This is a genomic window from Streptomyces sp. NPDC041108, assembly GCF_055592645.1.
In genome coordinates this window covers 18424-75899 of the sequence record NZ_JBVIYK010000021.1, presented here as the reverse complement: position 1 = coordinate 75899, position 57476 = coordinate 18424, and the positions used below count along the sequence as shown (strand labels likewise).

The following is a 57476-nucleotide window of genomic DNA, read 5'->3' as shown; positions in this document are numbered from 1 at the left end:
CGGCCTGGTGGGGCGCGCGGTGCGGAAGGAGACTGCGCTGCAGTTCGAGGGCGATGGCACGTTCGCGGGTGTAGCGGCGGGCGTTGTCGACACAGACCGCGGCCCGCGCCGCGAGCTCCTCGGCCAGCAGCAGATCGTCCTCGCCGAAGGGCTCGGCCGTGCGGTGGCGGGAGAGGATCGACAGGCCTAGCGTGATGCCCCGGGCCCGCAGGGGCACGGCCATGATCGAGTGGATGCCGTGCGTCTCGATGCTGCGGGCACGCTCCGCCGAACCCGCCCACAGCCGGCCGGTGGCCTCGTCGGCCTCGAACAGCACGGCCCGGCCGGTGGTCAGCGCACGGTCCGGCGGGGACCCGGCGACGTAACCGTGCCGGCTGCCGACCGGGATCACGGCCTCGGGGCAGCCCTCCAGCACGGACCGCTGAGCCATGCGGCGGAAGACAAGGGGGTCGGTGCCGGGCGAGACCGTGGCCTCCTCGCCCGCCCGGACGGAGTCCAGCAGGTCCACGATGACGAAGTCGGCCAGATGGTCCGTGCACACCTCCGCGAGTTCCTCGGCGGTGCGCGTGACGTCCAGGGTGGAGCCGATCCGGTCGCCGGACTCGTTGAGCATGCTCAGCCGTCGGCGGGCCAGGAACTGTTCCGTGCTGTCGATCGCGGCCAGGCACATGCCCCGTACGTCGCCGGAGCCGTCCCTCAACGGACTGAGCGAGACCAGCCACGCGTGCTCACGGGTCTCGCCCGGTGCGCGCAGCCATGCCTCGAACGGCATCGGCTCTCCCGTGCGCAGGACGCTCCGTACCGCCTCGTCGAGGCCCTCGAAGCCCGGGAGCCGTCGCCGTCCGTCGACCGACTCCCCCACCCGTCGGCCGAGCAGGTCCCGCTGCGGCCGGCCCATCACCTTCTCCATCGCGGAGTTCGCGGACACCGCGAGTCCGTCGTGGTCGAAGAGCGCGATGGGTACGGGGAGCTGGTCCAGGGCCCATCGCCGCAACCGCACGGCCGGCTCCGGCACCGTCGCCGTCAGGAACCACTGGGCGTCCCCCGCGGCGTCGAGGAGCGGGTGGGCCTGCAGCTCCAGCTCCACCCCGTGGCCGTCCCGGTGCCGCGCGTGAAGGGAGCCCCGCCAGTCGGCGGCCTCGGCGAGAGCGCCGCGGGCCGAGGCGGGGAGGCCGCCGGCCAGCAGATCGGCCGCCCGGCTGCCGACCACCTCGCCGTGCTCGTAGCCGAGGACCCGTCGGGCGCCCGCACTCCACGCGGTGACCAGCCCCCTGGCGTCGACCGCGGCCGAGGCGACACCGTGCTCGCCCATCGTTCCTTCTCTCCGTACGACCGGAGCCGTCGTCCATGGGCTCACAGATCGACGACAAGGCACTGCTTCCAGGGTTCATTGTGCGCCGGGCGCACCACGCTTGGCGCGTGATCACCCGGATCTCCCGAGCCCCTACCCTGCCACGCCGCGCCCCCTCGGGCGCCCGCTTTCACGAGCGCCCGCGCACGGGAGCCACGCGGCCACCTGACGCTCGTTCGTCCCCGGTGGACGTAACGTCCGTCCTGCGGGGGCCGAAGCCGCCGCCCGCGCGGGGAAACCCGCGTGTGGTCGTGGCAGCCGGCGCGGGCGGTCCGGCGTCCGGCCGGGCGACGGAGAGCGAGGAGACCATGGTGGAGTCCGGGGACCGGGCGGGGGCACGCGGGCGCCCTCGGGGGCTGTTCGTCGGGTTGTGCACGCTGGATGTCGTGCAGCTCGTCGACCGTGTGCCGGGGGCGAACGAGAAGCTGACGGCGCGTGAGCAGGTCGTGGCCGCGGGCGGGCCCGCGGCGAACGCGGCGGTGACGTTCGCCCACCTGGGCGGTACCGCCACGCTGCTCACGGCGGTGGGCCGCCATCCCCTGGGGGTCGCCGTCGCGGCGGACCTGGACCGGCAGGGTGTGACGGTGGTGGACCTGGCGGCCGGCTCGGCCGAGCCGCCGGCGGTGTCGTCCGTGCTGGTGACAGCGGCGGGTGGCGACCGGGCCGTCGCCTCGACGAACGCGACGGGCCACCGGCTCGCCCCGCCGGACGGTCTGGACGCGCTGGTGGCGGACTGCGACATCGTGGAGTTCGACGGCCACCACATGGACCTGGCCGTGGCCACCGCCCGCGCGGCGCGAGCGGCCGGTCGTCGGACGGTGTTCGACGGCGGTAGCTGGAAGGCCGGTACGGAGAGGCTGCTGCCGTCGATCGACGTGGCGGTCGCCTCGGAGGACTTCCGCCCACCCGGTACGCACGCCTCGCGGACCGATCCCGCCGGCACCCTGCGCCGTCTGCGGCAGCACGGGGTCCGCTGGTCGGCGGTCAGCAGGGGCGCCCGGCCCCTCGTGTGGGCGGGCCCCGGCGACGGGGGCACGGTGGACGTTCCCGCCGTACGGGTGGTGGACACGCTGGGCGCGGGGGACGTCCTGCACGGTGCGCTCACTCATGCTCTCGCGGGGCAGGACGTCCTGACGCCGGGGAATTTCGCCGAGGCTCTGCGCGCGGCGGCGACGGTGGCCTCGCGGGCGTGCGGCTCGTTCGGGACACGGGCGTGGATGCGGGGCGGGTGAGCCGCCCCGCCGTCCGGGGCGGCTCGGCAGCTCCGGTGGCCGCGAGGGCGGGCGCCGACGCGGACGTCCGGTCGCTCTCCGCCCCGTCTCCCCGGCCCCGCGGCTCCGGAACGTCCGCCGCCCGGGTGGTCTCGGCCGTCGCCGGGGCGATTCGGCTCCCTCGCCCGCAGCGTGGACGGCGCCATCCGGTACGCGGGCCCGCGTCGTGGGCGGATCTCGCCCCGGAGCGGTGGCGTGCGTACGTGCCGACGGCGCCTGTCGGATGCCGCCGTGGGGTCGGCGGACCGTCTCGAGCCCCACTGTTCCCGCAGGTCAGCAGACCACCGCAGGCGACGCGGCCCGGACCGCGCGGGGCGCGAGGGTCCTCTCGCGGGCCACCAGGCAGTCCTCCAGGAAGGCGAGGGCACGCAGATGGTAGGGGCGGGCGGCCCGGCCGAGGCTGATGTTGTGCCCGGCCGCCGGCTGGCGCTCGACGCTCACGTGCGGGGCGGCCGTGAAGTGTGCGGCCAGATCGCGGAGGGCCTCGTCGTCATGGCGCCACCAGGCCTCGTGTTCGGCGAACGTCAGCCGTACCGGCACGCGGACGCGGGGTGCCGTGGTGCGGAAGAGGCGCGGCCAGCGGGCCAGTTCGGCCCGCTCCAGGGCGGGCACGGGCTCGACGATGGAGCCGCTCTCCCGGAAGGTGCCCGAGGGATACAGACCGAGCGGCCCCCAGCTTCTGCGCAGCCCGCCGGCGTCGTCGTGGGCGCTGGGCAGTTCGTGCGGCTCGACGGCGTAGCGATGGCCGCAGCCGGAGACGTCGATCCCGAGCAGGTGCGGCGGAGCGGAGTCGGCGGCGGCGGTGAGCGCCACCTTGCCGCCGTAGGAGTGGGCGAGCAGGAACAGTCCCCCGCCCGTGTCGTGGCGGGAGGCGAAGTCGTGCAGCGCGGCGCGCAGCGACATGGCCTGCTCCGCCAGGCCCTGCCCCTCGGGCAGGCGGGTGGCGGAGTGCCGGTAGCCGGGCCGGTCCACGGCGAGGACGGTGTGGCCGAGGCTCGCCCCCAGTGTCAGCAGCGACTGCTGGGGGTGGGCCCGGCAGTCGAAGTAACCCGCATTCATGCCACCGCCGTGCACCGCGACCACGACGGCACGCGGGGGACCGTCCGGCGGCTCGGCGAGCAGGGCCGACAGCGGCACCCCTGCTGCGTCCAGGGTGATACGGCGCACCCCGGGCGACGCTACGTGGACCGGTCGGGTCATGGTCGTCCTCCTCCGGGTGGTGCGCCCAAGGCTCTCGCGTCCGGTGGCGTCCCGCACCCGGACCGCGTCGGGGTGGCGGCCCGGGTGCGGGCCGGCCGGGGCCTCTTCCTCACCCCGCCCGGCCACCACGTTCCGGGGCGGGGTCGCCCTGTCGCACGGGGTGGACGGCCTCCCCCGGACGGCGGTCCGCCCTCGGGCACGTCGGCCTTCCGGTGAGGCGCGGCCCATGTCGCCCGGCGATCGGCCCCCGCCCCCGCCGGCCCGGGCCCGCCGGTCAGCCAGCCCCGCCGCGCCGCCCGCGCGAGCCCGCGAAACGGCGGCGCGGCTCCCGCGCGCACACCAGCCAGACGGCGAGCAGGGCGGCGAGGGCGCCCGCCCACAGCGCATGGGCGTCGTCCCAGCGCGGGGCGCCCGGCGGTACGAGGAGCGCGAAGCGCTCCGGGAGGAGTACCCCGGCCATGACCGGCAGGGCCGTCACGGCACCCGACACGGCCGGGCCCGGCACGCTCCGCACGGTGAACCGCACCGCCGCCGCGGCCAGGGCGAGCGCCAGCGCGCACAGGGCGCCGGCCTCGACCGTCAGCGCCCCCGCCGACGACGCGGCCCATGCCTCGGCGTCGGCGCCCGCCCGCAGGACCCCCAGCACCGCCGCCCACCAGACCGCGAGCGCCGGAAGGACGAGGGCCGCGCGCACCGCCTGCCGCAGCGGACGCGGCACCGGCGGGACGCCCGTGGTGTGCCGGGCCGGGTCGTCCAGGACGAACGCCGTCCCCACCGCCCCGCACAACGCGGCCAGCCGAGCCAGGTCGACCAGCACGTCCGCCGGGAGATCCGTCGAGAACAGCACCGGTACGGCGGCGACGGCCAGCCCCAGCGCCCAGCCGGCGCTGAAGACCGCCCACGGCAGCGACCGTGCCGTGGGCCGTACCAGGGCCGCCACCAACGGCAGCCGTCGTCTCACGCGCACTGGTACTCCCGGTCGTCGGCGGTCTCGGCCGGAGCGGTGACACCCAGCAGGGCGGCCGCCCGTCCGATGGTCGTGCCCGCGGCGGACAGCTCCGCCCAGGACGCCTTCACCCTGCGGTCCACCTCCTTCGGCGGTTCTGCCAACAGCGCCCGGAGCACGGCGAGTTCACGCCCTCGCAGCACCACCGCGCTCACCGGGGCATGAATCACGCCCGGGCTGCTGAGTCCCTGCCCGAGCCTCTCGAACATCGCCTCGCCCTCCGGGGTGGCGCGGACCGCCAGCCAGACCGTCAGCACGCCCCGCGCGTCGCAGTGCACCCCCTCGTACCGCTCGTGCCCGACGACCAGCCCCCGGGCGACGCTCGCGGCGAACTCCAGCTCCCGCTCGCCGCCCCACGCGGTGGTCGCCGTCGACTCGCCGGGTGCGGCGGGTGAGGGCTCCCCGTCGCCCGACGGTCCGTCGAGCGCGGCGACCCGCTGCCGTACGGTCAGTGCGCGGGTCGCGTCCGGTGCGCCGGCCAGCGACCGCACCGCCTCCGTCACCCGGGCCCACTCGCCGATCCAGGGGGTGAACTCGGGGAAGGCACAGTACGTCGTCGCTCCGCGCCGCTCGCAGTCCTGGACCGCCGCCGGGTCGCGGGTCGCCGTCTCCCGTGCCGCGCGCACCGCGTCCGACGGTGCCGTGCCCTGGAGGACCACGGTGGTCACGACCGCGCCGAGCGCCCCCAGCGCGGTGGCCCGCACGGCCCGCCCCCGGCCGCCGCTCACCAGGACCGCGCCGGCGGCCACCAGCACCGCGAGCGCCAGCAGGTACAGGGCGTGCCATGCGGCGGGCCGGCCCACCAGGTCGGACGGCAGTGGCCGGGCGCCCTCGTCGAAGAGCACGGGGGTCAGCCCGCGCAGCCAGGCCGCGCTGCGCGCGTCGGCCACGAAGACCATGGTGACGGCCAGGACGGCGACCACGGCCAGGGGCGCCACGAACGCCGACCGGGCGACCCGGCCGAGCAGCACGCCGAGGGCGGCGGGCAGGAGGACCAGAAGCGGCCCGGTCACCAGCTCGGAGACCGAGCCGTGGCCCACGGCCCCGGGTTTCAGTGCCGCCGCCGTGAACTGCCCGGCCACGATCAGCGCCCCGACCGCGGCCGTCGGCAGCACCGACAGCAGATGCGCGAGCGTACGCCGCCACGGCTGCAGCACCAGCACCCCGAAGTACGCCTCCGTGCCCCGCCGGTGCGAGCGCAGGACCGCCAGGTTCACGGCGACCAGTACCGCCAGCCCCAGCAGCAGTTGTCCGATCTGTGTCTCGCGGTCGATGTCCTGGAGCACCGGATAGGCGTCCTCCGCCGCGTCGCCCGACCGCAGGAGGAGGGCCACGTACGTCACGAGAGCGATCAGCACCAGGGGGTGCAGCAGCAGGCGCCGCGCCTCCACCCGGGCCAGCGCGAGCACCACCCGCGCGCCGCCGCGGGCCAGTACCGACTCCGGCTTCGGCGCGGCCACCGGCGTCCCCGTCATCGTGGTCACGCGGCCACCTCCGCCACCGGATCGCCGCCGAGCGAGAGGAGGTAGCCGTCCTCCAGCGTCGGTTCGGCCAGCCGGGCGCCCGCGGGCGGGTCCCCGACGTTGCGGAACTCGCCCGTCCCGGTGCGCCATCCGGCACGGGCGCCCGGCTGCCGGTCCCCGCTGTTCCACACCCGGCCGTCCGCCACCGCCGTCAGCTCCGCGGGCGTGCCGTCGAACCGGACCCGGCCCCTGTCCATCACCACCACCCGGTGGCACAGCATCGCCACGTCCTCGGTCTGATGGGTGGACAGCAGCACCGTCCGGCCCTCGCCGGCCTCCGCGATCAACTCCCGGAACCGCATGCGCTGTTCGGGGTCGAGCCCGACCGTCGGCTCGTCCAGGACCAGGAAGCCCGGGTCGCCGACCAGGGCCGCCGCGAGCGCGACGCGCTGCCGCATGCCGCCGGAGAGCCGCCGTATCCGCTTGCCCCGCACCTCCGCGAGGCCGACCGCGTCGAGGACCCGGCGGGTCTCGGCGTGCCGGGCCCGCCGGTCGGTCAGCTCCTTGAGGATCGCCACGTAGTCGATGAACTCGAAGGCCGTGAAGTCCGGATGGAATCCGGGGTTCTGCGGCAGATAGCCGAGGACCCGTCGTACGTCCTGCCGTCCGTGGACCGTGCTCGGGTCGTGTCCGAGGACGGTGAAGGCGCCGTTGTCCGGGGGCGTGGCCGTCGCCAGGACGCGCAGCAGGGTGGTCTTGCCCGCGCCGTTGGGGCCGAGCAGGCCCGTGACACCCTCGAAGAGCCGCAGCGTCACGTCGTCCACCGCCGGGGTGCCGCGATAGCTCAGGGTCAGCCCGGCGGCGGAGACCGTGGGTCGTGTCATGACAGCCTCCTGGCTGCGAATCGAAGGTATCCGTGGGAAGGGCCGAGACGGCCGGAGTCGAAGCGGTCCCGTGCCGCGACCAGCAGCACCGTCGCCACCGTCGCGACGGCCGCCGCCGCGCCCTGGCCCTCGGCGGTGAAGGGCAGCGGTGTGCCGGACGCCAGCAGGCGGCTCAGCACCACCAGTGCGGTCCACCCGGCCCCGACCAGCGCCGGCGCGAGGACGGGGCCCAGCCGGGGCGTCAGCGCGACGCCCGTCGCGGTCAGCGCGAGCGCCGGCAGCAGCCAGCCGAGCGCCGCCAGGCCGAGCGACGGCAGCGCGAGGCTCGCCAGCCCGCTCAGCAGGGTCGTCGTCGAGAGCACCGCGACCGTGCGCACCATCAGCAGACGGAACGTGTGCATCGGCGCGACCACGGCCGTCTCGTACGTCGGGTCGAGCCCCGGTCCGAACGCCAGCGCCACCCCTGCCAACGGCAGCAGCGGTGCCGTGGCCAGGAGCATCAGCGGCGACGCGACCAGTGCCACGCCGACCGCGAGCAGCAGGGTGAGGGCCACGGCGCCGAGCCAGGAACGGCGCAGCACGGGGGTCGCCGCGAGCAGCCGCGCGGTGTGGTCGGCGACGCCCAGCCGGAGCAGCAGCGACTCGGCGAAGTCCGGCCTCGGGGCGTCGAGTTCGTCCTCCAGCCTGGCCCAGCCCGCGTCGATCTCGGCGGGCGGGACATGGGCCGAGAGCGAGGCCCGGCAGTCGGCGCAGACCGCGAGGTGTGTCTCGACGGACCACAGCCGGGGGGCGGCCAGCGTTCGCCGGGCGTACTCCCGCAGGTCCCCGTCGTCGGCGTGCCAGCTCATGTCAGGCCCTCCCGCAGTTGCTTCCGGGCGCGCAGGGCCCGGGTCTTGACCGTGCCCGGGGGAATGCCGAGCAGGACGGCCGCCTCACGGGTCGTCAGGCCGTCGATCACCGTGGCCTGCAGCACGGCCCGCAGCTCCGGCGAGAGTGCGGCCAGCGACCCCGCCAGGTCGCCGTGCTGCACCCGGGCCAGCACCTGTTCCTCTGCCGACACCTCCTCGCGCTGCCGCAGCCTGGCGAGCGCCTGCCGCAACCGGCCGCGGGCTCCGTCGCCCCGCAGCGCGTCCACCAGACGGCGCGATCCGATCCGCCACAGCCAGCCCGCCACGTCGCCCTCGCGCCGGTACCGGGCTGCTCCCCGCCACACGTCGAGGAACGTCTCCTGGACGACGTCGTCGACCAGCACCGGGTCGGCGCACCGTCCGCGCAGCCGCAGCACGAGCCATGGCGCGTACCTCCGGTACAGCTCCTCGAACGCCCGGCGGTCTCCGTCGGCGACCGCCCGCAGCAGTTCGGCGTCGCCCGGGCTCCCCCGCTTCATCTCGCTCACACCCCCTCATCGGACGAGACCCCCCGAGCGGTTCACACCGCGAGCGAGGAGTCAGGTCGCGCAGGGGGCATGGGGTCGTCGGACCCCCGTCGCCAGGGGGGTGCGCGCGTCGCCGGATGGATCCGCGACGGGCCCGGCCACGACCGCACGGCCGTCAGCTCCTGGCGACGAGTGCCCTGAGCGCGATGTTGAGTTCGAGGACGTTCACCCGGGGCTCACCCATGAAGCCGAGGGTACGGCCGACGGTGTGCTCGTCGACGAGCCTGCGCACCTGCCCGACGGAGAGTCCGTTCCGCGAAGCCACCCGGTGCACCTGGAGGTCGGCGTACCGCGGGGAGATGTCCGGGTCCAGTCCGGAACCGGAGGAGGTGACCGCGTCGGCGGGGACCTGGGAGGGCTTGACGGTGTAGCCGGGCACGGAGTTGTCCCTGACGACCTTCGCCTTCGTCTCCTCGACCGACGCGATGAGCTTCTTGCTGTCGGCGGAGAGGTTGGTCGCGCCCGAGAGGATCAGCTTGTACCGGGTGTTGACCGAGTTCTCGCCGAGGCCGCCGGCCGGCCGGGGGTGGAAGTAGTCGAGGCTGTAGCCCTGTTGGCCGATCAGCGAGGAACCGACGACCTTTCCGTCGTACGTGATCTCCGAGCCGTTGGCCTTGTCCTGGAAGAGGGCCTGGGCGACGCCGGTGACGGCCAGTGGGTAGATGACGCCCGTGACCAGGGTCAGCACCAGCAGGGCCCGCAGCCCCGCCCACAGCAACCGGCCTGTGTTCGATACGGAGTTGTTCATGGCTGTCAGCCGATCCCGGGGATGAGGGAGATGAGCAGGTCGATGAGCTTGATGCCGACGAAGGGGGCGATCAGTCCGCCGATGCCGTAGACGGTGAGATTGCGGCGGAGCAGTTTGTCGGCGCTGACCGGCCGGTACTGCACGCCCTTCAGGGACAGCGGCACCAGCGCGATGATGATCAGCGCGTTGAAGATGACGGCCGACAGGATCGCGGAGTCCGGCGAGGACAGGCCCATGATGTCGAGCTTGTCCAGGCCCGGGTGGACGGCCGCGAACAGCGCCGGGATGATCGCGAAGTACTTGGCGACGTCGTTGGCGATGGAGAACGTGGTCAACGCGCCCCGGGTGATCAGGAGTTGCTTGCCGATCTCGACGATCTCGATCAGCTTGGTCGGGTCGGAGTCGAGGTCGACCATGTTGCCGGCCTCCTTGGCGGCCGACGTGCCGGTGTTCATGGCCACGCCGACGTCGGCCTGGGCCAGCGCGGGGGCGTCGTTGGTGCCGTCTCCGGTCATCGCGACGAGCTTGCCGCCCGCCTGCTCCCGCTTGATGAGGGCCATCTTGTCCTCGGGGGTGGCCTCGGCGAGGAAGTCGTCGACGCCCGCCTCCTCGGCGATCGCCTTCGCCGTCAACGGGTTGTCGCCCGTGATCATGACGGTCCTGATGCCCATGCGGCGCAGCTCGTCGAACCGCTCCCGCATGCCTTCCTTGACGACGTCCTTGAGGTGGATGACACCCAGCACCCGGGCGCCCTCGGCGTCTTCGACCGCGACCAGCAGCGGGGTACCCCCGGCCTCCGAGATCCGGTCGGTCAACTCCCGTGCGTCGCAAGCGACTTCGCCGCCCTGCTCCTCGACCCATGTGATGACCGAACCGGCAGCGCCCTTGCGGATCCTGCGCCCCTCGACGTCCACGCCCGACATCCGGGTCTGCGCGGTGAAGGCGATCCACTCGGCCCCGGCCAGCTCGCGCTCGCGCAGTCCGTACTTCTCCTTCGCCAGTACGACGACGGAGCGGCCCTCGGGTGTCTCGTCGGCCAGCGACGACAGCTGGGCGGCGTCGGCGACTTCGGCGCCCGTCGCCCCGCGCACCGGCACGAACTCGGCGGCCTGCCGGTTGCCGAGGGTGATGGTGCCGGTCTTGTCGAGCAGCAGCGTCGACACGTCACCCGCCGCCTCGACCGCACGACCGGACATGGCCAGGACGTTGCGCTGCACCAGCCGGTCCATGCCCGCGATGCCGATGGCGGAGAGCAGGGCGCCGATGGTGGTCGGGATGAGGCAGACCAGCAGGGCGACCAGCACGACCATCGTGAGGTGGGTGCCCGCGTAATCCGCGAACGGCGGCAGCGTGGCACAGGCCAGCAGGAACACGATGGTCAGCGAGGCGAGCAGGATGTTCAGCGCGATCTCGTTGGGCGTCTTCTGCCGGGCCGCGCCCTCGACCAGGTTGATCATCCGGTCGATGAAGGTCTCACCGGGCTTCGTCGTGATCTTGATGACGATCCGGTCGGAGAGGACCTTCGTGCCACCGGTGACGGCGCTGCGGTCGCCGCCGGACTCGCGGATGACGGGAGCCGACTCACCGGTGATCGCCGACTCGTCGACGGAGGCCACCCCTTCGACCACGTCTCCGTCGCCGGGGATGATGTCGCCGGCCTCGCAGACGACCAGGTCACCGATCTTCAGCCCGGTTCCGGGGACCTCGGTGCCGTCCACGAGACGTGCCACCGTGTCGGTCTTGGCCTTGCGGAGCGTGTCGGCCTGGGCCTTGCCGCGGCCCTCGGCGACCGCCTCCGCGAGGTTGGCGAAGACGACGGTCAGCCACAGCCAGACGCTGATGGTCCAGCCGAACCAGTCGCCGGGGTCCTTGAAGGAGAACACCGTGGTCAGCACGGACCCGATCCACACCACGAACATCACGGGCGACTTGACCAGCACCCGGGGGTCGAGCTTGCGGAAGGCGTCCGGCAGCGACTTGACCAGCTGCTTGGGGTCGAAGAGGCCCGCGCCGACACGGCCCTCGGGAGCCTTGTGCCCGGTGGGCGCGTCCTGATGGGGCGCGAGGGTGGGAGTGGACATCTCTTCGCTTTCGGTACGGGTGGTCATGACGCCAGCCCCTCGGCCAGCGGCCCCAGTGCGAGCGCGGGGAAGTACGTCAGACCGGTGATGATGAGGATCGCGCCCACCAACAGCCCGGTGAACAGCGGCTTCTCGGTGCGCAGGGTGCCCGCGGTAACCGGCACCGGCTTCTGTTCGCCGAGCGAGCCGGCCAGCGCCAGGACGAACACCATCGGCAGGAAGCGGCCGAGCAGCATCGCGAGTCCGGTCATGGTGTTGAACCAGTCGGTGTTCGCGTTCAGGCCGGCGAAGGCCGAGCCGTTGTTGTTGGCCGCGGAGGTGAAGGCGTACAGCACTTCGGAGAATCCGTGCGCGCCGGAGTTGAGCATCGAGTGCGGTGGGGTCGCCAGCGCCATGGAGATCGCCGTGCAGACCAGCACCAGTGCCGGGGTGATCAGGATGTAGCAGGCGGCGAGCTTGATCTGCCGGGTGCCGATCTTCTTGCCCAGGTACTCGGGCGTACGGCCGACCATCAGCCCGGCGACGAACACCGCGATGACGGCCATGATCAGCATGCCGTAGAGGCCGGAGCCGGTACCGCCGGGCGCGATCTCCCCCAGCATCATGCCGAGCATGGTGATCCCGCCGCCCAGGCCGGTGAAGGACGAGTGGAAGGAGTCCACCGCCCCGGTCGACGTCAGGGTCGTGGACACCGCGAAGATCGACGAGGAACCGACCCCGAACCGCACCTCCTTGCCCTCCGTCGCACCGCCGGCGATCTGCAACGCCGGTCCGTGGTGGGCGAACTCGGTCCACATCATCAGGGCGACGAAGCCGACCCAGATGGTGGCCATGGTCGCCAGGATCGCGTAGCCCTGCTTGACCGAGCCGACCATGACACCGAAGGTGCGGGTCAGCGCGAACGGGATCACCAGCAGCAGGAAGATCTCGAAGAGGTTGGTGAAGGGCGTCGGATTTTCGAACGGGTGCGCGGAGTTGGCGTTGAAGTAGCCGCCGCCGTTGGTGCCCAGCTCTTTGATGGCCTCCTGCGAGGCGACGGCGCCGCCGTTCCACTGCTGCGAGGCGCCCGTACCGTGCCCATGGAAGAACTGGCCGACCTCGTGGATACCGGAGAAGTTCTGGATCGTCCCGCAGGCCACGAGCACGATCGCCGCGATCGCCGCGCCCGGCACGAGAATCCTGAACGTGCCGCGCACCAGGTCGGCCCAGAAGTTGCCGAGTTCTCCGGTGCGCGAGCGGGCGAAGCCTCGTACGAGCGCCACGGCGACGGCGATGCCGACGGCCGCCGAGACGAAGTTCTGCACGGCGAGACCGGCTGTCTGGACGACATGGCCCATGGTCTGCTCGCCGTAGTACGACTGCCAGTTGGTGTTCGTCACGAAGGACACGGCCGTGTTGAACGACTGCGCCGGGTCGACCGGGTCGAAGCCCAGCGAGCCGGGCAGGACGCCCTGCAGCCGCTGGAGCAGGTAGAGGAAGAGGACGCCGACCGCCGAGAAGGCCAGGACACCGCGCAGGTACGCGGGCCAGCGCATCTCGGTGTCCGGGTCGGCGCCGATGCACCGGTAGGTCCACTTCTCGACCCGCCAGTGCCGGTCGGAGGAGTAGACCCTGGCCATGTAGATGCCGAGGGGGGCGTGGGCGAGCGCCAGAGCCGCCATGAGGGCCAGCAGCTGGAGGACGCCGGCGAGTACGGGACCCATGTGGTTCTCAGAACCTCTCCGGGAAGACCAGGGCGAGGACGAGATAGCCCACCAGGGCGACGGCCACGACCAGGCCGACGACGTTCTCGACGGTCACAGCCGGGTCACCCCCTTGGCGACCAGAGCCACCAGCGCGAACACCGCGACCGTGACGACGACGAAGGCCACATCGGCCATCGCGAACTCCTAGAGCGGGAAGAGCTACGAGAAAGAACCGGACGTTTCGAGGAAACCTCCTCGGCGGCCGGAATCGATCGGCCTTGACACGTCCCTGACGGCGATGCCGTCGGCTTTGACGGACCCCTGACGCGCCCGCCCCGCGCGCTCCTCCCGCAGACCTCGCGCACACCTCGCACGCATGCCCCGCACGCCCCCGTGCGGGCCCGGACCACAGCACGTCCCCGCAGCACGTCCCGCAGGCGGGACAGCGGCCGACGAAGACCTTAACGAGGTCTTGACGCCGCCCGGCCCCGTTCCCCATGGCCTGGGCATCACTCGTTGCCTACGCTGATGCGTCGGTCTTCCGATGGCCGGAAACGTTCGTATCACCGCACGTCAGGAGCGTTCATGGGCACCCTGGAGGGCACCCGCACCAGCCGCCTGCGGGCATGGATGCTGGAGGGCCTGTCCGACATGGGCAAGGGCGGCGGCCACACCGGGCCGCCCGCCGCGCCCCGGTCCGAGCACACCGGCCGGCCGTGGTGGCGGGTGATGTGCCTGACGGGCGTCGACTACTTCTCCACCCTCGGCTACCAACCGGGCATCGCCGCGCTCGCGGCCGGCCTCCTCTCCCCCGTGGCGACGATCGTCCTCGTGATCGTCACCCTCGCCGGAGCGCTCCCCGTCTACCGCCGCGTGACCGAGGAGAGTCCCCGGGGCGAGGGCTCGATCGCGATGCTGGAGCGCCTGCTGACGTTCTGGAAGGGCAAGCTCTTCGTCCTCACCCTGCTGGGCTTCGCGGCGACCGACTTCCTGATCACCATCACCCTGTCGGCCGCGGACGCCTCGACCCACCTGATCGAGAACCCGCACCTCACCGACGCCCTGCACGACAAACAGCTCCTCATCACACTCGTCCTCATCGCCCTGCTGGGCGCGGTGTTCCTCAAGGGCTTCCTGGAGGCCATCGGCGTCGCGGTGGCCCTGGTGGGCGTCTACCTCGCGCTGAACGTCGTGGTCGTGGTGACCGGCCTGTGGCACGTCGTGACCGAGGGCCATGTCGTCACCGACTGGACGAGCGCGCTGACCGCCGAGCACGGCAATGTCTTCGTCATGATCGGCGTGGCATTGATCGTCTTCCCCAAGCTCGCGCTCGGTCTCTCCGGCTTCGAGACCGGTGTGGCGGTCATGCCGCACGTGCAGGGCGACCCGGACGACACGGAGGAGCGTCCCGCCGGCCGTATCCGCGACACGAAGAAGCTCCTGACCGCGGCCGCCGTGATCATGAGTGTCTTCCTGGTCTGCACGAGCTTCATCACCACCCTGCTCATCCCGGAGAAGGAGTTCGAGCCGGGCGGCGACGCCAACGGACGTGCTCTGGCGTATCTGGCGCACGACTACCTGGGGAGCGCCTTCGGCACGGTCTACGACGTGTCCACGATCGCCATCCTCTGGTTCGCGGGCGCCTCCGCCATGGCCGGCCTGCTGAACCTGATGCCGCGCTACCTGCCCCGCTACGGCATGGCCCCGCACTGGGCCCGCGCGGTCCGCCCCATGGTCATCGTCTTCACCCTGGTGGGCTTCCTGGTCACCTGGATCTTCGACGCGGACGTCGACGCGCAGGGCGGCGCCTACGCGACGGGTGTCCTGGTCCTGATCAGCTCGGCGGCGATCGCGGTGACCATCGCCGCCCGCAAGGCCGGCCAGCGCGGCTGGACCCTCGCCTTCGGCGTCATCTCGGTCGTCTTCCTCTACACCACCGTCCTGAACGTCGTCGAACGCCCCGACGGTGTGAAGATCGGCGCCTGCTTCATCGCAGGCATCATCCTCGTCTCCCTCCTGTCCCGCCTGGCCCGCGCCTTCGAACTGCGGGTGACGAGCGTGCGGCTGGACGACATGGCGGAACGTTTCGTCCGGGACATCGCCCACCGCAGGATCCGCTTCATCGCCAACGAGCCCGACAACCGTGACCTCACCGAGTACCGCGAGAAGATCGAACAGATCCGCCACGACAACGACGTCCCCGCCACCGAGGACTTCGTCTTCGTCGAGGTGACGGTGACGGACCCCTCGGAGTTCGAGGCCGGACTGACGGTCCGGGGCGAGGTCATGCACGGCCGCTACCGCGTGCTGACCCTGGAGTCGTCCTCGATCCCCAACGCCCTGGCCGCCCTGCTCCTGCACGTCCGTGACGCGACCGGCGCCATGCCGCACATCTACTTCGAATGGACCGAGGGCGGCCCCTTCGCCAACTTCCTGCGCTTCTTCCTCTTCGGCCAGGGCGAGGTCGCCCCCGTCACCCGGGAGGTCCTGCGCGAGGCCGAGAAGAACCGCGCCCGACGCCCCCGGGTGCACGTGGGCTGACCGCCCGCCGGGATCCTCAGCCGACGCGGAGGTCGGCGAGCTGGAGCCGGTACCTGGCGGTCTCGTCCGAGGCGGGTCTGCCGAGTTTCGTGACCCTCAGCCGCAGGTACCGTCCGGTGGCGGCGGTGAGGGTGTAGGTCCGGGCGGCTCCGCCGGGGTTCGGTTCGCCGGTGACGGTGCGGGCGGTGGTCCAGGCGGTGGCGCCGTCGGCCCGGGTCCGGATCGTGAAGTCGACGGGGAAACCCGCCGTTCCGCCGCCCGCGGCTCCCGTGTCGGTGCGGGGGTGGAGGGTGACGGAGCCGACGGGCCGGTCGGCGCCCAGGTCGATCTGGATCCACACGGGCGTGTCCCCGACATCGGCCGAGGGGAAGTCGATGCTGGTGAAGCCCTTGGCACCGGCGACGCTGGTGACCGTGCCGTCCAGCACCCGTGTCTTGCCCCAGTCGCCGTTCTCCAGCGTGCAGTTGGAGGTGACGGTGGTCGCGGCGGTGGGGACGGTGAGTTCGGCGAGCTGCAGCCGGTACTTGGCGCTCTCGTCGACCGCGGGGGCACCGAGCCGCGTGGCCTGCAGGCGGACGTACCGGGCGGTGGTGGTCCTGAAGCCGTACGTCTGGACCCGGCCCTCGGGATCGCTCTGCCCGTCGACGGTGCGGACGGTGGTGTAGGAGCCGGCGCCGTCGGCCCGGGTCCGGATCGTGAAGTCGACGGGGAAACCCGCCGTTCCGCCCCCGACGGCCGGGGTGTCGGTGCGGGGGAAGAGACGTACGGCGTCGAGGTCGGTGTCGGCGCCGAGGTCGACCTCGACCCAGACGGGGTTGGCGCCGACGTCGGCGGAGGCGAACTCGTTGCTGGTGTAGCCGCGCGCGCCGCTGACGCCGGTGAGTCTGCCGTCGGTGAGCCGGTTCCTGCCCCACTCACCGTTCTCCAGACTGTTGTTGCCGGTGACCGGACGGGCGAGCGCGAGATCGTCGAGCCGGCCCGCGCCGGTGATCGTGAAGGTCCACGCTCCCGGCTGGAGCAGGTAGTAGACGTACGAGGCGTCCTTGCCGTCGTAGGTCAGCCCGCTGACGCTCCCGGTGGAGGAGCCACCGGTGAAGACGGTGGTGTCGTTCGCCCTGATGACCGGGGACGGACCCCCGTACGTCGGCACCCCCACGCGCGCGGTGGTCCCGCCCGGAGACGCGAGCGTGAGGGTCGCCTCGGTGCCGTCGCGGGTGATCCCGAAACGGATGTCGCCCTTGACGGCGGGTACGACAGAGTTGATCTTCGTCAGGGTGCCGGTCTGCGGGATCACTTCGTAGGTGCTCCAGCCCGGCTCGGTGGGCCGGACGCCCGCGGCGTAGGCGGACAGGGCGTACAGCGGGCCGCCGTTCCAGGCGTGGTTGTCCGTACCGGCGTTCTTGTCCCACAGCTCCCACAGGGTGTGGCAGACCGGGTCGGTGACCTGGGCGGCGAACCGGTTGCGTATCCGCTCCTCGGCGACCGTGGCCGCTCCCATGAGGTAGAGCGCTTCGAGGACGTAGAACTCCATGTAGGGGCTGGCGTTGAGGTGGGTGCGCAGCACCTCGGTGATGGCCGGGTACCGCGAGGCGGGGGCCAGGCCGGCGACGACGGCGAGGCCGTTTGCCCGGTCGTCGGTGTCGCGGGTGTACCCGGGTGAGCGGTACTCCTTCTTCGAGGAGTTCCACAGGACGCGGTCGAAGTTGGCCTTGATGCTGTCGCGCCGGGACCTCCACCCGGCCACGTCGCCGCCGTTGCCGCTGAGGTCGGCGAGCTTGGCGGCGGTGTCCAGGGCGAGGTGGTACCAGCAGTTGTCGAGGACACGGGCGTCGATGTCGGTGCCCCAGTCCTCCCAGTCCCAGTCCCCGGCACGGTGGTTGACCAGGCCGTCGCCGTCCAGGGTCCACAGGTCGAGGTACTTCTTCACCGCCGGGTAGACGCCGGTGACGGCGTCCGCGTCGCCCGTGTAGAGGTAGTACGTCCAGAACGACCACACCGAGGCCAGCATCTGCACGGGCAGTTCGGCGGTCCAGATCGTCGCGGGGACCGGTGAGTACAGGGCTCCCCCGGGCTTCTGCCAGGCGGCGAGCTGGGCGATGGCCTTCTTGCCGAGGGCGTGGGACCTGGTGTCGAAGGTGTAGAAGCCCTCCTTGAGCTGGTTGACCACGTCACCCCACCACTGGGCCCGTTCGCGGGTGGGACAGTCCATGTAGTTGTCGCGCATGTTGACGTACATGGTGCGGGCTGCCTTGGTCCACAGCGTGTCCAGGAAGGCGTCGCTGCTGCTGAACGACCCGGCGAAGTCGGTGTCGTAGCCCGACTCCCGGTACTTCAGCTCCAGGATCGTCACATCGGAGGGGATGGTGTACCGCACCGCGGTGCCGCTCATCCATCCCAGTGACTCGAACTCCTGCACACCACCGGCGCATACGTAGGTGGCGCGCATGTTGTACTGCGTCCCGGGCTCGATGCCCACCAGGCCCGCGCCGTCGTCGTAGTGGTCCGTCCGGATCCCGATCACGGCCCCGGCCGGTGCGTCCACCTTCAGGAACGGGGTCACCTGGATGTTGGACGGCAGCGTGGCCGAGATCGCGGTGGACCCGCGCCCCGTGGTCGGCAGCGACGAGGCGTTGGTGTAGGTCTTGAGGCCCGAGCAGCGGAACTGCGGGATCGGCCGCTCGACGAGACCGTTCCAGGGCGCGGCGCCCGCGCTACCGAAGTCCGTCGGCGCGGTCCAGGCGCTGTCGTCGAAGCCGGGCGAGCGCCAGCCCGCCATGACGGCGGCGGCACGGGCGTCGTAGTGCACGTTGGACTCGGGCAGCCGGAAGTTCACCTGTGTACCGCTGGTGTCGTTCGCGTAGCCCGGGTGGACGGTGTGCTTCCAGCCGGTGTCGCTGACCAGCCGGGTGGTGTCCGCACCGGCCTCGATCTCCGACTGGAACAGCAGCCCGCCCTTGCCGCTGCTGTTGTGCGAGAAGCCCTGCTTGCCGAAGTACCACACCAGCAGCGCCACCGTGTTGCCGCCGCTCCTCAGGTACGGGGCGAGATCGATCTCGTCGTAGTAGGTGTCCGTGCGGTTCGGACCGCGCTTGAGCCCGCCCTCGAAGACCACCAGCGTGCCGTTGACCCACAGCCAGTACTTGGAGTCGGCAGCGATCCGCGTCACCGCCTTCGCGGGCGCGGCGTCCAGGGTGAACGATCTACGGAAGGCCACCCACTGGTTCGCCGAACTGGTCGGCGCCCAGATCCACTTCGCGCTCCAGGAGACCGCGGCGGACGCCGTGGCGGCGAGCCCGGGCACGATCAGGGAGCCCAGGGTGGGGGCGAGGGCGACGGCGACGGCCGAGCGCAGGGCGGTACGGCGTGAGAGGTCGGGCATGGGGGCTCTCCTGCTGTCGAGGGATGGTCTCGGGGGTGGTGGCAGAGGGCACAGGGCAGAGGGGACGGCTCGGCGCGGGTCAGACGGCCATCCACTGCCGGTTCGCACCGGAGGCGCGGGGCGCCTGGGCGAGGGCCGGCCTGCCGGCGGTCGAGGCACGGGAGTTCTGCCGGCAATTGCCGCTGTTGACGTCGCCGAGCCGGTAGGCACGAAGGTCACCTGACGGATGTCGGGCATCTCCCGGCCGGAGGTGTCTCATGGGCGTTCCTTCGTTCGTACGGGGCGGGATGAAACGACTCGATCAAGGGAGCGATGACCCTCGGCTGATACGGCGGCGGGCTTCGGATGTGGCGGGACGGGCGGGTGCCGGGTCGGCCGGACGCTCGAATCAGCCTTGCTCGGAAGCCATGGGCTCCCCGGTCACGGTCGTTCCCTTTCGGCATCCCGCTCCGGGCGCCCGGATGTGGCACGGACCGACGCCCTGCACTTTTGTGTAACGTGCCACAAAGGGACGCCCCAAAGATTGAGGCGAGGAGGCCGGAGCCGTCAAGCCATCTGCGAGTAACGTTCCCGAAACGCCGTACGGGCAGGGCCATGCATGACAACGGAGGTGGGGACCCCAGTGCAACCAGCGGGCGGTTCGAAGCGAGCCACCATCGCCGATGTCGCGCGCAGCGCCGGCGTGTCCACCTCGGCGGTGTCGAAGGTCCTGAACAACGCCTACGGGGTGAGCCCGGCGATGCGCGAGCGGGTGCGGCGGGCCATGACCGAGCTGGATTACCGCCCGCACGCGGCCGCACGCGGCATGCGGGGCCGGACGTACACGATCGGCGTGCTGCTCGCGAGCATCCGCAACGCCTTCTACGCCGACCTCCTGGACGGTGTGAACGCCGCCCTGCGGGACACCGAGTACGCGCTGTTCCTGGGCTCCGGCGGCTCCGACGAGATGGCGGAGCAGACGAGGCTGATCCACGCCATGGCGGACCGGCAGATGGACGGCCTGATCCTGATCGCGCCCGCCGTCCCACGCACGGAGGTGGTGCGCCTGGCGGCGGAGGTGCCGACCGTGGTGATCGGCCACCACGACCCCTCCACGGCCTACGACAGCGTGGTCAACCAGGACGGGGCCGGTGTCGACCTGGTGGTCGACCACCTGGTGACCCTGGGACACCGGGACATCGCCCACATCTCGCATCCGACGGTGCGCGGCAGCCAGTGGGAACAGCGGCCCGAGCACCAGGTGAGGGCCGCCTACCGTGCCGCGATGACCCGGCACGGCCTGGCGGATCTGGCCCGGGTGGTGCACTCCGGATACTCCGACGAGGGCGGCTACGCGGGTGCCCGGGAACTGCTCACCTCCGCACGTCCGCCCACCGCGATCTTCGCCGGGGCGGACGTCGCCGCCACCGGTGTCTTCCGGGCCGCCGCCGAGCTGGGCCTGCGCATCCCCGACGACCTCTCGCTCGCCGGCTACAACAACACCTCGGTCGCCGCACTGGCACCGGTGAGCCTGACCAGCGTCGACCAGGCGGGCGCGATGATGGGCGAGACCGCCGCCCGGCTGCTGCTGGAGCGACTGGAGAAGCGGCGCGACCGCGCTGTCGTCATGGCCTCGACGCCGCACCTGGTCACGCGCGGCAGCACCGCGCCGCCGCGCGGCTGACCGCCCGGATCCGGCGGCCACGGACCCGGTCCGACCGGCCGCACCGGCCGCACCAGCCACACCTCAACGCTGCCTGATCCGCCGAAACTCTCCCTCCACTCTTGACGCGCAGGGCAGCTCCGTCCCTCGGTTGAGTCGTTTCAAGCGTGGAACGTTCCACATGCGAGGCAACGAGTCGGCATGAGTCTTGAGCGTCCGGGTCCTGGCAGGTCCGCACCGACACTCGGCGCACCCCGCTCGCCCAGGGCCGCCGTGGCGCGGTGGGTCATCCCGTCTGCAGGTCCGCGCCGTTCCAGACGAAGCGGGCGCTGGTGACCGCGTCGTCGTGCCCGTCGGTGAGGAGTTGGTGGACGGCGATGCCGGGCAGCTCGCCGTAGGTGCACCACTCGTGGTCGGAGGTGATCATGAGGTCCAGGTCGAGCGCGGTGAGCAGGGCGAAGACCTGGCCGCGGTTGACGGTGTCGACGCCGACGAAGACCTCGTCCAGCAGGATCGGCCGGGGCGCCAGGGGCACCGCCTCGTAGTGCGCGGCGACGGCGGCGAACAGCGGCAGGTGCAGGGCGATGGCCTTCTCCCCGCCGGAGAGCGCGCCGTGCAGCTTCTTCGTCAGGGGCTGCCAGCCGGTGCCGCCGGCCCGGTCGAGCCGCACGGTGAAGCGGTGCCAGGCCGTGTAGTCGAGCACCTCTCCGAGCTGTTCCTCCCAGGTCGCGGCCGTGTCGCTGCCGCTGGCCTCCCCGATCCGGGCGCGAAGGAAGGCGTGCAGGGCCTCCCGGTCGGACTCGGTGACTTGGCCGGGTTCCTTCAACAGCAGCTCCCGGGCGGTGCGGGTGCCGTCCGGGAGGTCGGGCCGGACGTCCCAGACGAGCTGGACGGCGACACGCGAAGCGGTACGGACCCGCTCCAGGTGCTCGTTCATCCGGTCGACGAGTTCGCCGGCCCGGCGGATACGGACCGCGAGGTGGCGGCGGATGTCGCCGGTGAGGATCTGGTCGAACAGGTGCCGCTCACCGCCGGTGAGGTCGTCGCGGCTGCTGTCGCGCTGCCGGGCGAGCGCGCCGAGCAGGCCCGTCGCCCCCATGCGTACACCGTCCAGGGTGGCGCTGAAGATCTGGACGTCGCCGTCGGGTTCCAGGTCCAGGTCGGCTCGGGCAGACAGATGTCCGCGTGCCTCGTGGACCGCTTCCGCGAGGCGGGTCGCGGCGTCACCCAGGTGGCGTGGCGCGTGCGGGATCGCGGGCCACTTCGCCGCGATGGCGCGGGCCGTCTCCAGGGTGACCCTGGGGTCGTCCCCGGCATCCGGTCCGGGCGCGATGCCGGCGTCCTCGGCCGGCCCGGCCAGGCACAGATGCCGGAGCCGGTGCGCGGCGCGGTCCCGGACCAGGACGGCCTGCTCCTGTCGTGCGGCGTCCTGTCCGCTGACGGCCCGCAGCCCGCCGACACGTCCCTCCAGCCGGAGTTGGAGATCGGCCGCCCGGGCGACCGCCTCCCGGCAGCGGCGCAGTTCCTCGCGCACCTCGGCGAGCCGCGCGACGATCTGCCGGTGGTCCGCGCCGGCGCCGGCCCCCGCCGCCTCCAGGCGCGCCCGCAGACCCGCCGCCTCCGCCTGGGCGGCCGCCGCGTCCCCGGCCTGTTCGTCGGCCGCCCGCCGTGAGCGGTCCGCACGCTCGGCCGACTGCCGCGCCGTGTCGGCCGCGGCGTGCGCGGTGAGGCGGGCGTCCACCCAGCTGTCGGCGGCGTCCCGGAACGTGTCGAGATCGGCGGCGAGTGCCCGCAGCCGGCCGCGGTCGGTGGGCAGTGCGTGTTCCGCGGCCCGGCGGCCGAGCGTGCGCAGGGCGCCTGCCACCTCGTCCTCGCACCGCGCCAGCCGCCCGGCGGCGTGGCGTACGGCATCGTCGCGGGCAGCCGACGCCTCCTCGGCCCGGTCCCGGTCGCGGCGCCGTGCGTCGAGTTCCCGGTGGTCGGGGCGGGCGGCACGGTCGGCGTCGAGCCGGGCCCGGCGGGCGGCGAGGTCACGCGAGCGGTCGTCGAGCGCGGCGAGGGAGGCGCTGGTGCGGGTGATGCCGTCGGTGAGTGCGGCGATCGCGCGTTGCCGGGCCCGCTGCCGGGCGGCGGCGCCGATGTAGACCGGTTCCGGCTTGCTCCAGGAGCCGGTGGCCAGGGCGAGGCGCCAGGCGCCCTGGGCGGACACCGCCGCCGCGTGACCGTCGGGCAGGCCCGCTCCGAACGCGACGCCGGCGAGGATCCGGGTCACGGTGTCGACGGGGACCGGGATGCCCTCCTCGGGTCTCAGCACCGCCAGCAGGCTGTGCCCCGGGGCGGCGACGGCCAGGGCGGACTCGGCGCGGGTGTCATGACCGGGCAGTGTGATCCCGCCGTAGGGGCCGACCCAGGCGTCCAGGAGACCGGATGCCTCCAGCGCGGCCTCCACGGCGGCCTGGACGGGCATCGGGACGCCTTCGCGGAAGGCGATCAGCCGCCACAGGGGTGCTCCCGCGGTCGCCGAGCGGACGGTGGTGCGGGTGGCGGGGGCCGGTGGCGGCAGATCGGTCTCGCCGCCGAGCCGCTGCACCTCCTCCACGAGCCTGCCCCGCTCGTCCCACAGGCCCGGACGGGCGGCCCGTGCGGTGGCCTCCGCCGTGGCGATCTCCCGTTCCAGCGGGCGGGCGGCCGCTTCGACCAGGGCCGTCACCTCGGCCTCGGTCGCCGCTCTCGCCGCGAGTTCCCCGGGGTCGGCGATGCGCAGTTCCGTGCAGCTCCCGGCCCAGGCGAGCAGCCGCTCTCCCTGTGCGGCCAGGGCGGCGTCCCAGGCTCCGGCGGCCTCGTCCCGCCGGGCGATCGCCTCCGCGTACCGGGCCCGGGCCTCGTCCAGCAGATCCTCGGCGGCGCCCCGTTCACGTACCGCGCGGTCGTGCTCGTCCATCGCCTCGGTGACGGCGGTGAGCTGCTGCCGCCGGGCGGTGACCGCGCGCCGCAGCAGGAGGCGGGCCTGCCGTGCCCGGCTCTCGCCCGCTGGGAGGGCGTCGTCGGAGCCCTCCGGCGCCGCCCCGTCGTCCGCGGCCCGCCGTGGCGCGTCGGCGGCGCCGAGGAGGGTGTCCGCCTCGTCGTGGAGGGACTCCAGGCCGGCCGACCGGGCCGAGCCGCGTGCTTCCTCGGCGGCTTCGCGCGCGTGCTCGTCGAGGGTGCGGGCCCGCTCCGCCGCCTCGTCGGCGTGCCCGCGGTCCTGCTCCGCCCCCGCCCGAGCGGTCCGGGCGAGGGCGCGCTGCCGGACGGCGGCGGCCGCCGCGTCCTCGGTGCGGCGGCGGAGCCGGTCCAGTTCCTCGCCGCGCCCGTACGCCTCGCTCCGCCGCAGGCCCTCGACGGTCTCCTCCAGGGCGCGTGCGCGCAGTTCCTGTTCCTCGCGCAGGGCGCGGGCCGACTCGCGTTGCGCGAGGGCCTGCGCGAACTCCGCGGCGCTCTGCCTGGCGGCGCGGGTGAGGTCGTCCGTCTCGGTGGTGGCCTCGATCAGCGCGGCCGCTGCGGCACGCAGGACCCGTCGCGCGTAGGCCCGCTGCCGCGTGGCGAGGGTCTCGGCCGCCGCCACCTCGTCGTCGAGCCGTCGGAGGTGTTCGCGCTGACGGTCCAGCTGTTCGAAGCCTTCGGCGAGTTCGGCGATCTCGCCCTCGCCCAGGGGCGGCAGGGCCCGGGAGAGCAGGGTGGAGAGCAGCGACGGGTCGAGGCGTTCGGACAGCTTGGGCTGGCGCAGCTGGAGCAGGGCGGACAGCAGCGACTCGTAGCGCTGCTCCCCCATCCCGGTGAAGAGCGCACGGCGTACGGCGGTGCGGTGGTCGCCGGCCGAGGTGTGGACGTCGCCCCGGTCGCCCAGGGCTTCGCCGAGGGCGGCGCGGGTCAGTGGCTGTCCCGCCTCGTTGACCAGGAGCACGCCGTCGGGGTGGGCGATCCGGGCTCCGGTGGTGAAGTAGTCGGCGTGCACCCCGGTGGTGTGCACGCTCGCCTGCAGACGGGCCCCGCAGCCGAAGAAGCGCTCGGTGCCGTCGTCGTCGACACGGCGGAACTCCATCCAGACGTACCCGACACGGGTCTTGCCGGTGGCGCCCTCGCCGAGCAGGTTCCAGTGCATGGTGCGTTCCGAACCGCCGAACGTGGAGAGGCGGTTGGGGCGGAGGCTGGCGTCGAAGAGGAAGGGCAGCAGCAGTTCGAGGGCCTTGGACTTGCCCGAGCCGTTCTGGCCGCGCAGCAGCAGGCGGCCCTGGTGGAAGGTGAACGTCTCGTCGTAGTAGCGCCAGACGTTGAGGATGCCCGCGCGGTACGGCTGCCAGCGGCTGCCGGGTGTGTCCGCCGCTCGCGCCGGTGTGCGCGCGGGCTCGGTGGCCTCGGGCCGCCGAGGCAGGGGAAGCTCTGTCAGGCTCACTGCTCGTCCTCCTCTGTCTTCTCGGGCTTCTCGGGCTTCTCTGTCTTCGCGATCTTCTCGGGCTTCTCGGGCTTCTCTGTTTCCGGCGCGTCCGATACATCCAGTACGTCCGGTGCCGCGGATGCCGCCGGTGCGGATGCCGCCGGTGCCTCCGGGGCCGAACGCGTCGTCCCCGTCAGGCGGTAGCGGTGTGCGGCCGGGCGTGCGAGGACACGGCCGTCGGCGCGGTGGGCCAGCCCCATGTCGCACAGCACGCCCACGGCGTCGTCGGACAGGCGGGCGCCGCCGTCCTCGGCCCGGTAGGTCCTGGCCCAGCGCGGGAAGCGGCGCAAGAGGTCGTTGCCGGCCTCGGCGAGTTGCTCGGGGAGGAGTCCGGCGGGCGCGGCGCACAGGGGTTCCAGGAGGAGCAGCGCGGCGACCCGGGCGGTGGTGGTGTCGTCGGGGAAGCGGACGTCGGTGGCCAGCGCGTCCGGGTCGACGAGCAGGAAACCCTCGGCGCGGTCCTCCAGCAGGAAGCCGGCCTGTTCGACCGAGCGGCGCAGTATCCGGCGTCCGGTCAGGGAGGTGACGTAGGCCAGTTCGTCGTCGGTGAGGTCCGACCGGTACAGGACCGGGTCGTCGAAGAGGCGGCGCAGCACCGAGTGCCGCAGCCGCAGACTGCGCTGGGCGTCCGTGGCGTCCGTCTCGGCGTGCTCGTCGTCGGCCGCGCCGTCGCCGGTGCCCGTGTCGCCGTAGCGGCGTTCGCGCACCAGGCCCGTGAGGAGTTCACCGAACCGGGTGGGCACCTCGTCAGGGGGTACGGCGAGGCGGGAGGCGCCGACGGGCGCCGCGGGCAGGCGCATCAGCAGCGTGGTGTCCACGCGGTAGAGGACCTTGGCCTCCGGGGACGCGACGTACGCGTCGGTCGACCCGTCCACCGCCCGCAGCACGTCGTACGACTCCAGCAGTTTCAGCACGTCCACGAAGGCCGTCCGCTCCGCGCGACGGGCCGGGTCGAACGCGGGCAGGGCCCCGTCGGCGGCCGTGGCCCGGACGACACGGTCGGCGAGCATGCCGACGGTCGTCATCGGCGTCGCCAGCAGCTCGGCCGCGGTCACGCACAGCAGCACATAGCGCCGGCGGTCGAAGGGGGCCCGGCCCGCTCGCGCAGCGCGGGCCGGGCGGGAGCCGTCCGGGTCGGCGCGGACCTTGGCGAGGCGCGCGTATCCGCGGCGGGGTTCCACCACCAGGCTCCAGCCGCAGGTGTAGTCGAACCAGCGGGCCACCGGCTCGCGGCGGCGTCGTACCAGTGCGAAGCCGTCCGGGTCGGAGGTCTCGGTGAGCAGGGGACGGGCGAGCAGGAGACGGACGGCGCGGGAGACCTCCTCCCGTTCGGTGGCGGCCAGTTGGTTGGCGAGGCTGCTCATCCGGCCGTCTCCCGGCGCGTGGCGGACGAGTGGCCGGCCGGGGAGGCGGCCACCGACGCGGTGGTGGGCGGTGGCAGGGGCGGCCGGGCGGCGGGGGCCGGGGGTCGTCCGGGGTGGGTGCCTCGCTGCGGCGGCTGTGCGGCCTGCCCGGGCCTCACCGAGGGCTGGGCCCACGGCTGCCGGGCCGGTGCCGGCTCCGGCGGCCGCGGGGCCGGGGGTGTGGCTGCCCCGTCGACCTCCGTGATGCGGACGACGTAGTCCGGTCCGGCCAGCGTGCCCCTCGCCGTGCGCAGCAGGGCGGTGCGGCCGTCGGGAGGCGGGGCCAGCGCGATCTCCACCCGGCCGTCGCCCGTCGTGGCGCGCCGCAGACCTGCCGAGTCCGGCCGGGCGGACAGGGCGCGGCCGAGCAGGTCCAGCAGGCGGTCGAAGACCGCGGGTTCCAGCTCGCCGAAGGCGGACAGCCGCACCGGGCCGCTTGTCTCCAACGTCCGCCAGGCCAGGGCGAGTTCGGCCCGTTCCGCGCGGGCCCGTTCGGCGCGCTCCGCCCTGACCGCCGCGACGTCGCGCACCCTGGCCGTCCGGGTGAAGCGCTCCGTGCGTCCGCTGCTGCGCAGCAGCGTCGACACCTCCACGGGCGGGGTCTCGGCCCAGGAGCGGGAGGAGGGGATCAGTTCCGGGTCGGGGTGGGCGAGGTGCGCGTGGCGTGCCGGACCGAGCCCGAAGGCCGCCGACCACAGCCGGTGCAGGTCCTCCTCCGCCGGGGCCGCGGCGAACCAGCGCGCCAGTTCCCGGAAGTCCTGCGCGGCGCCGGAGGAAGGGCGGCGAGACGTGTTGATCCGCTCCAGGGCCTGAAGGAGCGAGACGATGGCCCGGCGGGCGATGTCGTGCAGCTGCTCGATCCGGGGCCGCGCCCCGTCCTCCGGCCAGAACCACGACCGCAGCCCGGTCCAGCGGGCGCGGCGGTTCTCCAGCCAGCCCGCCGCGGGGTCCGCACCGGCCACCGGCGGCAGTTCGGCCCCGCGCAGTGCCCGCTCGCGCAGGCCGGCGCTCCCCCGTTCCTCGACCCGGGCCACGGCGGCGGCGACCGTCCGTCCACGCCGGTCGAGGTTGACCAGGAACTCCTGGAGGTAGGCGACGGTGGCGGCCTTGACCTCGCGGAACACCTCCGGGTCGGTGCTCTCGGCGCGCAGCAGCCGCTGCAGTTCGCCGTTGAACGCCGTGGTGTTCTCCACCAGGGTCTCCAGGTGGCCCTCCAGCTCGCGCAGCGCGGTGAGGATCCGGCGGTCGGCCGAGGCGGGTGCGCCGGACAGCAGGCACAGCTCGTCCAGCCGGTCGGCGATCGCCTCCAGCACGGCCGTCTGCAGCGCTCCCGTGGAGGCGAGGACCTCCAGAGCGTGCCGGACCCCGGCGAGGGCGGCCTCGCCCCGGCGGGTCAGCGAGTACCGCGGGGTGCGCCGCTCGTACTCCTCGGCCGTGCGGTGGTGCTCCGCGTGGTCGTGCACCACGTCCAGCAGTTCCCACCGCACGAGTCTCCCGAGCGTCTCGTGCAGTTCGTCGTCCTCGACCACCGCCGTCCAGCCCGCCCCGTGCAGCCACGCACGGACCGCGTCGAGCCCGAGCGCCGTCTCCAGATGCTCGCCGGCCGTGCCGAAGGCGTCCAGGACCGCCCCGTCCAGATCGGATGTCTCCCCCGTCGTGAACCGGAACATCTCGGGTGGAACCCTGCGCACGCCCGTCGTCCTCCCCACCGCCTCGCCGGCATCCGGATCCCCACCGTAGAGGGCGGCACGGTCAATCAGAAACGAGCGCCTGACAGCGGTTTCATCCGGCGGGGTGCGGCCGGTCCCGGTGCGCGTCGGACCGGGGCGCACGGCAGGCCGGGACCGCGGGCCGTCCGTGCGGGGCGCGGGCGGCCAGGGCTTCGAGCAGCAGGTCGACCGCGTCCTCGAAGGAGCTGTCGGCCATGACCAGCAGAGCGCAAGGCGGCCGACCCGAGCTGGACGCCGTCCAACGCCGGTGACCGCAAGGACATGGCGATCGCCCTGTACTCCAGCGCCGACGACGGCGCGACCTGGAAGATCATCGACAGCGTCGCGACCGGCGGCGGGCAGGGCGGCAGCGCCGGCGCGGTCGGGCAGAACGTCGCCAAGGCGAACACGTACAAGCAGGTGGATCCCCTGTGGGAGCCGTACCCGGTATCGGATCGCGAACGACCCGCTGAAGTTCTTCCAGGGCTCCCCCACCGGCATGGGGGGCGTCGGCGCGCTGCGGGTCGTCGCCGGCTCGCGGCCCCTGGCGGGAGGCGGCAGCCCGGTCCTCGTCCGGCTCCCCGACGGGCACCTGGTCTACAACGCCGCGGGAAGCGGCAACGTCTGGTCAACGACAGCGGACGCTCCGACGGGGTGTGGAAGGAGTACCGGACGACCTCGCGGGGCCGGCTACAGCCGCAACCTGCAGTACGTGGACGCCACCGGCCGTGCCGTGATCCTCAACAACCAGGGCACGTCGGTCATCGCCCACGCCGAGGTCGACCCGAACGGCCACGTCAAGCTGCAGTCGGCCAAGAACAAGAACCTGTACCTGACCGGCGCATCCCCCGACGCACCCCTCACCCTGCAGAACGCGACCACGGGCGGCTCCCAGGACTGGAAGCCCGTTCCGTAGCGGCCCCGGGGTCCATCCGGTGGGCGCACCCCGAGGTCCGGCGGCGCCCCGCGCTACACGGTGGCCGACCATGCCTGGAGCACGGTGAAGTCGGCGGGGGTCATCCCCACCTCGGACGCGACGCGGTGGAGGAGGGCCCGCCCCCGGTGGTGCCGTGACACCCAGGCGCGGTCGAGGCCGGTGATCTCGTCGTCGACCCAGATGAACGGGCGCCCGGCCGCCTCCCGGACGAGGGCCCGGGTCTTCCAGTGCAGCAGATCGGCGTGGTCCTCCTGCGGGCACTCCGGCAGGGCCACGACGGGCAGCGCCGGCAGTCCGAGCAGCGGGGCTATCACCTCGTTGGCGTCGTGCATCCACGCGGTGGCCCACATCAGCTCGCAGGGCAGCCGCAGCAGGCGCGGTCCATGGGTGAGGTCGATCTTCGCCAGCTGGGGATTGTCCGTGTGCTGCCAGGCGACCCACTCCTCCGGCGCCGAGGGGAGCCGCCCGCCACCGTAGGGCAGGAGTGTTCCGTCGACGTCCAGGAAGAGCAGCGGGCGTCCCGTGCGGCCGGTCATGTCTCCCACCTCAGCAAATCCCCCGGCTGGCGTTCGAGCACCTCGCAGAGCGCGGCGAGGGTGGTGAAGCGGACCGCCCTGGCCCGGCCGTTCCTGAGCACCGCCAGGTTGGCGGGGGTGATCCCCACACGTTCCGCGAGTTCACCCACGGACATCTTCCGCTTCGCCGGCATCACGTCGATGTCGACGGCGATCGGCATCAGATCACCTCGGACGGCTCGGCCCGCAGGCGCGTGGCCTCGATGTCGCGGGTGACGGCCTTGGCGAGCAGCATGCGCAGCATGCGCAGCATGCGCAGCAGGAGGACGATGAGCGCCGTCCCCGGCACTCCCGGCCCGGCACCGCCAACGAGGACGGGCGTGCACCCCTGTGCCATCTCCGCGTCGAGACCGTCCAGATCCGCGGCCGGCAGAGGGCACCATCACCCCCTGCACGAACAGCGAACCGACGAACAGCCCCATGATCACGGCACGCAACGCCGGCACCTCAGCTTCCCCATGACACCCTCCCCCGCCGAGCAGCGATAGGAATCTATCGATAATCGATAGGCATGGCAAGCGGCGGGACCGAGCGGGGCCGCGGGTCGGATCGGGGCCCGCCGGTGCGCCGCGAACGGGGTTGTACGCGGCCCGGGCGGGCCCTCCGACGCGCTCGGACCGGGGTGCGCGAGGCCAGCGCGCGCCCCCTCGCGACAGGCGCCCAGCCGGCCGCCCACACTCTCACCGAACACGGTCTGACCTGGACTTTCTCCCTCTTTCCCCTAGGCTGACGGCCTCTGCTGACACCCATCGGAGGGGGACTCGGTGACGGACGGAACCAGCGGGTACGACGCCACGCACATCGAGGTGCTGGAGGGGTGGGAAGCCATCCGGAAGCGGCCCGGTATGTACGTCGGCTCGACCGGCGAACGCGGCCTGCACCAGATGGTGTTCGACGCCGCCGACCGGGCCGTGGCCGAGGTGCTGACCGGCCGCGCCCGGTCCGTCGCCCTCGTCCTCACACGGGACGGCGGCGTACGGGTGTCCGACGACGGGCCGGGCCTCCCGGTCGCGGCGGCCGGCCACACCGGCGGCCCCTGTCTCGAAGCCCTGCTCACGGGTACGGCGCCCGGGAAGCGGGCGGACGACCGCCACACCGTCCACCTGGACCTCTTCGGCATCGGGCCGTGCGTCACCGCCGCCCTGTCCGGCCGCCTCACCGCCGAGGTACGGCGGGACGGACTGCGGTGGGTCCAGGAGTACGTCCGGGGTGTCGCGGTCACCGCCCCCACCGCCGTGGGTCCGGCGGGCACGAGCGGGACCGTCCTCACCTTCTGGCCCGACCCCGGCATCTTCGAGACGGTGCGATGCTCGTACACGGTGCTGGCGGAGCGCTTCAGGGAACTGGCGTTCCTGAACCGGCGCCTGGACATCTCCCTGACCGACGAACGCCCCGGCGAGCGACGGTCGGAGCGGTTCCGGTTCCCGGGCGGGGCACGGGACTTCGTCGCTTTCCTGGACGCGCGGTCGGGGCCGCCCGTCCACCCGGACGTCATCGCGTTCGAGCGGGACGACGCGCGGCTGGCGGGAACCGTGGAGGTCGCCCTGCGGTGGTGCGGCGGGCGCGGGGCACGGGTCCTCTCCTTCGCCAACAGCCGCCCCACTCCCGAAGGCGGCACGCACCTGTCGGGCCTCCGGGACGGCGTGACCGCCGCGGTCGACGCCTATGCGCGCCGCCGGGGCCCGCGCACGGCCGCGGACCCCGGTCTCGGCACCGACCGGGCCGTCGACGGCCTGACCGCGGTCGTGTCGGTGAAGCTGGATCGTCCCGAGTTCCCGAGCGCCACCCGCGGCCTGCTCGGTGGCACGCAGGTGCGCGATCGTGTCGCGGAGGCGGTCCGGGAGCACCTCGGCGCCTGGCTGGAGGCCCACCCGGAACAGGCCGCGGCGATCGTCGACCGGATCGTCGCCGCCCCCGGGCGGGCGGGTGCGGGCACGGCCGGTGGATCGGGAGAGGGGACGGACGGACGTCCGAGCATGTGATCGAGGACCTGGTGGCGCCACGGCCTCCGCGAGCTCCTCGCCGAGCGGGGCGCGGAGCTGTCCTACGGCCGCCGTCCGCCCCGGCTGCTGCGCGAGGCGGGCCTGACCGAGGTGCGGGCCGACGCCTGCTTCCCCGTCTCCGGCCCGGCCTGCGCGGCGCTGGAGACGGCCACGGTGCGGCAGGTCCGCGACCGGTTGGTGGCCAGGGTCCACGCGAGACCCGCGGAGATCGACACCCACCTCGCCGACATCGCGGCGGGCGGCCTGGACCTGGCGACCTCCCCGATGATCTCGGCCTGGGGACGCAGGCCGGCGCCGTCTGGGTACCGGCACGCCCGCGGTTGAGTACGCGCACTCAGGACCGGTGCGGCGGGCGCGCCGAGGATGGGGTCCTGCCTCGTCAAGCCCGGGAGACCCCATGTTCAGCCGCCTCGCCGATGTCCTCGTCCCCGCCGTCGGACGTCTCACGGTGACCGTCGACGCCGGATCCGCGGTGGCGCCGGGCAGCATCGTCGTCGCGAACCACACCTCGCTCGCCGATCCCGCCGTCGTGCTCGCCGCGCTGCACCGGCTCGGCGTCCAGCCGGTCGCCCTGGGCGCCGCGGGCCTGTGGCGCATCCCCCTGCTCGGCCGTGCGCTCTCCCGCGAGGGGTACGTGCCCGTGTACCGGGGCGACCCGCGCGCCGCCGACGCGCTCGACCTCGCCGCCGCCGCCCTGGAGAGCGGGCGTACGGTCCTCATCTACGCCGAGGGCGGGATCCCGTCGCGCAAGGACTCCGCCGAGGCCGCGCCCGGAACGTTCCGCACCGGCCTGGCCCGGCTCGCCGCGCGTACCGGCGCGCCCGTCGTCCCGGTCGGCCAGGCCGGCGCACGCCGGATCACCTCCGGAAACACGGCCAAGCAGCTCGCGGGGCTGGTCACCGCCCCGCTGCGCCGCCCCGGCCTGCACGTCCACGTCGGGACACCGCTCACCCTCACCGGCGGCCACACCTCGGACACCCGGCAGGCGCATGCCGCGGTGACGGCCGCCTGGCGCACGGCGGCCGCCCACCTCGGCGAACCGGCCGCGCTCGCCGCCTGACGGACGCACCCGCAGATGAGAGGGGCGTACGGCGTCCCTGTGCACGGTGTTGACGGCCGTGGCGGTACGGCGCGCGCCGGCCGCAGGCTCGCCGCCAGTGAAGATCGTCGGACTCCAGCCCATGAGGGCCCCTCCTCTGCTCGGGACGTACCGTACGGCTCCCGAAATCCGTTACCCGAAACGGCCTCCCCCACCTGACAATCAGGGACCACCCAGGGGAGGAACACATGAGCCAGGACCACCTGACTCTTCATGAGCTGCTGCCGCCGCACGAGCTGGCGGCCGCGCTCGACGCGGGGCACGTGACGCGCAAGGCGCACCCGGAACTGCCGCTGTCCATCTACACGTACACGAGGACATGCCAGTACGAGCGGGTGTGGAACCGGGTGACCACCCGCTGCCGCGGTCTCGTGGCCGACGACGCCACCGGTGAGATCGTCGCGCTCCCGCTGCCGAAGTTCTTCAACGTCGGGGAGCACGAGTCCGGTCAGCCGTACGCGCCCGGCCTCCCCGACGAGCCGTTCGAGGTGTACGACAAGGTCGACGGCAGTCTGGCGGTGGTCTTCCACTACGCCGGCCGATGGCGGGTCGCGTCCAAGGGGTCGTTCGTCAGTGTGCAGGCGACCTGGGCGCAGCGGCTGCTCGACCAGAAGGACACCTCCGGACTCGTGCCGGGGGTGACCTACCTCGCCGAGATCCTGTACCCGGAGAACCGGATCGTCGTGGACTACGGCGATCGGCGCGACGTGGTCCTGCTGGCCGCGTTCGCCAAGGACGGCACCGAGGTCGCCCTCGCGGAGGCCGCGGCCGGCTGGCACGGCATCGGCTCGGTCGTCACCGTCCGGCCCGCCCTGCCGCTCACCGAGCTGCTGGCCATGACGGAGGGCAACCGGCTGCCGGGCGGCGGGGCCGCCACCGGCACCGACGCGGAGGGCTTCGTGCTGCGCTTCGCGTCGGGTGTCCGTGCCAAGGCCAAGTTCGCCGAGTACGTACGGCTCCACAAGGTGCTCACCGGTGTGACCGAGCGGGACATCTGGCGCGGTCACGGCATCCAGCGGTTCGCCGGCCTGCCCGCCAAGCAGGTGGCGCAGGCGCTGAACTGCTCGGCCGGAGACGTCGTCGCGTCCGGCGGCAGGCCCCTGGACGCGCTGCTGGAGCAGGTGCCCGACGAGTTCGACGCCTGGGTGCGAGGCGTCGTCGCGGGCATCGAGAAACAGGTGGAGGACCGCGAGCGGGCGATCGACGAGGCGTTCCGGTCCCTCGCCCATCTCGCGGGCGACCGCGGGGCCTTCGCCCGCGCGGTGCGGGAGCTGCCCGACGCGGCCGTACGCCCCGCCATGTTCCTGCGCCTGGACGACCGGCCCACCGAACTCGTGACGTACCGTTCCACCCGGCCGGAGGCGTCCGACCCCTTCAAGAACGACGAGGAGAACTGACCGTGCCCGTTGTACATGTCATGACGGGCCTTCCCGCCTCGGGGAAGACGACCGCCGCGCGCAGGCTGCAGGCGGAGGCCGAGGGGCGGATGCGTCGCGTCAACCTCGACGATCTGCGGGCGATGCTCGACGTCCCGCTGCCGGAGGGGGCCGGGCGCCGGTCGTACGCGCACGAGCAGACCGTACTGGCGATCCAGGACGCGGCGGTGCGGGCGGCCGTGGACGACGGCTTCGACGTCGTGGTGGACAACACCCATATGACACCGCACATCCCGAAGCGGCTGAAGGCGGCGGTGGCGGGGCTGGCCACGTTCGTCGTGCACGACTTCACCGACGTACCGGTGCAGGAGTGCCTGCGGCGCGACGCCGCGCGGGAGCGGCCGGTAGGCGAGGAGATCATCCGGATCCTCGCCGACAAGCACGAGAAGTCCCGCAGGGGCGGCTGGCGGCTCACCGCGGAGTGGCTGAACGACCAGCCCGCCGTCGAGCCGTACACCGCCGATCCCGCGCTCCCCTCCGCGGTCATGTGCGACATCGACGGCACCCTCGCCCTCCGGGGCGACCGGGGCGCCTACGACTTCACCCGCTGCGAGGAGGATCTGCTGAACGAGTCGGTGCGCGGCGCGCTGCGCGCCTTCCGCGGTGCCGACGGCGACGCGGTCGTGCTGCTCTCGGGTCGTGGTGAGGAGCACCGGGGCCGGACGGAGGCGTGGCTGCGCGCGCACGAGGTGCCGTACGACGAGCTGTGGATGCGCGCCGCCGGCGACCAGCGTCGCGACGACGTGGTGAAGGCGGAACTCTTCGACCGGCACGTACGCCACCGCTACGCGGTACGGGTCTCCCTCGACGACCGTGACCGGGTGGTCGCCGTGTGGCGCCGGATGGGGCTGCCCACCTGGCAGGTCAACTACGGCAGCTTCTAGCCGGCGCGGCCGCGGTGCGCGGACGGCCTGGGGCCTGGGGCCTGGGTGACACGGGCGGGCCGGTGGGCGCCCGCTGGTAAAATGGGGGCACGCTTCGACAGCGTTGGGGCCCGTACCGAGGGGTACGGGCCCCGGCGCGTTCCGGGCGCCAGACCAGGAAAGGTTCCCCCATGAACGCGAAGCCGCCGGCCACCGGGCCCTCCTCCGCCGGCACCTCCGGACGGGCCGCCGGGCCGCAGGGTGAGCCTCCGGCGCGGGAAGCGGCCGCCGGGGACCTGCCGCCGGCCGGGTCCTTCGACGCGCTCGGGCTGCCGCCGGAGCTGCTGCGGACCATGACCGACCTCGGCGTGCGGGAACCCTTCCCGATCCAGGCGGCGACGCTGCCGAACGCGCTGGCCGGCCGTGACGTCCTCGGCCGCGCGCGGACCGGGTCGGGCAAGACGCTGGCGTTCGGACTCGCGCTGCTCGTCCGCACGGCGGGCCGACGGGCGGAGTCGAAGCGTCCGCTCGCCCTGGTCCTGGTGCCGACCCGGGAACTCGCACAGCAGGTGACCGACGCGCTGACGCCGTACGCGGGAACGCTGGGGGTGCGGCTGACGACGGTGGTCGGCGGGCTGTCGATCAACAAGCAGCAGGCCGCGCTGCGGGCCGGCGCCGAGGTGGTCGTGGCGACGCCGGGGCGGCTCGCCGACCTGGTGTCGCGCCGGGACTGCCTGCTGAACCAGGTGCGCATCACGGTGCTGGACGAGGCGGACCAGATGTGCGACCTGGGCTTCCTGCCGCAGGTCTCGGAGATCCTGGAGCAGGTCCCCGCCGACGGGCAGCGGCTGCTGTTCTCCGCCACCCTCGACCGGGATGTCGACCAGCTGGTGCGGACCCATCTGCACGACCCGGTGCTCGCCTCGGTCGACCGGGTCGCCGGCTCGGTCACCACGATGGAACACCATGTGCTGAACATCCACGGCGCCGACAAGTACGCGACCGCCACCGAGATCGCCGCACGGGACGGCCGGGTGCTGATGTTCCTGGACACCAAGGCCGGCGTCGACCAGTTCACCCGCCATCTGCGGGCCAGCGGCGTACGGGCCGGCGCCCTGCACAGCGGGAAGTCGCAGCCGCAGCGCACGCACACGCTCGGCCAGTTCAAGGACGGCGGGATCACCGTGCTGGTGGCGACCAACGTCGCGGCGCGGGGCATCCACATCGACGCGCTCGACCTCGTCGTCAACGTCGACCCGCCCGCGGACGCCAAGGACTATCTGCACCGGGGCGGGCGCACGGCGCGCGCCGGTGAGTCCGGGAAGGTGGTCACGCTGGTCACGCCCAATCAGCGGCGCGACGTGAACCGGATGATGTCCGACGCCGGGATCCGTCCGACGGTCACCCAAGTGCGGTCCGGTGAGGCACAGTTGACCGCCATCACCGGGGCGAAGCGCCCGCCGGCCCCACCGAAGGCCGGTGGCGGCAACGCGCCCTTCCGCGGCATGGGCACCCGTCCCGGCCGTGCCGCGAAGGAGTCCCGCAAGGCCGCCGAGGCGCGCAAGGCGGCGGAGGCCCGCGCGGCGGCCCGGGTGCGCAAGGGCCGCTGACCCGGGCGGTCCACGCTGAGGAGCCGGGCGGTCCACGCTCAGGAGCCGGGCGCGAGGCCGAGGCGGGCGAGTGCCGTCGTGCCGGCGGCGGTGTGGCCGTCTCCGGCGAGCAGAAGCGTACGGGCCGACTGGTAGGGGCAGCCCGCCGCGTCGAACGCCTTCGCGGTGGCGAGGCGGTGGGGCAGATCGCCGTCAAGGAGGGCCTGCGCGCGGTCCAGTTGGGCCGTCACGACGGGGTTCCCGGCGACCAGGGTCCGGCCCTCGGCGACCCGTTCGCGGGCCTCCGGGTGGCCGGTGAGGACCGACGCCTCCGCCCGCAGGCCCACGTACCAGTGCAGCCAGATCCAGGAGACCCACTTCCACACCGCGTCCGGGGCCGGTGCGAGCCGTTCCAGGGCCGCCTCCGCGTCGCCGTGGTGGAGCAGGACCATGGCGTCGAAGACCGCGCCGTAGCCGTGGTGGTGCTCCGCCGCGGTGCCCGCCTCGGTGACGACGCCCAGCCAGGTCTCCCGTGCGTCGTGGTCGCCGCGCAGGCCGTGGATCAGGGCGACCGACGCGGCGGCCGGGCCGAGCGAGAAGGAGCGCTTCCGGTCGCTCCGCCGCCAGGCGTCGATGAAGGCTTCGCTGCCGGTGATCACGTCGCCGGCGTTGCCCGCGAAGGCGTCCACGACCAGCAGCCAGGACGTGGCGTGGTGTTGCACCTCGGCGAACAGGTGCTGGTCGGCGAGCTGCCGGGCCCAGTCGCGGGCCTGCGGCAGCCGGCCCACGCCGAGAGCGGTCCCGGCGGCCATGGCGAGGGCGTCCATCCGCTCGTGCGTGCGGGCGGGGGTGGGCGGCACCGGGGCGAGGACCTCGATCCGGCGCCGGGCGGCGTCCGCCGCGCCGAAGGAGTCACCGGCCCAGGTCCGGGCACCGGAGAGCGCGTCGCGGGCGGCGGACTCGGCCACCGGGTCCCCCGCCCGGCGGGCGAGATCGACGGCGCGTTCCGCGTGACCGACCGTCTCCTGCGCGGTGTTGTCCACGTCCCCCTGCACCGCGCCGAAGGCATCCGCGTCGACCGCGGCCTCGGCGAGGGCGAGGGCGGCCGCCGCGGCGGCCGCCGAGACGAACCCCGGGGCCACGCGCGACGGATCGGTGGCCCCGCGAACCGTGCCGGAGGCATCCGCGACAGCCGCCGACGGACCGCGCGGCGCCCCCGGCGGCGCTTCGGCCGGGGCCACGGCCGGCAGGTCGGACTCGGCGTCCGACGGCACGTATGCCTTCGCGTCCGGCGGCAGCTGGGCGGTGGCGGACAACTGGCGGCGGGCCCGGGTGAGCAGGTCGGCCACCTCGTCGACGGCCGGGAGCCGGGCGAACTCGCTGGAGAAGCGGTACGCGACGGTGGCCGCGGCCGCCAGGTCGCACGCCGCACCGGCGGTGTCACCGGCCCGCCGGGCGGCCTCGACCGCGGCGCGGTGGAGGCGGAACATGTCGTCGCCGAGCCTGCGGCAACCGGCTACCGCGGCGGCCTGCCGCAGCGCCTCGGCAGCGGCGGCGTCACCGGCCGAGCCCACCGCGCCTTCGGCGCCGGTCTCGCTCGCGAGCGCCGCCGCCTGCTCGTACCGCTGCTGGGACTCACCCGGCAGGTTGCGGGTGAAGGTCAGCCCGGCCAGGGCGAGGGCCAGGCGGTGGGCCTCCGGGCGGCGCTCCGGGCGGTCGGCGGCCCAGGCGAGGGCGGCGCGCAGGTCGTCGGCCAGGGCGTCGAAGCGGGCGCGCCAGTCCGCGTCCCCGGTGCCGGTGAGCGCGGCCGCCCCGGCCAGGCACCAGTCCAGGTGACGGGACCGGGCGTCCGTCAGCTCGGCGGCCTCGGCGAGCCGCTCGGTGCCGTACTGGCGGATGGTCTCCAGTGCCTGGTAGCGGGTGCCGGTCGCGGTCGGTGTCGCGGTGAGCAGGCTCTGTTCGGCGAGCCGGCCCAGCCCGTCGGTGATCTCGGCCGCGTCCAGCGGGGCGAACCCGGCCACGGCCGCCGCCGCCTCGGCGGTGAACGGTACGACGAACACCGAGATCCGGCGCAGCAGCGCCCGGTCCGGCGGCTCCAGCAGGTCGTGGCTCCAGTCCAGGGCCGCCCGCACCGACCGGTGCCGGTCCTCCGCGCGGGGCCCGCCGGAGAGGATCCGCAGCTGGTCGGAGAGGCCGGCGGTGAGGCCGTCCAGGCCGAGGGTGGGCCACCGCGCGGCCGCGAGTTCGATGGCGAGCGCCATACCGTCGAGCCGTTCGCAGACGGCCGCGATCCGGTCGCGTACGGCCGGTTCCGGTGGCCGGCCGACCGCCGCGGCCCGCTCCAGGAACAGGGTCACGGCGTCGGACTCCGCGCCGCCGTCCGAGGACAGCGGCGGAACCGGGAACACCCACTCGAACGGCACCAGCATCCGGGCCCGGCTGGTCGCGAGGACCCGTAGTCCCGGACAGGCGACCAGCAGCCGTTCCAGGAACGGCACGACCCCGTCGCGTATCTGCTCGCAGTTGTCCAGCACCAAAAGGGCCTGACGGTCCGCCAGGGCGGTCAGCACCGACGCGTCGACACCGCGCCCGGGCTGTTCGCCCACGCCCACGGCCGCCGCGATCGCGGCCCCCACCCGCGCCGGGTCGGTGACCGGGGCCAGGTCGACGAACCACACCCCGTCGGCGAAGTCACCCGCCGCGTCGGCCGCCACCGCCAGCGCAAGACGGGTCTTGCCCACTCCGCCGGGGCCGACCGCGGTCACCTGACGGCGGGTCTTCACCGCCTCCGCCAGCTCGGCGCGCTCGCGGGCCCGGCCGATGAACGCGGTCAGCGGCGCCGGGAGGGCGGGAGCCGGGCGGGGCCGCCCGGCACGGGCGATGTCGGCCGCGCGACGGGAGAGCGCCCGCCGGTCCGGCTCGTCGAGCTTGCGCAGCAGGGCGGAGACGTGCGACTCGACCGTGCGCACGGAGATGAACAGCCGCGCGGAGATCTCCGCGTTGCTGAGGTGTTCCCCGAGCAACGCGAGCACTTCGGCTTCCCGGGCCGAGACCGCTGGACTGGACATCGCACCATTATCCGCTGCTCCGTGGCGTCTGCGTGGTGGATTCCGTGCTCACCACGGAGGCGGGCCGTGGGCCCCCCGGGACAAGCTGTGACCACGGCGATCGCACCCGGCGGACACATCCGGGAGGGTCGCGGCCCGCCCCACCCAACCGAGGAGCAGACATGACGAGGACCGGTTCGTCCACCGCCCCCCGCCCCCGTACGCGTCGGCGCCGGGACACCGAGCACCGGCTGGCCCATGACGTCGACGTCTGGGTGGCCAGTGCCTCGGTGGACGGGATGCCCTGTCTGGTGCCGCTGTCCTTCGACTGGGACGGCGAGACGCTGCTGCTGGCCACCCCGGCCGACAGCCCGACCGGCCGGAACCTGGCCGCGAACCGGACCACGCGGCTGGGACTGGGCGTGACCCGGGACGTGTCCATGATCGAGGGCCGGGTCGAGGTGCTCCCGATCGGTGCGTTGCCGCGGGAGCGCGGGGACCGGTTCGCCGCGCGCACCGGCTTCGACCCCCGGGAGTCGTCCACGTCGTACCACTGGTTCCGTATCACCCCGCGCCGCGTCCAGGCGTGGCGCGAGGCGGACGAGTTGACGGGGCGTGAGCTGATGCGCGACGGCCGCTGGCTCGACTGAACCACGGTGCCGGGCGCGTCCCCGGCCTGCCCCGCAGAGCGAAACAGACTTTCAGACGATCAGACAGTGCGAGGAAGGAATCCATCATGACCACCACACAGAAGAACGCCAGGAGCGCCGGCACGGCCGAGGCGAAGTTCGAGGGGTTCACCGCCGAGGAGCGCGAGGCGATGAAGGAGCACGCCCGGGAGCTGAGGACGTCCGCGCGGCGGGGCCCGCGCAGGGCAGCCGCGGACGGGGCGGGCGACGTGCTCGCGAAGATAGCCGCGATGGCGGACGCGGACCGCGTTCTCGCCGAACGGGTGCACGAGATCGTACGGACCGTCGCGCCGGATCTCGCGCCGAAGCTCTGGTACGGCATGCCCGCGTACGCCAGGGACGGCAAGGTCGTCTGCTTCTTCCAGAGCGCGCAGAAGTTCAAGTCGAGGTACGCCACGCTCGGCTTCAGCGACCAGGCGCGGCTCGACGAGGGCACGCTGTGGCCCACCGCCTACGCCCTCACGGAACCGACTGCCGAGACGGAGGCACGGATCGCAGAACTGGTCAGGAGGGCCGCCGAGTGAGGTCGACTCTTCTTCGCGCAAGCCCTCTTGACCAGTAATCGTGGCACTGGTTCCGTGGGGAGACCGCTCATGGGAACGCTCCCACGCCGGTGAGAAAGGATCCCCATGCAGACCTCCCCCCACAGGTTTGCCGGGCGCGGTACGGCGGCCCTCCTCGCGGCCGCCCTCGTCGCCTGTCTGCTGTCGCTGGCCGGCATCGCCCCCGCCCACGCCGCACCGGGCGGCGACACGGCGGCTCCCTCCGCGCGGGCGGCCGCGCCCGGCCAGCCCGGCGACCCGAACATCAAGTTCGTCGGGCGCTGGGACACCGGTTCCAGTACCGCGTACACGCCGTACTGGGCCGGCGCCTACTACCGTGTCGGCTTCACCGGGCGGACCGTCCAACTGAAGCAGCGCGGCACGATCGACTTCTGGGCGCGGATAGACGACGGGCCCGTGAAGTTCTACGACGACGTGAAGGGGACGGTGAACCTGACCCCGGCCGCACTGTCGTCGGGCCGCCACACACTGCAGGTCAACTACCAGGTGGTGGCGGGCTCCTATCGCGGTGACGCCGTCTTCCAGGGGCTGGTCCTGGACTCCGGCGCGACCACCTTCGCCGCGCCCGCGCCGGCCCGGCTGGTCGAGTTCGTCGGCGACTCGATCACCGTGGGCACGACGACCTCGCAGAACGCCCGTACCGCGTACGGCTGGCTGATCGGGGAGCGGCTCGGCACCGAGCACACGCAGATCGCCCAGGGCGGCGCCTGTCTGGTCGCCGCGGCGGACGGGTGCGTGGGGCTGGAACGGCAGTACACCAGGCTCAACCCCAACGCGGCGACGCCGGACTGGGACCCCTCCCGGTACCGGGCCGACGCCGTCGTCATCAACCTGGGCACCAACGACGTGGGCCACGGGGTGACTTCCGCGCAGTTCCAGGCGGGCTACAGCAGTCTGCTGCGCAAGGTGCGCGCCGCGCATCCACGGGCCTGGATCTTCGCGCTGGAGACCTTCCGGGGACGGTTCGTCCCGCAGACCCAGGCCGCCGTCCAGGGGGCGATCGCGGGCGGGGACTCCCCGGTGTCCTTCGTCGCCACCACGGGCTGGCTGGGCTCCGGCGACCTCACCGACTCCGTCCACCCCAACGACCGGGGGCACCGCGTCGTCGCCGACCGGCTCGCCCCGGTCATCGCCGCCAGGATCGGCGCCTGACGCCGTCGCCGGACCTACGATGGGGTCATGCCCGTCGTCCTCTTCGCAGGTATCCCGGTGAACGACTACACCTCGGCGCTCTCCTGGTACGAGCGGCTGTTCGGTTCGCCGCCGACGTTCTTCCCGAACGACGAGGAAGCCGTCTGGGAGCTGGCCGAACACCGCTATGTGTACATCGAGCACCGCCCGGGGCGCGGCGGCCACGCGCTGCAGACCGTCTTCGTCGAGGACCTGGACGCGCGCGTCGCCGGGATCTCGGGCCGGGGTCTGGAGCCCCGGACCCTCGAGACGTACGCGAACGGCGTACGCAAGGTCACGTACGAGGATCCGGACGGGAACGAGATCGGCTTCGGTGGCGGCCCGGACTGACCGGTCCGGGAGACGGGAGGGGCGAAGGGGCACGGAGAGTGTCCCGCCTCCGCCCCTCGGGTTCATCCGGCCGGGGCGGTGATCTCCCGCTTCAGGATCTTGCCGCTGGGGCCGGTCGGCAGGGAGTCGACGATCCACACCTCGCGCGGGTACTTGTACGCGGCGACCCGGTCCTTGACGAACTCCCGCAGTTCGTCGGGGCCGGTGCGCGCGGCCGGCCGGAGGACGACAGCAGCCGCGATCTCCTCGCCCAGATGGGTGTGCGGCACACCGACCACCGCGGCCAGGGCGACGGCCGGGTGCTCGTGCAGGATCTCCTCGATCTCACGCGGGTACACGTTGTAGCCACCGCGGATGATCATGTCCTTCTTGCGGTCGACGATGTAGAGGTAGCCGTCCTCGTCCCGCCGCGCGAGGTCGCCGCTGCGCAGCCAGCCGTCGGGGATCGCGGCAGCCGTCTCCTCGGGCCGGTTCCAGTACCCCTTCATCACGTTCGGCCCCCGTACGGCCAGTTCGCCGACCTCGCCGGGCGCGACGTCCTGGCCCTTGTCGTCCAGCAGCCGCACCTCCACGTCCTGGATCGGGGTGCCGATGGAGCCGGCCTTGCGCGGCCGGTCGGGGTGGTTGAACGTGACCACCGGGCTGGTCTCGGACATCCCGAAGCCCTCCAGCACCGCGCAGCCGAAGCGCCGCTCGAAGCCGTGCAGGATCTCCACCGGCAGCGACGCCCCGCCGGAAACGCACATGCGCAGGGTGGAGACGTCCGCCTCGGACGGGTGCTGCAGCAGCGCCGCGTACATCGTCGGCACGCCTTCGAAGACCGTGGCCCGGTCGCGGGCCACGGCGTCCAGCACGGCCTGCGGCTCGAAGCGGGGTATCAGGGTGAGCGAGGCGCCGGCACGCACGGCCACGCTCATCGTGCAGATCTGGCCGAAGATGTGGAACAGCGGCAGGCAGCCCACCACCACGTCCTCGGGTGTCATCCGCTGCACGTGGACCGTGTTGACCTCGGTGTTGTGCCGCAGTCCGCCGTGGGTGAGCGTGGCGCCCTTGGGGCGGCCGGTGGTGCCGGACGTGTACAGGAGGACGGCCACGTCGTCGTCCGCCGTCTCCGCCACACCGGGCAGCGGTTCGTGTCCGGCCAGCCGTGCCGCGAAGTCCCCGGGTTCGACGGCTAGGTGCCGCACCCCGGCGGCGGCCGCGCCCTGCGTGCCCTCGCCCGGTGCCTGATGCCATTCGAGGAGCAGCACGGCCCCGGAGTCGCTCAGGTGGTACGCGGTCTCCCGTGTCTTGAGCAGCGGGTTCATGGGGACGACGACGGCGCCGGCGCGCAGCACGCCGTAGTAGAGGACGACGAACTCGGGGACGTTGGGCAGCATCAGGGCGACCCGGTCTCCGGGGCGTACGCCCTCGGCGCGCAGCAGGGTGGCGGCGCGCGCACTGCGCTCGTCCAGTTCCGTGTAGCCGATGACCTGATCTCCCAGCCGCAGCGCGGGACGCCCCCGCTCCCGCTGTGCCGTCTCCACCAGGAACTGCGCCAGATTGGCCATGAGCCGCCTCCACGAAAGTCGCCGTCGAAATCCGCCGTTCACGTCGACGACATCGTGCTGCCGCACACGGTGGCGGCCTATGGGCCGCACGACAGGACCGGCCCCCCGAGGCTGTTCCGGGGGACAAAACGGTGGCATTAAGCTGCGCCGATGGACATCTCGGTCGTGGCCGCGGCACTCCATTCCAGGCTGCCGGAACTGGGTGAGCGGATCGCGCGGCGCATCCGTACGGACGTCGACGCCTACGAGGACGAGTCGCTGCTCCCGTTCGACTCGCTGCGCCGCTCGTGCACGGCCAACGCGGACCTGATCCTGAGCCACCTCGGCGCGGGTGCCGCCCCGGATCCCAGCCCGGCCCGTGAGACCGGCCGCATCCGTGCCGAGCAGGGCGTGCCACTCGCGGACACCCTGCACGCGTACCGGGTCGGCTTCGAACTCCTGTGGACGGAGATCCTCATGGAGGCCCGCACCCACCCGGAGGTCTCCGACGACCGGCTGGTGACCGAGTCGGCCGCGATCTGGGCGCTGTTCGGTCTGTACGCGGAGGCGGTCGCGGCGGCCTACCGGGAGACGGCCGCCGAGCTGACCGCGCGGGGGCAGGCCCGGCGCTCGGCATTGGTGGAGGCCCTGTTCACCGGGGTCATCGCCGACCGGACCACGCTGTGGGAGGCCGCTCGCGAACTGGGCCTGCCCGAGCGCGGTCGCTTCGCGGTCGTCGCGGCGGCGGCCGGCGCCCCCGGTGAGGAGCCGCTGGCGGGGGTCGAGGCCGCGCTGCGTCAGGAGCAGCTCCCCTCGGCGTGGCGGTTGCTGCCCGACCAGCAGATCGGTCTGATCGCCCTGCCCACGGGGGCGGCGGAGGGAGTGCTGCTCCGCGTTCTGCGGCGGGACCGGGCCCGTGTGGGGGTCAGCCCGTGCTTCGCCTCATTGCGGGACACTCCGCAGGCGCTGCGGTTCGCCCGGCTGGCGCTGGCCGGGCTGCGAGGCACCGGTCCGGGCGTGGCGCGGTGCGACGACGACCCGCTGGCCATGGTGGTCGCCGCCGCCCCGGCCGAGGCGGCGCACCTGGTGGGGGTGGTGCTCCGGCCCGTGGTCGAACTCCCGGTCGTGGAGCGCGCCCGTCTGCTGCAGACCCTGGAGCACTGGTTCGCCGCCGCGGGCTCAGCCACCGAGGCGGGCCGGAGCCTCTTCGTCCACCCCAACACCGTCCGCTACCGGCTGCGCCGCGTCGAGGAGCTGACCGGCCGGTCCCTCTCCGATCCGCGGGCGGTGGCGCACATCGGCGCGGCGCTGCTGGCCGTCCGGGGGCCGGGCACCGGGCAGGACGGGCAACCCCCCGTCGGGCCGGTCTGACCGCCCGGACGGCGGCCACCACGCGCAAACCCACAGCCCCACCCGGTGCCGGGCCAGGGCCGCGCGGGCCCCGTCCGACCGCCTGCCCGGCTCGTGGAAGCCCCGGGCGTCGACATCGACGAGGCGGTCGACGGCCTCGCCCGCGCACTCGCCCGCGCCGATCCGGCCGGGCCCCGCTCCATGGACGCCGTCGCCGGCACCCTCGTCCAGCACGCCCGCCGCTCCGCGCCGCGCAGCGACGACATCGCGCTGCTGCTCATCCACCCGACGTGAGAGGAGGCGGCGGTCGCCGTACAACCCGTAAGGCGTCCGACTCGTCTTCCTCACCGAACGGCACAAACCGACCCTTTGTCCCGACTCGTTCCGACGGGGGAACACATGAACGCGAACCGCACCCGCCGCGGCATCACCACCGCCCTCACCGTCCTGCTGGCGGCCGCACTCGGCGCCGCCGGAACCGGCGCGTCGAACGCGGACACCGCCGCGCGGCAGCAGACCCTCCAGATCGCCTCGTCCACCCTGGGCTCCGACTACCGGATCACGCTGACCGCACTGCGCTCGACGCAGGACGAGTACGCCGCCTCCGTGCGCCTCCAGGTCTTCACCCGGTCCGGCGGCGCCTGGAAGGAGTCGGACCGCGCGACCGTCGGCGCCGCCGACGGCTGGTTCTGGTACCCCCTCACCGGCAAGGGAGCGGTCTGCGAGTTCTCCACGGCGAGCACGGAGCCCGCCCCGCTGACGGTGAGCCTGCTGCTCACCCCGTCACTGGGCTGCTCGGACCCCACCCATTACCTGGTGGAGCAGGGCAAGATCCAGACGGCCTGAGGCGCCGCACGGCAGGCGTGACCGCCCGTCACAGGCGCGTGGCGTGGACATGGACGAGCGGGCCCGTACGGAGACCGCCTGGCGTTCGAAGGGGAGGCCGATCTTCTCCGCCACGCGTGGGGAGGGGCGGTTGGCGGGACGGATGATCGCGACGAGCCGCTCGGCGTGGAGAACGTCACGGGCGTGATCACGGCAGGCCGCCGCGGCCTCGGCGGCGTAGCCCCGCCCCTGGAGGGCGGCCCGGGCCCGGTAGCCGACCTCCAGTCCGGTGACACCCTTGATCTCCTGCGGTGTCAGCCCGCAGTCGCCGACGAACTCGCCGGTGGCGCGCAGGGTGACCAGCCGGAGTCCGTGGCTTCGTGCGGATCGTCCGGCTCGCTCATCTCACCCCGCGCGCCCGTCTCTTCAGTCGTGGTACACGGTCGAAGACCGCGGCGAGGCGGGCCGCCTGGGTGAAGAGGGTGGCCGGGCGGGAGCGGTCGCCGTCGAGGTGCGTGAGGGTCTCCATACCGAGGTAGAGGGCGACCGCCGCGCCGGCGAGTACGCGGACCCGGACGGCCGACCCGAGGGGTTTGCCCCGCAGAAGGACCCTGAGCTGCCCTTCGGCCAGGTCTTCCCACTTCCTTGTTTCGAGGGCCAGTTGGGCGGCCAGCCGTGTTCCGGGGCGCGCGCCCGCGTACAGCTCCTGCACGGCGGCGACGTGCCCGGTCGAGGTGTCCTCGTCGTACAGCTCACGCAGGCACGCGATCGCGGGCACCGCGCGGTCGATGCCCGACAGCTCGGCCCGGTACCGGTCGATCCGGGCTCCGCTGGTCCGTGCCAGCGCCGCCACCAGAACGTCGTCCAGGTCCACGAAGTGGTAGTAGATCACTCCGGGCGCGAAGCCGCCCGCCTGGGCTATCGCCCGCGCGGTGGTCCCGCCGTGGCCGTTGCGGACGAGACAGTCGAGGGCGGCCTCCAGGACACGGTCGCGGGTCTGACGGGAGGCGCGGGCGCCGGGAGCGCCGGAGGCGTGGGGGACGTCAGACACCGTACGCCGGCCGGTCGAGCAGGTCCCGGTAGGGACGGTGCCACTCGCTGCCGCCGAGCGCGCAAGGCCGTTCGGCGTCCCGCGCCTCCAGCCCCGGGACCCCGCCGGTGCCGTCCTCGCCCCAACTGCGCGCGCCACAAACCTCGTTCTGAACATCCGTTCTGAACATCCGTTCAGACTGGGACAGTCGGCCTTCCGCGTCAATGCCCAAGGCGTGTGCGAAGAGACTCCCCGGAACCGCTCCCGCCGGGATTGCGTACCTCTGTACGATCACCGGTCACACGCGGGGATTTGGGGTGGAGGGGGCGGCGATGGACGACAAGTCTGCTGGGCGAAGAGGTGGTTGGCGGTCGAGGGCCGTCGCCTCGGGGGCCGCGGCGGCGGTGCTGCTGGGCGGCTGCAGCGCGGGGACGACGGACCGGGCGGCCGGGCCCGGAGGCAAGGCGTCCGGGTCTCCGGCACCTTCCGCTTCCGCGTCCGGAAAGGGGTCGGCGGCTAGTGGGGAGCCCTCGTCGGCACCGTCGGTGACGCCGTTCACGGCGGACCCGGACCGCGTGCCGCGTTCGAGACGGGAGGGCGCCGCGCTGGCGTCGAAGGTCGCGATGCAGCCGAAGGACTGGGGCGCGGGCTTCCGGGCACAACCCCTCGCCCGCAGCGCCGCGGGCACCGTGGCCGTCCTGGACGAGGAGTGCCGGTGGCAGCGCCGGGCCCAGCCCGAGGGCGTGCTCGGCTCCCTGTCCCTGTACAGCGAACTGCCGGGGGACGCAAAGCGCGGCACGGTCAAGGTGACGGCGACGGTGACGGTGCACACCACCGTGCTCGGTGCCGACGACCAGCTGTCGGAGATGCTGGAGGAGGCGCTGCGCTGCCCGGAGCAGCAGGTACGCGCCGACGAGCGGATCGCGAAACTGATGTCCGTGGGCACCCCCCGCGGCCTGCGCGGCAACAACTACGCCGACGACTCGATCGTGGAGACGGGCGTCTATCTGACCGGGAGCAGCGAAGCCCTGTACCGGTGGATGGTCACACGGCTCGGCCCGGTGACCCTGACGGTGTCGTTCAAGGGCGCCGAGGGCTACACCGTCGACGACCTGGAGCAGTACGTGACGCGCGGCACGGTCACCATGCTCGACCGAGCGGCGTACGAGCTGGGCGGGGGCGAGAGCTGATGGAGCGGCTGCGTTCTTCCGATCCGGCGCGGATCGCCGGCCACCGTCTGCTGGGCCGCCTCGGCGCCGGCGGCATGGGCGTGGTGTACCTCGCGCGTACGGGCACCGGTTCGCTGGTGGCCCTGAAGGTGCTGGCGGCGGAGTACGCCGAGGACGCCGGTTTCCGGGAACGGTTCCGGCGTGAGGTCGAGGTCGCCCGGCGTGTCAGCAGCCCCTGGGCGGTGCCGCTGGTGGGCGCCGACCCGGACGCGGAGGCACCGTGGCTGGCGACGGCGTACGTGCCCGGTCCGTCCCTGGCCGAGGCGGTGACCGCGTACGGGCCCCTCGGCGAACACGGGCTGCGGATCCTCGGAGGCCGGCTGGCGCTGGCGCTGGGTGAGGTCCACCGGGCGGGGCTGGTCCACCGGGACCTCAAGCCGGGCAACGTGCTCCTCGCACCGGACGGGCCCCGGCTCATCGACTTCGGTATCGCCCGGGCGCCCGAGGACCACTCGCTGACCGCGACGGGGTTCGTGGTCGGCACGCCCGGCTATCTCGCGCCGGAGCAGGCCGACGGGCGGGGCGACGCCGTCGGCGGGCCGAGCGACGTGTTCTCCCTCGGCTGTGTGCTGGCGTTCGCGGCGACGGGCCGCCCGCCGTTCGGCACGGGCGCGCTCGACGCGCTGCTGTACCGGGCCGTGCACGACCCGGCCGACCTCGACGGCGTACCTGCCGCACTGGCCGACCTGCTGTCCCGGTGCCTGGCGAAAGACCCGGCACTGCGGCCCGAACTGGCGGAGATCGTACGGGAGTTGCTGCCCGACGAGTCGACGGACGACGCGGCCGGCGAAGCCGCGGGGACCGAGGCCGGTGACGCCGAGGGCCCCGCCGACACCCCCGCCTCCTGGCTCCCCGAAGAGGTCGTCGGGCTGATCGCCCGGCGTTCCACCGAGGCGCTCGCGCTGCCGGACATCGAGCACACGGAGATAGTCGCCGGCGCCTCGCCCGCGGGCACGGCCCCGGACGGAGGGTCCCCCATCGGGACCGGCCCGCGGCGCACCGCCTCCGCCGACGACACCGCGTCCCCGGTCTCCGGCACCGACGACACCCGGTCCATGGCCTCCGCCGACGCTCCCGGCGCACCCGCGCGGCGCCGCGCCCTCCTCCTCGGCGGGGGTGCGCTCCTCGCCGCGGGGGGTGCCACGGCCTGGTGGGCCGCCGGCCGGAACGACGGGTCGGGCGGCGGGAAACCGGCCGCCGCCGCCCGGCGCCCCGCGTACACCGTCGCCCTGCACGGTGACCTCAGCGGGGACCAGCGCGCCACGGGCACGGCCCAGGAGCGCGGACTGCGGCTGGCCGTCGAGCAGTTCAACGCCCGCCGCGACGCCCCCTTCCAGGTGGGTGTGCGGGCGGAGGACGACGGCGGCGACCCCGCCGAGGCGGCCCGGCTCGCGAAGCGGCTCGCGGACGACCCCACCGTGCTCGCCGTGGTCGGCCCGACCACGGACGCGACCGCCCTGTCCGCGCTGGCGGCCTACGATGCCGCCCTCGTCCCCGTGCTGGCGGTGTCACCCGGCGCCATCGCGCTGTCGGTGCAGGGTTTCCGCTCGTTCCTGCACACGCGGCTGCCCGACTCGCTGCTGCCGTTCTTCATCGACCCGTTCCTGCGGAGCACGCGCCCGCGCAAGGTCGGCGTCGTCATGGACCGGGCGGCCGACAACTACGGCTGGGAGATCATCAGCAATCTGACCAAGCAACTGACGTCGGCAGGGCAGCCGTTCGTGCCCCGCGTGGTCGGCACCCTGCGGTCGGACTTCGAGAACACGGTGGACGACCTCCTGGCCGCCGACATCGACTCGTTCGCCTTCGCCGGACTGCCCGACCGGGCCGCCTCGTTCGCCCGGACCCTGCGCGAGCACGGTTACTCCGGCGCCCGCGCCTCCGGACCGGCCCTGCTCGACCCGCGTTTCCTCGCGGAGGCCGAGGAGGCCGCCGACGGCTGGACGATCGTCGCACCGGTCGTCGACCCGGCGAACGTCCCCGAGGCCGAGGCGTTCGTGAGCGCCTACCGGAAACGGTTCGACAAGGCGCCGCCCCGGTACGCCGCCGAGGCGTACGACGTGACCTCGCTGGTGCTCACGTCGCTCGGGGACCTGCCGTCCAGGAGCCGTACCCGCGAGAAACTGCTCGCCGCGCTGCGGGCCGCCAAGTACAAGGGTGTCACCAGGACGTACGCGTTCCAGAAGAACGGCCTGCCGGTCATCGACGGCACCGGCGGCTACCTCTGGCGTGTCGAGGACGGGGCGTTCGTGTACGGCGGCCCGGCGCCGCTGACCGCCTGATGGAGCCGCTGCGGGCCGCCGATCCGTCGCGGCTGGGCGACTACCGGCTGCTGCGGCGGCTGGGCGCCGGCGGCATGGGCGTGGTGTTCCTCGCCCGCGCGCCGGGCGGGGCGTTCGCCGCGGTCAAGGTGGTCCGGGCGTCCTATGCGGACGACGCCGGGTTCCGGGCCCGGTTCCGCCGGGAGATCGAGGCGGCCCGGCAGGTGGACAGTCCCTGGGTGGTCCCGTTGCTGGACGCGGACGCCGACGCGGAGGATCCGTGGCTGGCGACCGCGTTCGTACCGGGCCCCTCGCTGGCGGAGGCGCTGGAGGGCCACGGGCCGTGGTCCCCCGCGTCCGTGAGCGTGCTGGGGCTGCGGCTCGCGGAGGCGCTGGACGCGGTCCACCGGGCGGGTCTGGTGCACCGCGACGTCAAGCCGGGCAACCTGTTGCTGGCCCCGGACGGTCCGCGCCTGATCGACTTCGGCATCGCGCGCACGCCGGAGGGTACGGCGCTCACGTCCACCGGCGTCGTCGTGGGCTCGCCCGGTTTCCTGTCGCCCGAACAGGCCCGCGCGGGCGCCGCCGGCATCGGTCCCCCCAGCGATGTCTTCTCGCTGGGCTGCGTGCTGGCCTTCGCCGCGACCGGGGTACGGCCGTTCGGCAGCGGCGCGGCCGCCGGGATGCTGTTGCGCACGGTCTACGACGAGCCCGAACTCCCGCTGATCCCGGCGGCGTTGGAGCCGATCGTCCGGGCGTGCCTGGACAAGGACCCGGTGCGCCGGCCGACCGCCGCGCAGGTGGGTGCGGCGCTCGAAGCAGCCGTACCCGCCGACCGCGAGCGGTGGCTGCCGGAGCCGGTGACCCGGCTGATCGCGGACCGGTCCGCCGTGGTGCTCGCCATGGGAGCGATCGAGCCGACCCGGGTGTCCGCACCGGCCCCCGCCGCCCGGGGCGACGAAGTCCCGGCCGACTCGGACGTGTTGACGGTGACCTCCCTGAAGAAGCCGGAGGCCGCACCCGCGGGCCCGACCCGCCGCGGGTTCCTGGCCCTCGGCTCCGCGGGGGCGGCCGGCGTCCTGGCGGCCGGCGGCGGGCTCTGGTGGTGGAACGGCCGTGACGGACGGCCGGCCGGCGCGGGCGCCTCGCCGTCGTCCGCCCCCCGCACCGAACTGACCGTGGCCTTCCAGGGCGACCTCTCCGGCGCGAGCGGCGAGGCCGGGCGCGCCCAGCTCGACGGCGCCCGGCTGGCCGTCGCCCGTGTCAACGCCGACTCGGGCCGGCCGCTGCGGCTGAGGCTGCGGGCCTACGACGACGGGGGCGAGCCCGGCCGGACCCGGGACCGGGCCCGGCGGCTGGTGGCGGACGAGCGGGTCGTCGCGGTGCTGGGACCGACCACGGACGACTGTTTTCTCGCCGCGGAGAGCACGTACACGAAGGCCGTGCTGCCCGTCGTCTCCGTCTCGGTGGGACTGCCGACGCAGTCAGGGGGGACCGAGGAATCCATTCTCGTCCCGCACGCTCAGCTGTCGCCCGGCGAGGAGTTGCTCGCCGCTCCCTGCGACGTCTACCTCATGGGCAAGGCCGACGCCCGCCGGGTGTTCCTGGTCGACGACCGGGCCGAGGGCGACTTCGCCTGGTCCCTCTGCAACTTCATGGAGCGCGCCCTGGGCCGCTCGGGGAGGGACACGAGCGTCACGAGTGTCGCGGCCGGAACGTTCGACGCCGCCGCGCTCGCCCGTGAGGTCGTCGCGGACCGCGCGGACGCGGTGGTGTTCAGCGGCGGCCAGGAACGTGCGGGGGCCTTCGCGGCGGCCCTGCGCGGGGCCGGGTTCTCGGGGTCCCGGGTCGCCACTCAACGGGCCCTCGGCGACCGGTTCCTGAAGAGGGCGGGCCGGGCCGCCGACGGCTGGGTGTTCGCCACCACGTTCGTCGACCCGGCGGCCACCCCGGCGGCCCGCGGGTTCACCAGGGCGTACGAGGCCCGGTACGGGAAGGCGCCCGGCTGGTACGCGGCGGAGGCCTACGACGCGATGCTGTTCCTCGCCGAGGTGTGCGCGGACGGGGACTCGCCGGTGACCGACCGCGGCGCGATCGTACGCCGTCTGCGCGAGGTCACCCACAAGGGCATCAGCCGCAACGCCGCGTTCGACCCGGGCTACGGGTACAACCACGACGCGCTGTTCCTGTTCCGCGTGGTCGGCCGGAAGTTCGACTTTCTCGGGCAGTACCAGCGGGCGGACGTGTAGGGCCGGACGTCCGGGCCGGTCGTCGGGGGTGCGGGCACGGGCAGGGGCGGGACTGGGGTCGGGACTGGGGTCGAGGATGGTCAACGGCGCCGGGTCCGAGGGGCTATCGTGCCTTCATGTCGCAGGACCTGATTCGTATCGTTTCCCGAGACTCGCCCATGGCCCTGGCCCAGGTGGAGCGTGTACGCGCCGAACTCGCCGTGCTGCACCCGGCGCTGCGCACCGAAGTGGTTCCCGTGAAGACGACCGGGGACAAGTGGATGGGTGATCTCTCCCAGGTCGAGGGCAAGGGGGCGTTCACCAAGGAGGTCGACGCCGCGCTCGTCGCGGGCGAGGCGGATCTCGCCGTGCACTGCGTGAAGGACATCCCCGCCGACCGGCCCCTCCCGGCGGGCACCATGTTCGCCGCGTTCCTGAAGCGGGACGACATCCGCGACGCGCTCGTGGACCCCGCCGGCCGCACCCTGGACGAGCTGCCCGCGGGCACCCGTATCGGGACCTCCTCCGTACGGCGCAGCGCTCAACTCGCCGCGTCGCACCCGCACCTGGAGTGCGTGCCGTTCCGCGGCAACGCCAACCGTCGGCTGGAGAAGCTCGCCGCCGGTGAGGCGGACGCGCTGCTGCTGGCCGTGTCCGGGCTGGAGCGGATCGGCCGGGCGGACGTGATCAGCGAGATCCTGTCCGTGGAGACGATGATGCCGCCGATCGGCGCGGGTGTCCTGGCACTGCAGTGCCGGGAGGGCGACGCCCTCACCATCGACACCGTCAGCGGTCTCGGCGACCCGGACACCCATCGCGAGACCCTCGCCGAGCGGATGTTCCTGCACGTCCTCCAGGGCCACTGCAACAGCCCCATCGCCGGTTTCGCCCGCACGGACCGCGGCGGCGAACTCTCGCTGCGCGCCTCCGTGTTCACCCCCGACGGCAAGACGGTCATCAACGCCCACGAGTGGGCCGGGCGCCTCGACCCCGCCACCCTGGGCACCTCGGTCGCCGTCTCCCTGCTCCGCCAGGGTGCCCGCGACCTCATCGACGGCATCGCGCACTGACCCTCGCGGACGCGGGGTCGGTGCGTGCGCCACGTCAGTCGATGCGCCGGGTCAGTACCTGGCCCGGCCAGGTGCCGGAGCGGAAGGAGTCGGTGGCGGTGAAGCCGTTGCGTTCGTAGAACCTGACGAGCCGGCCGCCGCCGCCCGCCCAGCAGTCGACCCGGAGGAGCCGGACGCCGGCCCGGCGGGTCTCCTCGGCGGCATGGGCCAGCAGGGCCGCGCCGACACCCCGGCCGGCCTGCCGCCGGTCGGAGACCAGCAGGCGGACGTACCGCTCGGGTTCCCCCGCCGGAGCGATCGGCAGCTGCGGGCTGGGACCGGTGTCCAGGATCAGCGCTCCGACGGGTGTCCCGTCCAGCTCCGCCATGTACGGGGTGTTCTCGGTGGTGTACCGCTCGACCCGTGCCGGGCCGTCGGGTCGCCGCGAGTACGGGATCGTGCCCCACTGCTCGGTGTTGCCGCGCTCGTTCATCCAGGCCACCGCGCCGTCGAGCATGGTGAGGACGGCCGGGGCGTCGTCGGGGCCGCCGGGGCGGATGCGTATGCCGTGGGGGGTGCCGGTCACGGTGGAAGCCTAGCGGGGGGCGCGGTGGGGCGTGGTGTCCGGTGTGCGGTCGGCTCGCCTCGGCCGGGCGGTGTCCTACGGGCGGAGGCCGAGTTCGCGGTCGCCGAGCGGCTGGAAGTAGCGTTCCACGGCGGCGTCGGTGACCTCGGCGAGGGTGGCCGGGGACCAGCGCGGAGCGCGGTCCTTGTCGATGACCTGGGCACGGATGCCCTCGACCAGGTCGGCGGTGGCCAGGGCCGCGCAGGAGACGCGGTACTCCTGCTCCAGCACGCGTTCCAGGGAGTCCAGCCGCCGGGCGCGGCGCACGGCGGTGAGGGTGACCTTGACGGCGGTGGGTGACTTGGCGAGCAGTGTCTCGGCGGTCTCCTTGGCCGCCGGGTCGCCATGGGCGAGGAGCCGGCCGACGATCTCCTCGGCCGTGTCGGCGGCGAAGCAGGAGTCGATCCACTCCCGGCGGGCGGCCAGCTCGCCGGGCGGTGGCCGCCGCACCTGCCGGGCGACCGCTTCCCCTGCGGGCAGTTCGGCCAGGTCGTCGAGGAGGTGCCCGAGCGACGCGGAGGGCACGTAATGGTCGGCGAGGCCGCACAGCAGGGCGTCGGCGGCGCCGACGGCCGTGCCCGTCAGGGCGAGGAGGGTGCCGAGTTCGCCCGGTGCGAGGGCCAGCAGGCGGGTGCCGCCGACGTCAGGGACGAAGCCGATGCCGGTCTCCGGCATGGCGATCCGGGACCGTTCGGTGACGACACGGACGCTGCCGTGCGCCGAGACACCGACACCGCCGCCCATCACGATCCCGTCCATGACGGCGACGTAGGGCTTGGGGTAGCGGGCGATGCGGGCGTCGAGGCGGTACTCGTCGCGCCAGAAGGCGGCGGAGGCGGTGCCGTCCCCGTCGCGGGCGTCGTCGTGGACGACCCGGATGTCGCCGCCCGCGCACAGGCCCCGCTCCCCCGCGCCGGTGATGACGACGGTGTCCACGGCCGGGTCGTGCTCCCAGGCGGTCAGCGCCTCGTCGATGCGCCGCACCATGGTGTGGTCGAGGGCGTTGAGGGCCCTCGGGCGGTTGAGGACGATGTGGGCGGCCCGGCCGACGGTGCGCAGCAGGACGGGCTCCTCCTCGCCGCCGGTCACCGGCGTGCCCCCGCCGTCGCACGTCGGGCCACGCTGCCGCGCATGATCTCGCCGGTTCCTCTCCGTCGTCGCCGCCCTGGGGCCGCCGAGCGTACCCGACCCCCTTCCCGGGCACCCCTGCCGGGCCGCTCGCGGCTAGGGGTCCGCAGGGCTCCGGGCCCCCGGATCGGCGGGGCGGGGGCGATAGGGGTTGGCGCGGCGGCGGGGGCGGAGCAGCCTTGCCGGGGACGGGCCGTCGCCTCCTCGTCCGCAGAACGGAAGGATTCCGTCCCATGCGCGTGCTCTTCGCCACCCACGCCGAGAGAACTCACTTCTACAGCATGATCCCGCTCGCCTGGGCACTGCGGACCGCGGGGCACGAGGTGTACGTGGCGTCGCAGCCGGCCCTCACCGAGGACATCACCCAGGCGGGGCTCACCGCCGTACCGGTCGGTGAGGACCACACGTTCCTGCAGCAGTTGGAGCAGGCCGGCGGGTCGGCCGACTACTCGGGCGGGTTCGGGCAGGACGGCAGCGTCGAGTCACCGGAGACCTGGGAGGGACAGGGGCTGCTGTACCGCGCGTTCATCGACTTCTACATGCGGGGCGTCAACAACGACACTTTCGTGGAGGGGCTGGTCGACTTCGCCCGCCACTTCCGGCCGGACCTGGTCGTCTGGGAGCCGTACACCTTCGCCGGTCCGGTCGCCGCGCGTGCCGTCGGCGCCGCGCACGCACGGCTGGTGTTCAGCCCGGACCTGCTGCAGCAGATGCGGCGGACCTTCCTGCGGCTGCGCGACGGCGCGCCGGAGGACCAGCGCACCGACCCGCTGGAGCCCTGGCTCGGAGCGCTGTCGGAGCGGTTCGGCGGGGGCCCGTTCGCGCAGGACATGGCGGTGGGCCAGTGGACCGTCGACACGGTCCCGGACGGCGCGCGCTTCCCCCTGGACGTGCGCCGGGTTCCTATGCGGTACGTGCCCTACAACGGGCCCGCCACGGTGCCCGGCTGGCTGCACCGGCCGCCGGTCAGGCCCCGGGTGTGCCTGACCGGTGGGACGACCCTGCGCGACCAGGCCGGGCACGACGCCTTCCCCATCGGCGACCTGGAGATCTTCGACGGCCTGGACATCGAGCTGATCGCCACCCTGAAGCAGGTGCCGGGCGAGGAACGGTCGGTGCCGGCCAACACCCGGCTGGTGGACTTCGTACCGCTGCTGGCGCTCCTGCCGAGCTGCTCGGCGGTGATCCACTACGGCGGCGGCGGAACGTGGAACACGGCCCTGGGAGCGGGAGTTCCGCAGGCGCTGATCGCCAACACCTGGTTCGCCCTGCACAAAGGCCGGCATCTGCGGAGCGTCGGCGCGGGGCTGTACGTGTCCGAGCGGGCCGAGCTGCGAGCGGCCCTGGAACGGCTGCTGGACGAACCGTCCTTCGGTGCGGCGGCACGCCGGCTGCGGGACGAGCGGATCCTGTCGCAGCCCACGCCGGGCGAGCTGGTGCCGGTGCTGGAGAAGCTGACGGCGGAGCATCGCGCGTAGCCGGTCGCGGTCGTACGCGCGTCGTACATGTGCGGCCCTGGGGGGGGGGGGGGGACCCGGAGAGCGGGGGACAAACGGTTAAGGGGAAGCAGGGGGAGGAATAGCGAATAAAAGGGAACGCAAGCAAAGGGACCCAGATATGGATGGTGGTTC

Annotated in this window: 45 protein-coding genes and 3 pseudogenes (1 of these 48 running past the window's edge); 22 read left to right on the top strand and 26 right to left on the bottom strand. The window is 73.5% G+C overall.

The genetic code is table 11. The features are described 5' to 3' along the window. Positions 1-1312 carry the 5' portion of a SpoIIE family protein phosphatase gene (locus ACZ6BB_RS37210; RefSeq protein ID WP_471619543.1) on the bottom strand. 1076 nt of this gene lie to the left of the window's left edge, so the window shows 1312 of its 2388 coding nt (coding positions 1-1312); it begins with the start codon at positions 1310-1312; its stop codon lies beyond the left edge, outside the window. A 347-nt stretch (positions 1313-1659) separates the two neighbouring features. Here ACZ6BB_RS37210 and ACZ6BB_RS37205 point away from each other — a divergent pair, with 347 nt between their 5' ends. Beyond that, on the top strand, positions 1660-2583 hold the full coding sequence (locus ACZ6BB_RS37205; RefSeq protein ID WP_471619570.1) for a PfkB family carbohydrate kinase: 924 nt from the start codon (positions 1660-1662) through the stop codon (positions 2581-2583). A gap of 312 nt (positions 2584-2895) precedes the next feature. Here the strand turns inward: ACZ6BB_RS37205 and ACZ6BB_RS37200 are convergent, their stop codons facing one another. The 10 genes from ACZ6BB_RS37200 to kdpF form a co-directional block, all read right to left on the bottom strand. Next, complete coding sequence (locus ACZ6BB_RS37200) at positions 2896-3822, bottom strand: alpha/beta hydrolase (RefSeq protein ID WP_471619542.1); 927 nt, start codon at positions 3820-3822, stop codon at positions 2896-2898. 274 nt (positions 3823-4096) lie between these two features. Continuing rightward, a complete protein-coding gene (locus tag ACZ6BB_RS37195) occupies positions 4097-4783 on the bottom strand; it encodes an ABC transporter (protein ID WP_471619541.1) in 687 nt (228 codons plus the stop codon). Then, the gene (locus ACZ6BB_RS37190) at positions 4780-6312 is read right to left on the bottom strand and encodes an ABC transporter permease (protein WP_471619540.1); all 1533 of its coding nucleotides are present in this window, start codon (positions 6310-6312) and stop codon (positions 4780-4782) included. Before ACZ6BB_RS37190 ends, ACZ6BB_RS37195 begins: the two co-directional genes overlap by 4 nt. Then, complete coding sequence (locus ACZ6BB_RS37185) at positions 6309-7175, bottom strand: ABC transporter ATP-binding protein (protein WP_471619539.1); 867 nt, start codon at positions 7173-7175, stop codon at positions 6309-6311. The genes ACZ6BB_RS37190 and ACZ6BB_RS37185 overlap by 4 nt, the downstream gene beginning before the upstream one ends. Beyond that, complete coding sequence (locus ACZ6BB_RS37180) at positions 7172-8023, bottom strand: zf-HC2 domain-containing protein (RefSeq protein ID WP_471619538.1); 852 nt, start codon at positions 8021-8023, stop codon at positions 7172-7174. The genes ACZ6BB_RS37185 and ACZ6BB_RS37180 overlap by 4 nt, the downstream gene beginning before the upstream one ends. Then, positions 8020-8562, bottom strand: a complete 543-nt coding sequence (locus ACZ6BB_RS37175; protein WP_471619569.1) for an RNA polymerase sigma factor — start codon at positions 8560-8562, stop codon at positions 8020-8022. Before ACZ6BB_RS37175 ends, ACZ6BB_RS37180 begins: the two co-directional genes overlap by 4 nt. A 163-nt stretch (positions 8563-8725) precedes the next feature. Next, complete coding sequence (locus ACZ6BB_RS37170; protein WP_471619537.1) at positions 8726-9358, bottom strand: potassium-transporting ATPase subunit C; 633 nt, start codon at positions 9356-9358, stop codon at positions 8726-8728. A gap of 5 nt (positions 9359-9363) precedes the next feature. Continuing rightward, a complete protein-coding gene (gene kdpB / locus ACZ6BB_RS37165; RefSeq protein WP_471619536.1) occupies positions 9364-11466 on the bottom strand; it encodes a potassium-transporting ATPase subunit KdpB in 2103 nt (700 codons plus the stop codon). Then, on the bottom strand, positions 11463-13142 hold the full coding sequence (gene kdpA / locus ACZ6BB_RS37160) for a potassium-transporting ATPase subunit KdpA (protein ID WP_471619535.1): 1680 nt from the start codon (positions 13140-13142) through the stop codon (positions 11463-11465). The genes kdpB and kdpA overlap by 4 nt, the downstream gene beginning before the upstream one ends. A 7-nt stretch (positions 13143-13149) precedes the next feature. Then, positions 13150-13239, bottom strand: a complete 90-nt coding sequence (kdpF, locus tag ACZ6BB_RS37155; RefSeq protein WP_471619534.1) for a K(+)-transporting ATPase subunit F — start codon at positions 13237-13239, stop codon at positions 13150-13152. Positions 13240-13709: 470 nt separating this feature from the next. Here kdpF and ACZ6BB_RS37150 point away from each other — a divergent pair, with 470 nt between their 5' ends. Beyond that, a complete protein-coding gene (locus ACZ6BB_RS37150) occupies positions 13710-15665 on the top strand; it encodes an APC family permease (protein ID WP_471619533.1) in 1956 nt (651 codons plus the stop codon). A 16-nt stretch (positions 15666-15681) separates the two neighbouring features. On the opposite strand, the gene ACZ6BB_RS37145 is transcribed toward ACZ6BB_RS37150, so the two are convergent. Further along, the gene (locus ACZ6BB_RS37145) at positions 15682-19044 is read right to left on the bottom strand and encodes an alpha-L-rhamnosidase-related protein (protein ID WP_471619532.1); all 3363 of its coding nucleotides are present in this window, start codon (positions 19042-19044) and stop codon (positions 15682-15684) included. Positions 19045-19666: 622 nt separating this feature from the next. On the opposite strand from ACZ6BB_RS37145, the gene ACZ6BB_RS37140 reads away from it, so the two are divergent. Then, positions 19667-20707 (top strand): LacI family DNA-binding transcriptional regulator, encoded by a 1041-nt coding sequence (locus tag ACZ6BB_RS37140; RefSeq protein ID WP_471619531.1) that lies wholly within the window; start codon positions 19667-19669, stop codon positions 20705-20707. 265 nt (positions 20708-20972) lie between these two features. Here the strand turns inward: ACZ6BB_RS37140 and ACZ6BB_RS37135 are convergent, their stop codons facing one another. The 4 genes from ACZ6BB_RS37135 to ACZ6BB_RS37120 form a co-directional block, all read right to left on the bottom strand. Then, entirely contained in the window at positions 20973-25115 is a 4143-nt protein-coding gene (locus ACZ6BB_RS37135) for a TIGR02680 family protein (RefSeq protein WP_471619530.1), read from the bottom strand. Beyond that, positions 25112-26521 carry a TIGR02678 family protein gene (locus ACZ6BB_RS37130; RefSeq protein ID WP_471619529.1) on the bottom strand — a complete coding sequence of 470 codons (1410 nt, stop codon included), beginning with the start codon at positions 26519-26521 and terminating at the stop codon, positions 25112-25114. Before ACZ6BB_RS37130 ends, ACZ6BB_RS37135 begins: the two co-directional genes overlap by 4 nt. After that, positions 26518-28230, bottom strand: a complete 1713-nt coding sequence (locus ACZ6BB_RS37125) for a TIGR02677 family protein (protein WP_471619568.1) — start codon at positions 28228-28230, stop codon at positions 26518-26520. The genes ACZ6BB_RS37130 and ACZ6BB_RS37125 overlap by 4 nt, the downstream gene beginning before the upstream one ends. Positions 28231-28342: 112 nt before the next feature. After that, positions 28343-28486 (bottom strand): hypothetical protein, encoded by a 144-nt coding sequence (locus ACZ6BB_RS37120; RefSeq protein WP_471619528.1) that lies wholly within the window; start codon positions 28484-28486, stop codon positions 28343-28345. 8 nt (positions 28487-28494) lie between these two features. Between ACZ6BB_RS37120 and ACZ6BB_RS37115 the strand changes: the two are divergent. Next, positions 28495-29185, top strand: a pseudogene (locus ACZ6BB_RS37115) (hypothetical protein); the annotation flags it as partial. Between the two features lie 53 nt (positions 29186-29238). On the opposite strand, the gene ACZ6BB_RS37110 reads toward ACZ6BB_RS37115, so the two are convergent. From ACZ6BB_RS37110 to ACZ6BB_RS37100, 3 genes are read right to left on the bottom strand one after another with little or no spacing between them, the layout of a single operon-like run. Further along, positions 29239-29742, bottom strand: coding sequence for an HAD domain-containing protein (locus tag ACZ6BB_RS37110; RefSeq protein ID WP_471619527.1), 504 nt, complete (start codon positions 29740-29742; stop codon positions 29239-29241). Further along, complete coding sequence (locus tag ACZ6BB_RS37105; protein ID WP_471619526.1) at positions 29739-29942, bottom strand: helix-turn-helix domain-containing protein; 204 nt, start codon at positions 29940-29942, stop codon at positions 29739-29741. The genes ACZ6BB_RS37110 and ACZ6BB_RS37105 overlap by 4 nt, the downstream gene beginning before the upstream one ends. After that, a complete protein-coding gene (locus tag ACZ6BB_RS37100) occupies positions 29942-30070 on the bottom strand; it encodes a hypothetical protein (RefSeq protein ID WP_471619525.1) in 129 nt (42 codons plus the stop codon). Before ACZ6BB_RS37100 ends, ACZ6BB_RS37105 begins: the two co-directional genes overlap by 1 nt. Before the next feature lie 475 nt (positions 30071-30545). On the opposite strand from ACZ6BB_RS37100, the gene ACZ6BB_RS37095 reads away from it, so the two are divergent. The 6 genes and pseudogenes from ACZ6BB_RS37095 to ACZ6BB_RS37070 all read left to right on the top strand — a co-directional run bounded on the left by ACZ6BB_RS37095 (position 30546) and on the right by ACZ6BB_RS37070 (position 36792). Next, positions 30546-31763 carry a DNA gyrase subunit B gene (locus tag ACZ6BB_RS37095; RefSeq protein ID WP_471619524.1) on the top strand — a complete coding sequence of 406 codons (1218 nt, stop codon included), beginning with the start codon at positions 30546-30548 and terminating at the stop codon, positions 31761-31763. A 15-nt stretch (positions 31764-31778) separates the two neighbouring features. Then, positions 31779-32108 (top strand): annotated as a pseudogene (locus ACZ6BB_RS37090) (SAM-dependent methyltransferase); the annotation flags it as partial. 73 nt (positions 32109-32181) lie between these two features. After that, complete coding sequence (locus ACZ6BB_RS37085) at positions 32182-32844, top strand: lysophospholipid acyltransferase family protein (protein WP_471619523.1); 663 nt, start codon at positions 32182-32184, stop codon at positions 32842-32844. A 227-nt stretch (positions 32845-33071) separates the two neighbouring features. Beyond that, positions 33072-34280, top strand: coding sequence for an RNA ligase (locus ACZ6BB_RS37080; protein WP_471619522.1), 1209 nt, complete (start codon positions 33072-33074; stop codon positions 34278-34280). A 2-nt stretch (positions 34281-34282) separates the two neighbouring features. Beyond that, positions 34283-35203, top strand: coding sequence for a phosphatase domain-containing protein (locus tag ACZ6BB_RS37075; protein WP_471619521.1), 921 nt, complete (start codon positions 34283-34285; stop codon positions 35201-35203). A 170-nt stretch (positions 35204-35373) separates the two neighbouring features. Continuing rightward, positions 35374-36792 (top strand): DEAD/DEAH box helicase, encoded by a 1419-nt coding sequence (locus ACZ6BB_RS37070; protein ID WP_471619520.1) that lies wholly within the window; start codon positions 35374-35376, stop codon positions 36790-36792. A 38-nt stretch (positions 36793-36830) separates the two neighbouring features. Here the strand turns inward: ACZ6BB_RS37070 and ACZ6BB_RS37065 are convergent, their stop codons facing one another. After that, positions 36831-39839 carry an ATP-binding protein gene (locus ACZ6BB_RS37065; protein ID WP_471619519.1) on the bottom strand — a complete coding sequence of 1003 codons (3009 nt, stop codon included), beginning with the start codon at positions 39837-39839 and terminating at the stop codon, positions 36831-36833. Between the two features lie 161 nt (positions 39840-40000). Between ACZ6BB_RS37065 and ACZ6BB_RS37060 the strand changes: the two genes are divergently transcribed. The 4 genes from ACZ6BB_RS37060 to ACZ6BB_RS37045 all read left to right on the top strand — a co-directional run bounded on the left by ACZ6BB_RS37060 (position 40001) and on the right by ACZ6BB_RS37045 (position 42591). Beyond that, positions 40001-40468, top strand: a complete 468-nt coding sequence (locus ACZ6BB_RS37060; RefSeq protein WP_471619518.1) for a pyridoxamine 5'-phosphate oxidase family protein — start codon at positions 40001-40003, stop codon at positions 40466-40468. A gap of 86 nt (positions 40469-40554) precedes the next feature. Then, the gene (locus ACZ6BB_RS37055) at positions 40555-41031 is read left to right on the top strand and encodes an iron chaperone (RefSeq protein WP_471619517.1); all 477 of its coding nucleotides are present in this window, start codon (positions 40555-40557) and stop codon (positions 41029-41031) included. Positions 41032-41136: 105 nt separating this feature from the next. Next, positions 41137-42222 (top strand): SGNH/GDSL hydrolase family protein, encoded by a 1086-nt coding sequence (locus ACZ6BB_RS37050; protein ID WP_471619516.1) that lies wholly within the window; start codon positions 41137-41139, stop codon positions 42220-42222. Positions 42223-42249: 27 nt separating this feature from the next. After that, positions 42250-42591 (top strand): VOC family protein, encoded by a 342-nt coding sequence (locus ACZ6BB_RS37045; protein ID WP_471619515.1) that lies wholly within the window; start codon positions 42250-42252, stop codon positions 42589-42591. Between the two features lie 62 nt (positions 42592-42653). On the opposite strand, the gene ACZ6BB_RS37040 is transcribed toward ACZ6BB_RS37045, so the two are convergent. Next, positions 42654-44141, bottom strand: coding sequence for a long-chain-fatty-acid--CoA ligase (locus tag ACZ6BB_RS37040; RefSeq protein ID WP_471619514.1), 1488 nt, complete (start codon positions 44139-44141; stop codon positions 42654-42656). Between the two features lie 150 nt (positions 44142-44291). Between ACZ6BB_RS37040 and ACZ6BB_RS37035 the strand changes: the two genes are divergently transcribed. The 3 genes from ACZ6BB_RS37035 (at position 44292) to ACZ6BB_RS37025 (ending at position 46316) form a co-directional block, all read left to right on the top strand. Beyond that, positions 44292-45491: a PucR family transcriptional regulator gene (locus ACZ6BB_RS37035; protein WP_471619513.1), complete on the top strand. Its 1200-nt coding sequence runs from the start codon at positions 44292-44294 to the stop codon at positions 45489-45491. Between the two features lie 93 nt (positions 45492-45584). Next, the gene (locus tag ACZ6BB_RS37030; protein WP_471619512.1) at positions 45585-45764 is read left to right on the top strand and encodes a hypothetical protein; all 180 of its coding nucleotides are present in this window, start codon (positions 45585-45587) and stop codon (positions 45762-45764) included. Between the two features lie 105 nt (positions 45765-45869). Next, a complete protein-coding gene (locus tag ACZ6BB_RS37025; protein ID WP_471619511.1) occupies positions 45870-46316 on the top strand; it encodes a hypothetical protein in 447 nt (148 codons plus the stop codon). Here the strand turns inward: ACZ6BB_RS37025 and ACZ6BB_RS37020 are convergent. From ACZ6BB_RS37020 to ACZ6BB_RS37010, 3 genes and pseudogenes are all read right to left on the bottom strand, one after another. Continuing rightward, positions 46254-46661 (bottom strand): annotated as a pseudogene (locus ACZ6BB_RS37020) (GNAT family N-acetyltransferase); the annotation flags it as partial. The gene ACZ6BB_RS37025 and the pseudogene ACZ6BB_RS37020 overlap by 63 nt on opposite strands. A 34-nt stretch (positions 46662-46695) precedes the next feature. Then, complete coding sequence (locus ACZ6BB_RS37015) at positions 46696-47346, bottom strand: TetR/AcrR family transcriptional regulator (protein WP_471619510.1); 651 nt, start codon at positions 47344-47346, stop codon at positions 46696-46698. Beyond that, the gene (locus tag ACZ6BB_RS37010; RefSeq protein ID WP_471619509.1) at positions 47339-47515 is read right to left on the bottom strand and encodes a hypothetical protein; all 177 of its coding nucleotides are present in this window, start codon (positions 47513-47515) and stop codon (positions 47339-47341) included. The genes ACZ6BB_RS37015 and ACZ6BB_RS37010 overlap by 8 nt, the downstream gene beginning before the upstream one ends. 385 nt (positions 47516-47900) lie before the next feature. Here ACZ6BB_RS37010 and ACZ6BB_RS37005 point away from each other — a divergent pair, with 385 nt between their 5' ends. The 4 genes from ACZ6BB_RS37005 to hemC all read left to right on the top strand — a co-directional run bounded on the left by ACZ6BB_RS37005 (position 47901) and on the right by hemC (position 54113). Further along, positions 47901-48515: a hypothetical protein gene (locus ACZ6BB_RS37005; protein ID WP_471619508.1), complete on the top strand. Its 615-nt coding sequence runs from the start codon at positions 47901-47903 to the stop codon at positions 48513-48515. Next, on the top strand, positions 48515-50836 hold the full coding sequence (locus ACZ6BB_RS37000; RefSeq protein WP_471619507.1) for a bifunctional serine/threonine-protein kinase/ABC transporter substrate-binding protein: 2322 nt from the start codon (positions 48515-48517) through the stop codon (positions 50834-50836). Before ACZ6BB_RS37005 ends, ACZ6BB_RS37000 begins: the two co-directional genes overlap by 1 nt. Further along, on the top strand, positions 50836-53064 hold the full coding sequence (locus ACZ6BB_RS36995; RefSeq protein WP_471619506.1) for a bifunctional serine/threonine-protein kinase/ABC transporter substrate-binding protein: 2229 nt from the start codon (positions 50836-50838) through the stop codon (positions 53062-53064). Before ACZ6BB_RS37000 ends, ACZ6BB_RS36995 begins: the two co-directional genes overlap by 1 nt. A gap of 116 nt (positions 53065-53180) precedes the next feature. Then, a complete protein-coding gene (hemC, locus tag ACZ6BB_RS36990) occupies positions 53181-54113 on the top strand; it encodes a hydroxymethylbilane synthase (RefSeq protein ID WP_471619505.1) in 933 nt (310 codons plus the stop codon). A gap of 34 nt (positions 54114-54147) precedes the next feature. On the opposite strand, the gene ACZ6BB_RS36985 is transcribed toward hemC, so the two are convergent. Both ACZ6BB_RS36985 and ACZ6BB_RS36980 read right to left on the bottom strand, forming a co-directional pair. Beyond that, complete coding sequence (locus ACZ6BB_RS36985; RefSeq protein ID WP_471619504.1) at positions 54148-54678, bottom strand: GNAT family N-acetyltransferase; 531 nt, start codon at positions 54676-54678, stop codon at positions 54148-54150. Positions 54679-54753: 75 nt separating this feature from the next. Then, positions 54754-55806, bottom strand: coding sequence for an enoyl-CoA hydratase/isomerase family protein (locus ACZ6BB_RS36980; protein WP_471619503.1), 1053 nt, complete (start codon positions 55804-55806; stop codon positions 54754-54756). Between the two features lie 272 nt (positions 55807-56078). Between ACZ6BB_RS36980 and ACZ6BB_RS36975 the strand changes: the two genes are divergently transcribed. Then, the gene (locus ACZ6BB_RS36975; protein WP_471619502.1) at positions 56079-57323 is read left to right on the top strand and encodes an activator-dependent family glycosyltransferase; all 1245 of its coding nucleotides are present in this window, start codon (positions 56079-56081) and stop codon (positions 57321-57323) included. Positions 57324-57476: the final 153 nt, after the last annotated feature.

Coding starts and splice junctions, on each gene's coding strand:
- ACZ6BB_RS37000 (WP_471619507.1), top strand. CDS start 48,515: ATGGAGCGGCTGCGTTCTTCCGATCCGGCGCGGATCGCCGGCCACCGT.
- ACZ6BB_RS36975 (WP_471619502.1), top strand. CDS start 56,079: ATGCGCGTGCTCTTCGCCACCCACGCCGAGAGAACTCACTTCTACAGC.
- kdpA (WP_471619535.1), bottom strand. CDS start 13,142: ATGGGTCCCGTACTCGCCGGCGTCCTCCAGCTGCTGGCCCTCATGGCG.
- ACZ6BB_RS36995 (WP_471619506.1), top strand. CDS start 50,836: ATGGAGCCGCTGCGGGCCGCCGATCCGTCGCGGCTGGGCGACTACCGG.
- ACZ6BB_RS37070 (WP_471619520.1), top strand. CDS start 35,374: ATGAACGCGAAGCCGCCGGCCACCGGGCCCTCCTCCGCCGGCACCTCC.
- ACZ6BB_RS37085 (WP_471619523.1), top strand. CDS start 32,182: ATGTTCAGCCGCCTCGCCGATGTCCTCGTCCCCGCCGTCGGACGTCTC.
- ACZ6BB_RS37055 (WP_471619517.1), top strand. CDS start 40,555: ATGACCACCACACAGAAGAACGCCAGGAGCGCCGGCACGGCCGAGGCG.
- ACZ6BB_RS37185 (WP_471619539.1), bottom strand. CDS start 7,175: ATGACACGACCCACGGTCTCCGCCGCCGGGCTGACCCTGAGCTATCGC.
- ACZ6BB_RS37050 (WP_471619516.1), top strand. CDS start 41,137: ATGCAGACCTCCCCCCACAGGTTTGCCGGGCGCGGTACGGCGGCCCTC.
- ACZ6BB_RS37150 (WP_471619533.1), top strand. CDS start 13,710: ATGGGCACCCTGGAGGGCACCCGCACCAGCCGCCTGCGGGCATGGATG.
- ACZ6BB_RS37010 (WP_471619509.1), bottom strand. CDS start 47,515: ATGTTCAGAACGGATGTTCAGAACGAGGTTTGTGGCGCGCGCAGTTGG.
- ACZ6BB_RS37065 (WP_471619519.1), bottom strand. CDS start 39,839: ATGTCCAGTCCAGCGGTCTCGGCCCGGGAAGCCGAAGTGCTCGCGTTG.
- ACZ6BB_RS37145 (WP_471619532.1), bottom strand. CDS start 19,044: ATGCCCGACCTCTCACGCCGTACCGCCCTGCGCTCGGCCGTCGCCGTC.
- ACZ6BB_RS37045 (WP_471619515.1), top strand. CDS start 42,250: ATGCCCGTCGTCCTCTTCGCAGGTATCCCGGTGAACGACTACACCTCG.
- ACZ6BB_RS37080 (WP_471619522.1), top strand. CDS start 33,072: ATGAGCCAGGACCACCTGACTCTTCATGAGCTGCTGCCGCCGCACGAG.
- ACZ6BB_RS37120 (WP_471619528.1), bottom strand. CDS start 28,486: ATGGCCGACAGCTCCTTCGAGGACGCGGTCGACCTGCTGCTCGAAGCC.
- ACZ6BB_RS37125 (WP_471619568.1), bottom strand. CDS start 28,230: ATGTTCCGGTTCACGACGGGGGAGACATCCGATCTGGACGGGGCGGTC.
- ACZ6BB_RS37205 (WP_471619570.1), top strand. CDS start 1,660: ATGGTGGAGTCCGGGGACCGGGCGGGGGCACGCGGGCGCCCTCGGGGG.
- ACZ6BB_RS37035 (WP_471619513.1), top strand. CDS start 44,292: ATGGACATCTCGGTCGTGGCCGCGGCACTCCATTCCAGGCTGCCGGAA.
- ACZ6BB_RS37180 (WP_471619538.1), bottom strand. CDS start 8,023: ATGAGCTGGCACGCCGACGACGGGGACCTGCGGGAGTACGCCCGGCGA.
- ACZ6BB_RS37110 (WP_471619527.1), bottom strand. CDS start 29,742: ATGACCGGCCGCACGGGACGCCCGCTGCTCTTCCTGGACGTCGACGGA.
- ACZ6BB_RS37025 (WP_471619511.1), top strand. CDS start 45,870: ATGAACGCGAACCGCACCCGCCGCGGCATCACCACCGCCCTCACCGTC.
- ACZ6BB_RS37130 (WP_471619529.1), bottom strand. CDS start 26,521: ATGAGCAGCCTCGCCAACCAACTGGCCGCCACCGAACGGGAGGAGGTC.
- ACZ6BB_RS37060 (WP_471619518.1), top strand. CDS start 40,001: ATGACGAGGACCGGTTCGTCCACCGCCCCCCGCCCCCGTACGCGTCGG.
- ACZ6BB_RS37175 (WP_471619569.1), bottom strand. CDS start 8,562: ATGAAGCGGGGGAGCCCGGGCGACGCCGAACTGCTGCGGGCGGTCGCC.
- ACZ6BB_RS37170 (WP_471619537.1), bottom strand. CDS start 9,358: ATGAACAACTCCGTATCGAACACAGGCCGGTTGCTGTGGGCGGGGCTG.
- hemC (WP_471619505.1), top strand. CDS start 53,181: ATGTCGCAGGACCTGATTCGTATCGTTTCCCGAGACTCGCCCATGGCC.
- ACZ6BB_RS37105 (WP_471619526.1), bottom strand. CDS start 29,942: ATGCCGATCGCCGTCGACATCGACGTGATGCCGGCGAAGCGGAAGATG.
- ACZ6BB_RS37040 (WP_471619514.1), bottom strand. CDS start 44,141: ATGGCCAATCTGGCGCAGTTCCTGGTGGAGACGGCACAGCGGGAGCGG.
- ACZ6BB_RS37200 (WP_471619542.1), bottom strand. CDS start 3,822: ATGACCCGACCGGTCCACGTAGCGTCGCCCGGGGTGCGCCGTATCACC.
- kdpB (WP_471619536.1), bottom strand. CDS start 11,466: ATGACCACCCGTACCGAAAGCGAAGAGATGTCCACTCCCACCCTCGCG.